Source organism: Micromonospora thermarum (assembly GCF_012034245.1).
Lineage (GTDB): Bacteria > Actinomycetota > Actinomycetes > Mycobacteriales > Micromonosporaceae > Micromonospora > Micromonospora thermarum.
Genome location: NZ_JAATEO010000002.1, coordinates 226,213 through 283,883, shown reverse-complemented (window position 1 = coordinate 283,883; position 57,671 = coordinate 226,213). Strand labels below are relative to the sequence as shown.

The window sequence follows — 57,671 nt, the reverse complement described above, 5'->3', positions numbered from 1 at the left end:
TGTTCCGCTGCTGCGCGAACCAGGTGTACGTCCGCGATTCGCCCGGCGGGACGAAGGAGTTGCTCTGCACCGTGCCGTCCGACAGCTGCGTGTACTTGACCCCGTGCACGTGCAGGGAGACTCCCAGCGGATGGCCGGGGTCGGTGCGCAGCTGCTCCAGGGTCGCGGCGGGCACCCGGTTGTGCAGGGTGATGGCGACGCACTCCCCCTCCATCATCTCCATCGTCGGGCCCGGGTAGGAGGCGGTCTCCGGCGTGAGGCCGTAGCCGAGCCGGATCTGGGTGCCGTCCTTCGGCAGCTCCACCGCGTACAGCTGGATGCTGCGGTCCGGCTTGGCGCAGCCGTCCGGCCGGTCGGCGAAGAACGCCGTCGGGCCGCCCGCCGCCGCGAGCCCTCCGGCGCCGATGACGGTCAGCAGCACGATGGCCGCCACGATCAGCAGTCGGCGCGCGCTCGGGCCGGGACGGTCGGGCTCCGGCGCGGGGTCGGTGTCGGGCAGCCGCCAGGTGGACGCGCTCACCGGTCCCCCCGCAGCTCGCCGCGTCGGATCAGATGGCCGCTCGACCCACCGGAGGCGCCTGCGGGCAACGCTCCGGCCGGGCTCGCCGCACTGACCGCGACGGTGGTCCCGGCGAGCCCGCGCAGCCGGGCCTGACGGTCGAATCTGTGCTTCGCCATGGTTGGTTCCCTTCGCTCGCTCAACAGCAGGTGCTCGAGGTGCCGGACGCCGTTCCGTTCGGGCAGCACGCGGAGAGGGGCGCGATGCGGACGTTGCGGAAGCTGATGACGTCGGCGGTGCCGTGGTTCTGCAGGCCGATGTGTCCGCTGGCGCTCTGGCGTCCCGCGCCGCCGGGATCGTCGGCGCGCGGCGGGCTGAACACCGCGTCCGGGCTGTTGACGTACTCGTTGACGAGCTCGCCGTTGCGGAAGACCGAGTAGTGCTGGCCGACCACCCGGATCTCGTAGTCGTTCCAGGTGCCCTTCGGGGTGGCCTGCGCCCCGGCGAGATCGACCCGGTCGAAGCCGTACACCGATCCGCTCTTGTACTGGTCCCCGTCGGGCCGGTCGAAGATCTGGAGCTCGTGGCCGTACTTGATGGCCACCCACTCCGGCCGGGACTCGGCGGCGTGCCGGTGGACGTCCGGGAAGCGGACGAAGACGCCGCTGTTGGCGCGGCCGGTGCCCGGAGCGTCGTCGCGCCACTGGAGCTTGAGGGAGAAGTCGCCGTACGCCGTCACGGGGTACCACAGCATGCCGAGGCCGGCGACGGGACGGCTGGTGATCGATCCGTCGGCGTTGCGGGTGAAGCCGCCCGCCCCGACGTGCTGCCACCGGGCGAACGACGCCGCGGAGCCGTCGAGCAGCGGCTGGTAGCCGTTCTTCTCGTCCGGCTTGCCGACGCCGGAACGGCCGGCGGCGCTCACCAGGCGCCCGTGCTCCTTGTGGGTGATCACGCCCAGGTGGTGCAGGTGCTCCGCCACCGTCGTGACGTGCGTGACGAACTCGCCGTGGTGGGGCCAGGTGCGCTCGTCCTCGATGACGTTGTTGACCGTGCAGTCACCGTCGACCACGCGGTTGGGTACGCCGCTGTCGACCGTGCCGAGCCACACGGTCGGCCGGGTGTCCGGCACCGGGCAGTCCGGCTCCGGTCCGCTGGCGACCACGGTGAAGGTCACCGACGCGGTGCCCGACGTGTTGCCGGCCTTGTCGGTGGCCCGGTAGCTGACCGTGTGCTGGCCGGGCTGGTTCACCGTGACGGGCCCGGTGTACACGGCGTACGGCTGCCCGTCGCGGGAGTACTCGATCCGGTCGACGCCCGATCCCGCGTCCGTGGCCGAGAGGATCACCGTGGCGCTACCGACGTAGGCCCCGTTGTCGTCGAGCTGGCCCGACAGCGCGGCCGACGCGGTCGGCGGGGTGGTGTCCGGTGCCGGCGGCTGCACCACCGTGAACGTCACCTGCTGCGCCGCCGAGGTGTTGCCCGCCTTGTCGGTGGCCCGGTAGCTGACCGTGTGCTGGCCGGGCTGGTTCTCCGTGACCGGCGCGGTGTACGTCGCGTACGGCTGCCCGTCGAGCGAGTACTCGATCCGGTCCACGCCCGAGCCGGCGTCGGTGGCCGACAGGGTGACGGTGGCGCTGCCGACGTACGCGCCGTTCTCGTCCCGCTGACCGGACAGGGCGGCAGACGCGGTCGGCGGGGTGGTGTCCGGTGCCGGCGGCTGCACCACCATGAACGACACCGACTGCGCCGCCGAGGTGTTCCCCGCCTTGTCGGTGGCCCGGTAGCTCACCGTGTGCTGACCCGGCTGGTTCACGGTCACCGGCGCGGTGTAGGCGGCGTAGGCGCCCCCGTTCACCGAGTACTCGATCCGGTCCACGCCCGACCCGGTGTCGGTGGCCGACAGGGTGACGGTGGCGCTGCCGACGTACGCGCCGTTGTCGTCCCGCTGTCCGGTCACCGCGGCCGACGCGGTCGGCGGTGTGGTGTCCGGTGCCGGCGGGTTCACCACCGTGAACGTCACCTGCTGCGCCGTCGAGGTGTTGCCCGCCTTGTCCGTGGCCCGGTAGCTGACCGTGTGCTGACCCGGCTGGTTCACCGTGACCGGCGCGGAGTACGTCGCGTACGGCTGCCCGTCGAGCGAGTACTCGATCCGGTCCACGCCCGACCCGGTGTCCGTGGCGGACAGGGTGACGGTGGCGCTGCCCACGTACGCGCCGTTCTCGTCCCGCTGACCCGACACGGCGGCCGACGCGGTCGGCGGTGTCGTGTCCGGTGCCGGCGGGTCCACCACCGTGAACGACACCTGCTGCGCCGCCGAGGTGTTCCCCGCCTTGTCCGTCGCCCGGTAACTCACCGTGTGCTGACCCGGCTGGTTCACCGTCACCGGCGCCGAGTAGGCGGCGTAGGCGGCCCCGTCCACCGAGTAGTCGATCCGGTCGACACCGGAACCGGCGTCGGCGGCGGACAGGGTGACGGTGGCGCTGCCGACGTACGCGCCGTTCTCGTCCCGCTGTCCGGTCACCGCGGCCGTCACGGTCGGTGGGGTGGTGTCCGGCGGCGGGGGCTGCACGACCGTGAAGGACACCGACTGGGGGGTGGAGGTGTTCCCGGCGTTGTCGGTCGCCCGGTAGCTCAGCGTGTGCTGACCCGCCTGGTTCACCGTGACCGGCGACGAGTAGGTGCCGTACGCGCCACCGTCCAGGGAGTACTCCACGCGGTTGACGCCCGAGCCGGTGTCCGTGGCCGACAGCGTCACCGTCGCCGACCCGACGTACGCCCCGTTCTCGTCCCGTTCACCCGACACGGCGGCCGACGCGGTCGGCGGCGTGGTGTCCGATCCGCCTCCGGTGACGACCAGGAGGCCGGACATCCCACCGTGACCCGGGATCGCGCAGAAGAACCGGTACGTGCCGGGCGAGAGCACGACGTCCACGGTCCACCGGCCACCGTTGGCGTCGCTCGGGTCGGCGAGGATGTTCACGTCGACGTCGCTGTTGTACGCCGGGTTACCCGTCTCGAACGTCAGCGTGTGCTGCATGCCGGTGGTGTTGCCGGTCGCGCGGCTGTTCTCGAACACCAGCGTCGCCGGCCCGGCGACGGCGGTGGTGGGTGCCGACAGGTACGAGAGGAAGTTGTCGCCGGCGGTCCAGGTCAGCACCTGCGCCTGGAGTTGCTGCGACGACGCGGCGGCGGCCGTCGCCCGGTCGTTGTCGACCGGACGCGCGTTGGCCGGAGCCGGTGCCAGTCCAGCGGTCAGCATCATCAGGGCCGCCGTGGCGGCGGCCGCAATCGATCTCCGCAGCCGGCGTACCGAGAGCCGGCCGGGCGGTGAGAACCCGTTCATGACTGCCTCTTTCACGGCCCGTACGAACCTTTCGTCTGCTCGGCGTGCAACGTGGTGATCCCGCTCGACGACCCCCCCTGGCCGCACGAGGTCCTCGGCCGTGACCGGTCGTCACGGTCGTCCTGGTGAACCGGATGTGCCTGATGTCAGCGGCGAGCCGGATCGCACGCGGGATCAGACAGGGTTCCGCGTCGGAGCTGACGGGGTGTGAGTCCGAAGGGGTGGGCATCGGTCAAGCCGCGGTGCGTGTCCGCACCGGGGCGCTCGTGGTAGCGCCGACCCGGGGTGCCGTCCCTGGTCCTGGCCGTGGCCGCCGGACGTGTTGCGCCGCCTGGGGACCACGGGTCGAGAGTCACCGCGCCGACGGTTCCTCTCGGTGAAACATTTCGATGTGTCTTGGACCCTACTAAGTAGGCCCCAGCGTGTCCAGACCTTTCGCTGGCCGCATTGACACTTTCCTCTGGGCAAACGAAAGTTCGTCACAGGCCGCTGAAACGCGTCCTCGTGCCGCCCGCCGACGACGCCGGACAGACCTCGGGGCCCGACCCTCGTGAGAGAGGCGGGCCCCGGAGGGGTTCGGTTGATCAGTCGGCGCAGGACGGTTGGTCGAAGTGCCCCGGGGTGCTCGGGTAGGCCGCCCCCGCCCCCTGCTCCCGGTTGTCCCGCGGATACACGTACGACAGCTCCAGGAAGGCGGACGTGCCTGCCGTGGTCACGTCGGTCGCGCTGCGACCCGCGCCGTCGGCCCACGCCAGCCGTGTCAGGAAGTCCTGCATGGCCGGGCTGTGCTGGCGTATGTCGTTGAACCCGCCGTAGGCCGCGTTGCAGTGGGTGTACAGGTTGTAGGCGCCGTTCCAGTCGAACAGCCGGTCGCCGTTGTTCGGGCCGTTCGCCGTCACGTCACCCTGGAGGACGTCCCGGTCCCAGCCGCCGTAGATCCAGTCGGTGCCGTGGTGGTGCTGGTTGTCGGCGAGGACGTCGTCGTCCAGCCCGGTCATCTCGAACCAGCGGCAGGGGTCGACCGTCCCCGACGCCGTGGTCACCGGCCAGGCGCCGGGAGCGCAGTTGTCCGGGTACGACCCGCGCGGGCGGAAGTCCAGCAGGTCGGAGCCGAGCACGGCGGTCACCGCCGGCCCGCTGGTCGCCCCGGCACCGCCGAAGAGGTGGTCGACGTACTGGTCACGGTCGCCCCGGGCAGCGGCGCTGAACGCGCCGTCCACCTGGCACTGCGGGTTGGCCGCGTCCAGCGCCGGGTCGCAGCCCTTGCCACCCCACAACACGTCCGAGCCCTCCGCTCCGAACAGCTTGTCGCCGCCGCTGTCGCCGTTGGCGACGTCGTCGCCGAAGCCGGCGTGGATGTTGTCCGCCCCGGCGCCGCCGCGGATGAAGTCCCCCGCGCCGGCGGTCAGGCCGGCGTGCGGCATCGGCGGCGCGGTGGAGTCGCCGATCCAGGCGTCGCCGTCGGTGTCGTGCAGCAGGTCCACCCGCCGGTCATAGTCGCCGGGCCGGAACCCGGTGTACGACTCCTGCGGCACCGACGACAGCGTGGCGGTGAAGCCCAGTGCCGCCACGTCGTCGGCGTTGAGGTACTGGTTCACCACGCCGCCCCGGTCGCCGAGGATGGCGTCCTGGCCGTCGTCGCCGTACAGGGTGTCGGTGCCGAGCTCACCGAGGAGGTCGTCGTCGCCGGCACCGCCGCGGATCGTGTCGTCACCGTCCTGGCCCCACACCCCGTCGTCGCCGCCGTCACCGTAGAGCTGGTCGCCACCGAAGGCGCCGGCCGGTTCGCAGGTGGCCTGGGCGGTGGTGCAGAACCGGGTGGACGGGCCGGGCAGGGCCGGGTCGTGCGTACGGGCCACCGTGGCGTGCTCCGGCACCGCGTCGGTCGGGTACCGCTCGGCGTAGACCCGCTCGGCGTGCCCGCCGTCGGCGGTGACCACGGTGCGCAGCAGCGAGCCGTTGTCGCCGAGGACCACGTCGTCGGCGCCGTTGCCCTCGATCACGTCCCCGGTGTCCCGGAAGCCCGCGGCCGCGCTGCCGCCGATCAGGTCGTCCTGCCCGGCCGGTGCGCCGGAGCCGACCAGGCCGCCCGCGGCGCTCGGGGCGCCCGGCCAGCCCGGGTCGGACAGCGGGGTGACGACGCTGCGCCCGGTGGCATCCAGCGCGCTGTCGCCGCGCAGGACGTCGGCACCGCCGTTGCCCTCCAGGTAGTCACCGTCGCCGTCACCGGTCAGCGCGTCGTCGCCGTCCTGGCCCCACAGGGTGTCGACGCCGTCGCCGCCGCTGACCCGGTCGCCGCCGTACCGGATGCCGCTGGCCGCCGCGCGGTCCAGCAGGACCACGATCCGCGGGCCGAACGGCGCGCCGTCGGCGCCCAGCCGGATCGTCACCGAGGTCGGCACCTCACCCGGGAGCGGGCGGAGCACGGCGCCGTTGTCGCCGATGGCCGCGTCGGAGCCGGGTCCGCCGAAGACGGCGTCCGCCGTGTCCGGCTGGCCCCAGGTGGTGGCGCCGGACCCGTCGTACGCGGTGCTGGAGCCACCGACCAGGTCGTCGTCACCGGCGTTGCCCTCGATCCAGTCGGAGTCCGGGCCGCCCTCGGCGAAGTCCGCGCCACCGCCGGCGTGCACCCGGTCCGGGCCGCCCTGGCCGAGGATGACGTCGTCGGCGTCCCCACCGGAGATCAGGTCACCGCCGCTGGTGCCGGCCACCGGGCTGAACCCGAGGTCGAGCAGGGTGATCCTGCGTTGCGGGCCGGCCCGGCCCTGGGTGATCCGGGTGGCGTCGGCGGTAGCCGGCGCGAACCGGCCGTTGTCCCCGGCGATCAGGTCGGTGTCGGCGTCGCCGTACAGCTGGTCGCCGGCGTCCGGCCGGCCGGTGCCGGGGGTCGGCTCCTGCCCGGAGCCACCGACGATCTCGTCCCGGCCCTGGTCACCGTGGACCAGGTCGGCGCCGTTGTTGCCCTCCAGCTGGTCGTCCCCGCCGTCGCCGTTGATCCGGTCGTCGCCGAGGCCGCCGTACGCCACGTCGTTCTCGCCACCGCCGGAGATCACGTCGCCGTCGCCGGCGCCCGCGACGTCACCGGCCAGGTCGAGCGGCTCGGGTCCGGTGTCGCCGGTCCGTGGGGTGCCGTTGTCCCCGACGATCCGGTCGGCGCCCGCCTCGCCGTACAGGTGGTCCCGGCCGTCGCTCGTGCCGGCGGTACGCCCACCGCCGTACAGGACGTCGGCGTCCGGGCCACCGAAGACCTGGTCGTTGCCCTGGTTGCCCTCGGCGGTGTCCACGCCGGTGCCGCCGAACAGCCCGTCGTTGTCGGTGTTGCCGAAGAGCAGGTCGTCACCGTCGTCGCCGTGCAGCTGGTCGACACCCGCCGCGCCCCAGGCCCGGTCCGCGCCGCCGCCGAGGTGCAGGGTGTCGTTGCCGAGCTGACCGCAGACGCGGTCGTCGCCGCCACCGAGGTCGGCCCGGTCGTCCCCGCTGCCGGCCGAGACCACCTCGACCCCGGCGCCGCCGAGGATGAGGTCGGCCGCGCCCTGGTCGGCGGGGTTCGGCTGGGCGTCGGCGAGGGTGGCGTCCGCGCACGCCTCGTCGGGCAGGCGCCGGTCGCCGAAGACGGTCGCCCCGCCGTCGCCGCCGATCACGTGGTCGCTGCCGAGGCCGCCGACGAGCAGCTTGGTCTGCGACTGCGTACCGGTGGGCAGCGGCTCGTGGGTGACCGCCCGGAACGGGCCGTAGCCGTCGGAGTCGCCCGGCTCGCCCACCGTCGACGGCTCCGCGATGACGTAGTCCTCGTCCGGGCCGCCGAACAGCTCGTCGGTGCCGTAGCCGCCGACCAGCACGTCGTTGCCGCCGTAGCCGTGCAGGTGGCCGGTCTGGCCGTTCGCGGAATGGGAGACGACCAGGTCGGTGCCGGCGCTGCCGTGCACCGTGTCCTGTCCGGCGCCGGTGTCCACCCGGTTGGTCAGCCCGGCGTCGCCGCTGCCCGGCTGGTCGACGTCGGCCGGTACGCCGCTGTCGGAGGTGTGGATGGTGTCGTCACCCTTGCCACCGTTGATCGTGTCCCCGCCGGGGCCGCCGACGATGGTGTTCTTGCCGTTGGGCTTGTCGTTGACCAGAACGCCGAGCACGTCGTCGCCGCCGTTGCCGTAGACCCGGTTGGTGCCGTGCCCGACGGTGACGTGGTCGGTCTCGCCGTCCGTCGCCTCGGTCGGGGCAACCAGCTTGGTCCAGTCGACCAGGCCCTTCAGGGTCGTCGTGCCCACCCCGGTCCGGACCGGGGTGTCGCCGGTCCGGTCGACGGCGCCGAGCCCGCTGTCGCCGGCCACCACGTTGTCGCCGTCGCCGCTGGTGACGGTGTCCTTCCCGGGGCCGCCGGCGACCCGGCTGACCGTGCCGGCGGCCTCGGCGGTGACGATGATGTCGTCGCCGCCCCGCCCGTCCACGTACGCCGGGCCGGTGCCGGTGCGGATCTGGTCCTTGCCGTCGGAACCGATCACCACCGCGGTCTTGTCGAACGTCGACACCTTGGTGCCGTCGCCCCCGCTGTCGCCGTCGCCGAGCAGCAGGATCGACATGGAGGTCTTGCTGGCGTCGCCGACCTGGTAGCCGCGACCGTCGACGACCACCCGGGTCAGGGGCGGCTCGCCGTCCCGGTTGAGGAACTCCTGCCGGCGGCCGAGGGCCTCGATTGCGAAGCCGTCGAACTCGGGGTCGGCGTCGGCGTAGTGCAGCGCGTACACCTTGATGACGACGCCGGCGTAGGTGCCGGACGTGTTGTCCCAGGCCTTGTCGCCGCGCTGGTCCTTGGTGCCGAACTTTCCGGCGAAGACCACGAGCGTGTCATCGACGGTGCCGCCGAGTTCCGGTGGGTCGGGTTCACAGTCGGGTTGCGCCCGGAAGTCGAGCAGGGTGGCGTCGACCAGGGTGAAGTCGAAGGTCTTCGAGAACAGGACCAGGTCGATGGTGATGTAGACCTTGAGGAAGACCGACAGCTGCCCGCTGGTGGTGAAGAGGCAGATCGGGTTCACCAGCAGCGCCTGGAGGAACTCGCTGGTGCGGAACTTGCCGTCGTTGTTCGGGTCGTTCCAGCTGAAACCGACGGTGAGCCGGATGCCGCCCTGGATGCCGGCCTTGACGATGAGCACGCTCACCTCGGCTCCGGCGGCGATCTCACCGCGCAGCGTGACGACCGGGACGGCGGCGCCGGTGTCGTCGGCGGTCTTGAAGTACAGGCCGTCGAGGATGCCGACCGCGCTGACCGCGGTGCCGTCGGAGGCCGCCTCGATGGCGTGCCGGATGCCCGCGGTGTCCAGGCCGGCGATGAACCGGGCGGTGACCGAGGCGCTGCCGGCGAGGGTGATGAACACCGGCGGCGGGGCGTAGACCGGGCCGAAGGACTGCCGCCAGCTGAAGCCGAGCGTCAGCGGGCCGGAGTCGAAGCTGACCAGCTCGACGTCCTGTCCCATCAGCAGCCCGAACAGGGAGGCCGGGTTGTCGAAGACGGGGAACTTGAAGCCGGTCTTCGCCGCGAGGGACTCCGTCTCGTTCGGCTTCGGGGTGAACAGCTTGTCCCCGTCGGTGCCGGCTGCGGTGTCGATCGCGGACTTGACCTCGGCGTCGGTCTTCGCCTGGGTGAACGGGTCGTCCCGCTTGATCAGGCTCTCCGCGGACGCGGGTGACGCCTCGGTGGTGAGGGCCCGGGCGGGGTCGACGAGGAACTGGCCGAGCGGGATGGAGCAGTCGTCACCGGCGCAGTCCAGGTCCCGGTTCACGAAGTTGATCACCTCGCGGACGGTGTGGATGAAGTCGAGGTTCGGCCCACCGCTGAGGGTGCTGAACTGCTGGGCGAGCCAGACCAGCGTGATGTCCGGTCCGCCGGTCGCCTTCGACAGGTCCGACAGCACCGGGATCGGTGCGTAGAGGGTGTCGATGATCGGCTGCAGCGGACCGGTGACCGTCTTGAGCTTGTCCACCACCGGCTTGAGGATCTTGTCGAAGAAGTCGCCGGCGTTGAGCCTGATGTCGGCGAACGTCACCTGCAGCGGCGTCTCCACGTTGGCGCCGGTGGCGGTCAGCTCGCCCTGCTTGTGCTTCAGGCCCCACTTGAGTCCGAAGCGGGCGCTGATGCCGGGCAGCGCGGACCCGGCCTCGTCGCCGGTGTTCACCGCCGCCGCCAGCTTCCAGTCGATGTTCACCGCGGCGGTGAGGTCGGTGGCGAGCAGCGAGCCGAGGTCGCCGAACTCCGCGAGGGTGAGCTTGTCGTCGTCCTCCGGCGTGCAGTTCGCGGCGACGGCGGGGTCGAAGCAGCTCTTCTCCCCCGGCGAGCCCTTCAGGTCGATCGCGAAGTACGCCTTGACCAGCGGGTCGGTGCCCTGCTTCGTGGCGTTGACCTGGATGAACGCGAGTTGGGCGGCGAGGTCCCCGGTCATGTCGAACGCGGCCCCGATCTGCACCTCGGGGGACGTGTCGCCGTCGTGGGTGGGGACGTAGAAGCCCTCGTCCCGGTCGAGCACCAGGTCCAGGTGCAGCTTCCAGCCGAGTCGCGCCTGGATCGCGTCGGGCGCGCCCTTCTTCGCCTTCAGCGACAGGCCGGGGATGCCTAGGTCGAGCGGCACGTTGACGCCGAGGCACGTGTTGCTGCCCGCGTCCTTGCACCCGTCGGCACGGACAACACCGTCTCCCACAACCTCATCGCCGACCCCGTCCGCGAGGGCAGCGCGATCCAGGTCGGCTCCCGGTTCGGGGCGGAGCCGTTCACCGGGCACCTGTGGATCACCGGAAACACCACCGTCCGCGCCGGCACCTACGAGCTGAACTGGAAGATCGGGCTCGGCGCCATCTGGCTCTACGCCCTGGATCGCAGCATCGACGCGCGGGTCGAGGTGGTCGGGGACGCGTACCTGGACAGCACCTACAACGCCGTCATGCTGGTGAGCGAGTGGGCGGTGAAGGACCTCTACTCGATCAGCAACGTGCACTTCCGGGACATCCGCGTCGACGGCACCGGCACGTCGGTGGTCAGCGCCCGTACGGCCGGGTCCGCGTCGTTCGCCAACGTGGACGCCCGCAACGTCGGCGCCGTCGGTGTCAACAACTGCGGCTCGTTCCACTTCACCCCGGCCGGTTCCGAGTTCGGCCTCACCGACCTGGGCGGCAACGACGGCGGGTGGCTCGCCCCCTGGTTGCTGCCGAATACCATCACCTGCGACGACCGCCCGCCGGTGGTGCCGCCGCCACCGCCGTCACGGTGGTGAGGGCGCCCGCCGTCACACGCGTGGCCGGGCGGTCCGGTGCCTCCGGACCGCCCGGCAACTCGTGGCAACGCGGGTCACCGACCTCCCGTGCGGCCGGTCCGCTTGCTTCCGAACGACTCCATGGTCGTCGCCTTCCGGGGTGGCGCCTTCTTGCGTGCCGCCGTCGTCGCCGGCGCCTTCTTCGCCGCGGCCTTCGTCGCGGGCGCCCGCTTCGCCGTGGGCGCCGTCCTCGCCGTGGCCTTCGTCCCGGGCGCCTTCTTCGCGACGGCCCTGGTCGCCTTCTTGGCCACCACGGCCTTCTCGGTCGGCCGGCGGGTCGGCGCGGCCGTGGCGGAGGTGTCCTTCTTCCGCGCGACCCGGGTCGTGGTCGAGGTCGGCTTCTCACCCGCGCTCTTGGCCGCGGTCGCTCCGGTGGCGCGCTTGGTGGCGGTCGCGACCTTCTTCGCGGCCAGCGCCCGCCTCGTCGGGGCCTTCTTCGCCCCGGTGGCCTTCCGGGCCCCGGTCGGCCTGCTGCCCGCCGCGCTCGCGCTCCTGCCGTCGGCCATCCTCGTTCCTCCTCGGATCCGCCCGCCACGTCGGCACGCCACCGACTGCCGGGCGCTACGAAGCGGCGTCCTACCGACGGTCGCGTCCGCCCGGTCTTCCCGCCGGTCAGGCGGGCAAACGTCGCAGGTTGGGGGCCGTGGGCGCGGGCGGCACCCGCCGGGGCACGCCTGCGCATGGTGCGATTCCGGACGGATTGACACGTACGGTCGCAGGGATTGCACTGGTGGTGACGGCGGGCGCCGGCTGCGGATCGGCCGGTGACGCCGCGGGAACACCGGAGGCGATCATGGACCTCTCGCCTGCCCGACGGCCGCAGGACGCCCAGACGGTACGCCGTCTCCGTCTCGGCATCGGCATTGTCGGCGTCGTCCTGCCGGTCGTGCTGGTCGCCGGCCACTCGCTGGTCAGCGGCCGGTTCGCGCTGCTCAGCTCGCTCAGCGCGTACTACTACACCGAGTTGCGGGACGTCTTCGTCGGCAGTCTGTGCGCGATCGGCGTCTTCCTGATCTCCTACCGGCACCGGAGGCTCGACGACCTGCTCAGTACCATCGCCGGCGGGCTGGCGATCGCGGTCGCGCTGTTCCCGGCCGCGACACATCAACCCGGTTCGCCGATCACGTCGACCGACGTGCTCGTCGGGAGGGTGCACCAGGTCGCGGCCGCGACGCTGTTCGTCATCCTGGCGATCTTCTGCATCGTGCTGTTCCCCCGGCGCGATCCGCGCGAGGTCCACGGCCGGGTACGCCGCGGCCTCTACTACGCCTGCGGCGGCCTCATCCTCGCCGCGATCGCGGTCGCCGTGGCGAGCAACGCGCTTCCGGACCCGACCCGCGACGCGCTCAGGCCGCTGTTCTGGTGCGAGGTGGTCGCCGTGCTCGCGTTCGGTGTCGCCTGGTTCGCCAAGGGCGAGGCGCTGTTCGGGCCGGCTCCGCAGACCACCGGCCCGGCACCCGACGGCGGGACACCCGTGACCGGCGGGAGGAGTCCCAGCCCCGCCGCGTCCTGAGGCCGGCCGCGCGGGACGCACCGAGGACGTGCCGGGGCGACCTCGCCGGGCGACGGTCAGTAGGTGCCCGCGGTACGGACGTGCGCGGCCACCCGCTCGTGCAGCGCGGCCAGCCCGGGGCTGACCGTGGCGGCGAGCGGCTCCGGCTCGGCCAGCCGCCGCGCCGGCTCGGGCAGCCACGCCAGGTCGGCGTCGAAGCGTTCCCGTGCGGCCCGGACCGCGGCGGCCGGATCGGCGCCGTCGAGCCGGCGCCCGCCGCGCATGACCGGTACGAGCAGCGGCTCGTGTCCCGGCGGTGGCGGTTCCTCGCGCAGCCCCACGACGTCCCCGCCGGCGCCGGTGCGGTCCCGGAAGACCTGCTTGGCGCCCGGCAGGGTGGCCTTGCCCGGCGACAGCTTGAGCACCGGCCGGTCGCCGTACGCGACCAGCTTGTAGGCGCTGTCCAGCGACGGCGCGTCGTAGGAGACGCCCATCCTCGTGCCGACGCCGTACGCGTCGATCGGTGCGCCGGCGGCGACCAGGGCCGCGATGACATCCTCGTCGAGGCTGCCGCTGGCCACGATCTGCACCTGGGTCAGCCCCGCCGCGTCGAGGATCGCGCGGGACTCGCGGGCCAGGGCGGCGAGGTCCCCCGAGTCGAGCCGGACGCCGAGCGGCCCGCTCAGGCCCAACTCCGTGATGACGTCGACGGCGGCCCGCACGCCGGCGGGCGTGTCGTAGGTGTCGACGAGGAAGATCGGGTTGACGGGGAAGTCGGCGGCGAACGCCCGGAACGCCGCCCGCTCGTCGGGGAACGCCTCGACGTACGAGTGGGCCATCGTGCCGGACGGTCGCAGCCCGTACCGGCGGGCGGCCTCGACATGGCTGGTCGCGGCGAAGCCGGCGATCGCGGACGCCCGCGCCACGCCGGCGCCGGCCTCGACCCCGTGGGTACGGCGGAACGCGAAGTCGACCAGCTGCGCGCCACCGGCGGCGAGCCGGCAGCGGGCCGCCTTACTGGCGACCGTGGTCTGGAACGTGACCAGGTTCAGCAGACCCGTCTCCACCAGCTGCGCCTCGGCGATCGGCGCCGTCACCTCGAGCAGCGGCTCGTCGGCGAACACCACCCGACCCTCCGGCACGGCCCACACGTCACCGGTGAACCGCAGCACCGACAACGCCGCCAGGGTCGGGGTGTCGAACCCGACGACGTCGCGCAGGTACGCCAGGTCGTCCTCGTCGAACGCGAACGTCTCCAGGAAGGTCAGCGCCTCGTCGAGCCCGGCCGAGACCAGGAAGCCACGCCGGTGCGGCAGGCGGCGTGCGAAGAGGCTGAACGTGGCCCGGTCGGTCATGTCGCGTCGGAGGTAGCTGGCCGCCATGCGCAGCTCGTACAGGTCGGTCCGCAGCCCGGTCATGTCACCTCCTCGCCCGCCGCCGTGCGGGGCGGCCCGGAACCCGTCACGCACCCACTGTGGTGGACCCGGCGCCGACACGTACCGGAAACGCGACATCAGCCGGCGTTCCCGACGGGTGAGCCCGGGTGGCGGGAGAGCCGTCCTCAGCCGACCCAGCGGCTCACGTACGCCGTCAGCCCTCTCAGGTCCCCGCCACCGGCGCGGTACCCGATGTGCCCGTCGGGACGGACGAGGTACAGACCGGCCGAGTCGGGTGCCAGGCCGAGCCGCCGCAGCGCCGGCCCACCGCCGTCCGCAGCGGTCACCCGGTGGACGGTCAGGCGGCCGGGCCGGGTCAGCGACGCCACCGCGTCCGGCGGCCAGGCCGGCGCCGGACCGCAGAGCAGCAGGTGCCATCCGGGTGCGGCGGTGAGCCGGTGCAGGGTGGTGTTGCCGACCGGCGCGTCCGGCAGGCGGTCGCCGGCCCGTGGACCCCGGCGCGGCGCCCCCGGCTCGTCGCACGACAGCGGACTTCGACGGTACCGGATGCCGAGCTGCGACACCGTACGGAAGGCGGTGGACCGCAGGGGCCGCACGCCGAGCACGGCGGGGATGACGGCCGGTGCGATCCGGGCACGGGCGAAGCGGACCGCCGGGCGGGTGGAGGTGGCGGCGGTGAAGGCGCGGTCGGTAAAGCGGAGCACCTTCCGCCCGACGCGCGCCCGCTCCGCCTCGTAGCTGTCGAGGAGTGCCGGGTCGGCGGTGCCGCGCAGGGCCTGGGCGAGCTTCCACCCGAGGTTGACGGCGTCCTGGATGCCGGTGTTCATGCCCTGCGCGCCCACCGGGCTGTGGATGTGCGCGGCGTCGCCGGCCAGGAACATCGGCCCGGACCGGTACCGGGTGGCGCCGCGGTGGTGCAGCCGGAAGTTGGTCATCCAGACCGGGTCGCGCAGGCGCACCCGCCCGTCGGTGTACCGGTCGGCGACGGCCTGGACCTCGTCGAGGGTGATCGGCGCGTCGGCCGGTGTCGGGTCGCCGGCTGTCCCGGTGCCGCAGCGTCGCCGCCGCGCCGTCGCCGGCGCTGTCCAGCGCGATCAGGTCGACACCCCGCTCGACGGTGACGCCCACCGCCGCCAGCTGTTCCCCGAGGATCCGCTCGGTCTCCGCCTGCGACAGGAACAGCAGGTAGGGGTACGCGGTGTCGTGCAGGCCGAGGTCGAACAGCGGCACGCCACGCTGCCCGCCGCGGCCGTGCAGGCACAACCGGACCGCCCGGTTGCCGAGGGCCACCAGGTCGTCGGTCACGCCGAGACCGGCGAGGACCTCCAGGGTCCGGGGCTGGATCGCCAGGGCGCGGGACTCGTGCGCCCGGTCGAGGGAACGGTCGACGACGCGCGCGTCGACGCCGAGGGCGGCCAGCTGCGCGGCCATGGTGAGCCCGGTGGGGCCCGTCCCCACCACCAGCACGTCGTGCATGCCCGCTCCTGGCTCGCCGGTCACCACCGTGACGATATCGCCCGGCGCTGACGCGCACGCCCGTCCTGGCGCACCAGGTCGGCGGGGCGTCCGCCGTGTCCGGTCCAGCCGATCGGATCGGAGCCGAGCCGTAGCGGGCCTGGTCAGGTGCGACCCGCCGGTGTAGACAGGAAACTGATCATGACGACCCGGGGCGCGGCGAGGAGGATCTCATGCAGGGCGAGCTGCAGCGGATCGTCGACGCCGTCGCCGCCCACGCCGGTCGCCCGGCGCTGATCGAGGACCGGCGGCAGCGGGTCGTCGTCTACAGCGAGCAGACCGGGCTGATGGACGAGGTCCGGCGGGCGTCCATCCTGCGCCGGCAGACCACGCCCGAGGTGATCGCCTGGCTCCGCGAGTTCGGCATCGCCGACGCCCGGACGCCGGTGCGCACCCCGGCCCGTCCCGAGCTGGACCTGCTGCCCCGCCTCTGCGTGCCGGTGCGCCACGACGACCTGCTGCTCGGCTTCGTCTGGTTCATCGACCCCGACGGCACCATGGCCGACGTCGACCTGGCGGCGACGGGGCTGCTCAAGGAGCTGTCCCTGGCGCTGTACCGGGAGAACCTGCTCGGCGAGCTGGCCGCGCAGAGCGAGACCGAGGCGGCGCGGATGCTGCTCGCCGACAGCCCGGAGACCCGTGACCAGGCGGTCCGGGCGCTGCTGGAGGCGGGCATGATCGCCGCGGACGGCCCGACCACCGCGCTCGTCGCCCGTCTCGTCGCGCCCCGGGAGCGGCAGCCGGACGAGCGGGCCCGGATCGCGCTGGAGCAGTCGCTGGTGGCCGCCCGGCGACGGGCCGGCATCCGGGAGGCGCTGCACCTGGTCCGGCACGACCACGGGCTGCTGCTGCTGCCCGCCGAGCCGGCCGCCGGCCGGCCCACACCGGAGGCCGTGGCCCGGCACCTCGACGACGACCTGCGGCACGTCACCCGCGCCCTCGGCTCGGTCGAGCGGACCGTGGTCGGCGTCGGCCGGAGCCGGCCGCGCCTGGTCGACGCCGTCGAGTCGTACGCCGAGGCGCTGCACGCCGCGCGGGTCGGCGCGCGGCTGCCGGCGCTCGGCCGGGTGGTCTCCTGGTCGGGCCTGGGCATCTACCGGATCCTCGCCCGGCTCGACGGGCACCACCTCGACGTGGCGGACGTCCATCCCGGCCTGGCCCGGCTGCTGGACGGGCCGGGCAACCAGGCGTTGCTGGCGACGCTGGAGCGGTACCTGGACCGGGCCGGCAACGCCCACGCCACGGCGGCGGAGCTGCGGCTGCACCGCACCACGCTCTACTACCGGCTGCAACGCATCGAGGAGCTCGCCGGCACCGACCTCAAGGACGGGGGCGAGCGGCTCTGCCTGCACCTGGCGCTGAAGCTGGCGCGGCTGACCGGCCACGACCGGCCGGAGGAGTGACGGGCGGATGCGACAGGCGTAGCAACCCGGAATCGAGATCTTCGACAGGTGCCCGATGACCCCACGTCGGCGGGGTTCGTAGGTTCGGCGGAACCCGAGCGACAGGGGGTGGTGCGGTGACCGGGCGGTGGCTCGGGCGGTACGTGGTGCCCACCCTCGTCGCGGCGCTGTTCGCCGCCCCGCTGTGGTTCATGCTGGTCGGCTCGCTGCGGCCCGCCGGCTCCCCACCGCCCCGCACGCTGGAGCTGTGGCCGGCCGAACCCACGACGGCCGCGTACGCGCGCCTGCCGGAGCTGGTCCCGCTGTTCCGCTACCTGGCGAACTCCGCGCTGGTGGTGGCGCTGGCCGTCCCGCTGACCGTGCTGGTCGCGTCGCTGACCGGGTTCGGGCTGCGGCTGCTGCCCCGCCCCGCCCGCCGGCGGGCGCTGCTCGGGCTGCTGGCGCTGCTGCTGGTGCCGGTCACCGCCGTGTGGGCCACCCGCTTCGAGCTGTTCCGGCTGGCCGGGGTGGTCGACACGTACCTGCCGCTGCTGGCCCCGGCCTTGCTCGCCGTCAGCCCGTTCCTGGTCCTGCTGTACGCGTGGAGCTTCGGCGGCGTACCGGACAGCCAGTTGCAGGCCGCCCGCCTGGAGGGCGCCGGATGGCTCACCATCTGGCGGCGGCTGGCGCTGCCGCAGGTCCGGCCCGCGACCCTCGCCGTGGCGGTGCTCGCCTTCACCTTCCACTGGGCCAACTTCATCGACCCGCTGCTGTACCTGACCAGCGGCGACCGGTACACGTGGCCGCTCGGGCTGCGGTTCCTGCTGCTGCTCAACCCCACCGACTGGCCGTTGCTGATGGCCGGCTGCGTGGTCGCGACCGCGCCGTGCGTGCTGGTGTTCCTGCTGGCACAGCGGATCCTGCTGTCGGACGACCCCCTCGCAGCACTCAGAGCGAAAGGACGCCGATGACCCCCACCTGGCGACGCGTGTGCGCGGCCCTGGTCACCGTGCTGCTGGTCGGCAGCGGCTGCACCTCCGGTGACGGCGCCGAGGACCGGGCCGGCATCACCGTGGTGCTGTTCGGCGACGCCGAGGAGGTCGCCGGTTACCGCACCCTCGTCGCCGGCTTCACCGAGGCCAACCCGGACGTCGACGTGACCCTCTCCCCCGTGGCCACCCAGGACGAACTGATGGCGCGGCTCACCACGTCGTTCGCGGGCGGCCGGCCGCCGGACGTGTTCCTGCTCAACTACCGCCGGTACGGGCAGTTCGCCGCGCAGGGCGCGATCGAGCCGGTGCAGTCGTACCTGGACGCGAGCACCGCGATCAAGGAGAGCGACTTCAGCCCACGGGCACTGGACGCGTTCCGGTTCGACGGCAAGGCGCTCACCTGCCTGCCGCAGAACCTGTCCTCACTGGTCGTCTACTGGAACGCCGACCTGTTCCGGGCCGCCGGCGTCCCGGCGCCGGCCGCCGGCTGGACGTGGGACGACTTCCTCGCCGCCGCCAAGGCGCTCACCCGCGACGGCCGGTACGGGGTGGGCGTCGAGCCGTCGATCGCCCGGCTCGCGCCGTTCGTGTGGTCCAACCGGGGCGAGCTGGTCGACGACCCGGCCCGGCCGACCGCGCTGACCCTGGGCGGCAACCCGGCCACCCGGAAGGCGGTCGACTGGTTCCTCGACCTGCAACTGCGGCACCGGGTCGTGCCGCCGGACGCCGAGGAGCAGAGCGAGTCCAGCGAGGCGCGCTTCCTGCGCGGCACCCTCGGCATGTACCTGAGCAGCCGGGTGGCCGTGCCGACCCTGCGCACCATCGAGGGCTTCACCTGGGACGCGGCGCCGCTGCCGGTCGCGCCCGGCGGCGTACCGGCGTCCATCCTGCACAGCGACGCGTACTGCATGAGCGCCGGCCTGCCGGACCACCGCCCGGCGTGGCGGTTCATCGAGTACGCGATGGGCGCCGACGGGCAGCGCACGATGGCCGAGTCCGGCCGGACCGTGCCGTCCCGCCTCGACGTGGCCGGCTCCCCCGCGTTCCTCGACCCGGCCGAGCCGCCCCGGTCGTCGCACGTCTACCTCGACGCCGAGCCGCACCTGCGGGCCACCCCGCGCACCGCCACCTGGGCCCGCGTCGAGAAGGAGACGGACACCCTGCTGGAGGAGGTGTTCTACGGCCGGGTCGACCGGGAGGAGGGGCTGCGCCGGCTGGAGGAGACCGTCCGCCCGTTGTTCACCCTGCCGGTGGGCAAGTGAGCGAGCGTCGTGGCGTGATCCGGCTGGAGGGGCTGACCCGCTCGTACGGGCGGACCACCGCCGTCGACGGCGTCGACCTGGAGGTGCGGGCCGGGGAACTGGTCACCCTCGTCGGGCCGTCCGGGTCGGGCAAGTCGACGATCCTGCGGCTGATCGCCGGCCTGGACCGGCCGGACGGCGGGCGGGTCCTGGTCGACGGCGTCGACGTCGCCGGGGTGCCGCCGCACCGGCGGGCGGTGGCGATGGTCTTCCAGGACTACGCGCTCTTCCCGCACCTCACCGTCCACGGCAACCTGACGTTCGGGTTGCGCGTCCGCCGGGTGCGGCGCGCCGAGGCCGACCGGCGGGCCCGCGCCGCCGCGGACCGGCTCGGCATCGGCGACCTCCTGGACCGCTACCCCGACCAGATGTCCGGCGGGCAGCGGCAGCGGGTGGCGCTGGCCCGGGCGCTGCTGCGCGATCCCAGCGTCTACCTGCTCGACGAGCCCCTCGCGAGCCTGGACGCGCCGCTGCGCTTCGCCACCCGCGCCGACCTGCTCGCCCTGCACCGGGAGCTGCGCACGACCACCGTCCACGTCACGCACGACCAGCACGAGGCGATGACCCTCGGCGACCGCGTGGTCGTCCTCGCCGACGGGCGCGTCCGGCAGGTGGGTCCACCCCAGCAGGTGTACGACGAGCCAGCCGACACGTTCGTCGCCGGGTTCCTCGGCAGCCCGCCGATGAACCTGGTGACCGGCGGCGGCGTGCTCGGCGGCGACCCGGACGTGACGCTCGGCGTACGCCCGGAGGACCTCACGCTCGACGGCGAGGGACCGGTGGCCGCGACCCTCGAGGCGGTGGAGGCGCTGGGCAGCGAGGCGATCCTGCTGACCCGCTGCCCGGACGGCACCCGGCTCACCGTCCGCACCGGCCCCCGCCCCGGCGTCGCCCCCGGTGACGAGGTACGGCTGCGCGCCGACCGGCTGCACCGGTTCGACGCGGCCACCGGGCGGCGCCGGTGAGCCGCCCCCGGCCGCCGCTGACCGGCTGGGCGTTCCTCACCCCGTACGCGGTCGCGGTGGCCCTGCTGGTCGCGGTTCCGGCGCTGCTCAACCTGGGGTACGCGTTCACCGACCACACCGGACTGACCCGGGACCCGCGGTTCGTGGGGCTGGCCAACGTGCGGCGGATGCTCGACGACGGGTTCCTCCTCGACAGCCTGCGCGCCTCGCTGTTCCACGTGGCGCTCGCCGTGCCGGTGCGGTTCGTCGCCGCGGTGGGGCTCGGCCTGCTGCTCGCCGCCCCGCGCCCCGGCGGCCGCTGGTTCCGCACCGCCGTCTACCTGCCCACGGTCATCCCGGACGTGGCGCTGGCGGTGCTGTTCCTGTGGGTGCTCAACCCGCTGTACGGGCCGCTCAACCAGCTCCTCGGCCTCTTCGGGCACCCCGGCTTCACCTGGCTCGCCGACCCGGCGACCGCCCGCGTGGGCGTGGTGCTGATGCTCGCGTTCCCGATCGGTGAGGGGTTCGTCGTGGTCCTCGCCGCTCGCCGGCTGCTGGACGGCCGGCTGTACGAGGCGGCGGCCCTGGAGGGGTGCGGGCCGTTCGGGCAGCTGCGCCGGATCACGCTGCCGCTGCTCGCGCCGGTGCTGGTGCTGCTGGCCGTCCGGGACACCGTCCTCACGTTGCAGGTAAACTTCGTGCCGGCGTACGTGCTCACCGACGGCCGGCCCGCCAACGCCACCCTCTACCTGCCGGTCTACATCTTCGACCAGGTCTTCGAGTTCTCCGGCTTCGCGTACGGCTCGCTGGTCACCATCCTGCTGATGCTGGTCACCGCCGTGATCATCACCGGGCTGCTGCTCGCCGTCCGGCGCTGGCGGGTGCTGCGGTGAAGTGGGATCCTGCTGCGATGAGACTCCGGGCCCTCACCGCCGTCGCCCTCCTCGCCGTGCTGGCCGGGTGCGGTGGCGCGGAGGCGCCCTCCGGTGGCAACCGGGACCTGCTGGGCAACCTGCCCAGCTGTGACCGGGTGCCGCTGGACCAGGAGCCGGAGGTGGCGGCGGACGTGCCCGGCCTCGTCCTGCCCGACGGCGCCCGGGTCACCAGCGTGGTCGCGCAGGGGGCGTTGACCAGCGTGGAGGCCACCGTCCGGATGTCCCCGCTGGACGTCCGCGCTCACTACGAGCAGCGCACCGACATCGAGCTGCTGCGCATCGAGGACGAGATCTTCGAGACCGAGGTGCTCGCGCGGGCGCAGGACCGTCGCATGTACCTGCGGGCCGGGGCGCTGTGCGCCGACGGCACCACGCTGACCGCGATGGTCGGCCCGGATTCCGACGACGCGGGCCTGCCCGAGTTCCGTACCGGCTGACCGGCGGCTCTACAGGTGTCCTAAGCGGGCGGTGGGTTTCCCGACAGATGATCGGTGACGTTCACCGATGCGGTGTCTAGCGTGCCCACAAGACCGTCTTCGTACGGACAGGAGAGCCGCATGGACCTTACCCTCGCCCGACGTCGTCGCGGGCTGACGGCGACGGCGCTGCTGGCGCTGACCGCCGCGGTCGCGCTGACGGCCTCGTCCAGCCCGCCGATCGCGCAACCGTCACTGTCCACCAGCTCGCCCACCGGGCCGATGGAACTCCCCGACGAGTGGATGACCGCGCAGCGGATGAGCGACGGCAGCACCGACCTCTCCGCCGCCAAGTACGCCAAGGCGCGCGGTGAGGCCAACCAGCTCGCCGCGCACACCCGCAGCGTCTACCGGCCGCTGGCCGAGCGGGACTGGTCCTTCTTCGGGCCGGCCGACATCGGCGGCCGGCTCGTCGACATCGCGGTGGACCCGCAGGTGCCCAACCAGGTGTTCATCGCCGCCGCCTCCGGCGGCGTGTGGAAGTCCAGCGACGCCGGGGCCACCTTCACCTCGGTGTGGCCGGACGGCTGGGGTCAGGCCATGGGCGCGGTCGCCATGACCAGCGACGGCGTCCTCTTCGCCGGCACCGGTGAGGCCCAGCCCGGCGGCGGCTCCATCACCTTCGGCGGCGACGGTGTCTACCGCTCCACCGACCGCGGCGCCACCTGGGAGCGCGTCGGCCTGGCCGACAGCCACGCCATCGCCCGGTTCGCGATCGACCCGGGCAACGAGGACCGGATCTTCGCGGCGGCCAGCGGCAACCTGTTCGTCCCCGGCGGCGAACGCGGCGTCTACCTCACCGAGGACGGCGGTGACAGCTGGCGGCAGGTCCTCGCGCCGCCGAACGCCACCACCGGCGCCACCGAGGTCGTCGTCGACCCGAGCAACCCCGACCGGGTGTACGCGGCCATGTGGGACCACCTGCGCGAGCCGAGCCAGCGCACTTACGGCGGGCCCGGCTCCAGCCTCTGGCGCTCCGACGACGGCGGACGGACCTGGGCGCGGATGACCACCGGCCTGCCCACCGACGCCGACCAGGGCCGTTGGGGTCTCGCGCTCGCCCCGAGCAACCCGCAGCGCCTGTACGCGTACGTGGGCACCGCCCTCGGCCCGTTCCGGGCGTTCTACCGCTCCGACGACGGCGGCGACACCTGGACGCAGACCCCGGTCACCGCCGGGCAGGCGTCCCAGTCGACGTTCAGCTGGTGGTTCGGCAAGCTCTTCGTCGACCCGGCCCAGCAGAACAACGTGTTCCTCATGGGCGTCAACCTCATGCGCTCCACCAACGGCGCGCAGAGCTTCTCCCCGGTGGGCGGTGTCCACGCCGACCAGCACGCCATGCGCTGGGACCCGAAGGCGCCGGGCCGGGTCTACCTGGGCAACGACGGCGGCTTCTACCGCTCGGAGGCCAACGGCGCCGGCAGCTGGGTGAAGGCCACCGACGAGCGGTACACCCAGTTCTACACCGTCGACGTGGCGCAGACCGACCCGAGCCTGAAGGTCGCCGGCGCGCAGGACAACGGCTGCAACCGCGGCTACAACGGGGCCGGCGGCCCGTGGGACGCGATCGGCTGCGGTGACGGCCTCCAGACGCTCATCCACCCGGAGAACCCGAACATCGTCTTCGGGTGCAGCCAGTACGGCTCCTGCTACCGGTCGGAGAACGCCGGCGCCAGCCCGCGCGCGCCGATCGGCACCGGCCAGACGACCTCGCAGCGGCGCAACTGGCTGACGCCGCTCCAGTTCGACCCGAGCGACCCGAACGTCATGTACTACGCCGGCAACATCGTGAACCGGTCGACGGACAACGGTCGTACCTGGACCGCGATCAGCCCCGACCTCACCGGCGGCGGCCCGAACGACCCGTCCGGCTACCCGTGGGGCACCATCACCACGATCGCGGCCGCGCCGACCGACGGCGACACCCTGTACGTCGGCACCGACGACGGCAAGCTCTGGTGGACGCACGACCTCGGACGGAGCTGGAACGAGGTCGACCGGGCGCAGCTCCCGGGCACCTGGGTCACCCGCGTCGCGGTGCACCCCGCCGACGCGGACATCGCGTACGCGACGTTCTCCGGCTTCCGCTCCGGCAGCGACCGGCCGCACGTGATGATGACCCGTGACGGCGGCCGGACCTGGACCGACATCGGGCGCGGGCTGCCCGACGCGCCGGTCAACTCGGTGGTCCCGACCGCCGACGGCCTGCTGCTGGTCGGCACCGACGTCGGCGTGTTCATGTCGGCGTGGAACGGCGGCGAGTGGGCGACACTCGGCGCGGACCTGCCGAAGGCGGCGGTCATGTACCTGCGGTGGCACGAGCCGACGCGCCAGCTGACGGCGGCGACGTTCGGCCGGGGCATCCACGACATCACGGTGCCGCGCTGCCCGGCGGCGTCCACGAAGCTGCCCCTGAACGATCCGGGGGTCGGCGTGGTGGGCGTGCTGTCGTCCTGCCGCGCTGGCTGACCCGCCACGGAGGCCACCTCCCGCTCCGGGAGGTGGCCTCCGCGTTTTCGGTGTCCCGTCCGCCCTAGCGCACCTGCCGGGCGGGGAACCGCACCGGCGGGTCGGCGATCGCATCCTGGGCGGCGACCAGCTGGATCTCCCGGGTGCCCGCCGCGAGTGTCGCCTCGAGGACGGCGAAGATCGAGGCGGTGGTGCGCTCCAGGGCCGTCGCGGGCGAGCCGGTCGTCCGCAGGTGCGCGAGGTACAGGGCCGCGGTGACGTCACCGCCGCCGTTCGGGCTGATCGGCAGCAGCGGCGTGGTCACCGCCCAGGCGCCCTCGTCGGACACGGCCACCATCTCCAGCGACCCCTCCGGCACGTCGCCGTGGAGCACGCTCGTGACCAGCACCTGCCGCGGCCCGGTCGCCCGTACGGCGTCGACCGCCTCCAGAACCTCGTCCAGTGAGGTCGTCGTCCGGCCGGCGAGGAAGTCCAGCTCGAACTGGTTCGGGGTGATGATGTCCGCGCGCGGGACGACCACGTCCCGCAGGTACTCCGGGATGCCCGGCCGGACGAACATGCCGCGGCCGACGTCACCCATCACCGGGTCGCAGCAGTACACCGCGTCCGGGTTGGCCGTCTTCACCAGGGCCACCGCGTCGAGGATCACCGCGCCCATCGCCGGGTCGCCCTGGTAGCCCGACAGCACCGCGTCGGCGTCGCCGATGACCCCACGGTCCGCGATGCCCGCGATCACCTCGGCGACGTCGGCCGGCGCCAGCAGCGGTCCGCGCCACGCGCCGTACCCGGTGTGGTTGGAGAAGTGCACGGTCAGCACCGGCCAGACCTCGTGCCCGAGGCGCTGGAGGGGGAAGACGGCGGCGGAGTTGCCGACGTGGCCGTAGGCGACCGACGACTGGATGGACAGGATCCTCACCGGCCCATCATGGCGGTTCGTCAGCGACCGATGTCCGTCCGGGCCGGCACGTCGATCGGATGATGCTCAGCCGGGCGCCGCCCGGCCGTACGCCCTGCCCGCCGTCATCTGATCTTCGCTGCCGGTCGCAGGCGGGGCGGCATCGGCGCCCGCGATCGTCAAAACTGACGGCGTGGATCAGCTTCAGAAAATCGTACGGGTCGTCCACGACACGATCGGGTCCGCCGTCGTCGGGGTCTGGTCGACCGGTCGTCGCGGTGAATGCCACCGGCATGGCGGCTCCCGGCCCTCGGAGGGACTGCCGACCGCGCCGCCGGCTGCGCAGCGCCGCCCCCTGGGATCGGGTGACGGTCCGATGACGGTCGGTGGACTGCGCCCATCGTTCGCCGGGACTGAGTGATCTGTCAATGTCCGTCCGGCCCGACGCGCCCGACCCGCCGGGCCGACCTGCCCGTTTACGAGTGCCGGTAACGGGTGAAGGTAGGGTCAGTACCAGCTCATGAGGGGGGCCGCACCATGTCCGACACCAGCCACGACCGGTCTGACCGCCATGACCGCCCTGACGAGGTGACCGACCCGCTGCTGTGGGGGCTCGCCCTCGACGTGGCCGACGCGCACCAGCCCGACGAGAACGGGGCCGACTGCGTCAACCTGCTCTGCGCCGGCCAGGGCTGGCCCTGCGCCGCCTGGGAGAACGCGCAGCGGGCGCTTCAGGTGGCCCAGTCGTCGCCCGAGCAGCGGCCGGCGACCGTTCCGGCCGACCGGCCGGACGACGCGCTGACCGGATGGTCCCCGGTGCCCGCGCGCCAGCTGCGCCCGGCCGCTCCGGCGCAGCCGACCCGCACCGGCGCTGCCGCCTGACGCCGCGCTGACCAGCGACGACGCGGCTCGGCCGTCGACCGGAATCGATCGGCGGCCGAGCCGGTGGAAGTTCCATCACGGACCGCCCTGACGGTGTCCTTTCCGACAGATCCGGCGGGTTGTCGAATTGGCGGATGGCGGCGTGACCGGCCCGACCGTTAGGCTCAAATGCCGAGTGGAGTCGTTCACCGCCGATCAATCATCTTCGCTCTGGGCCGACGTGACGGATATTCGCTGGTCAGCAGCACCGGAAGGCAGGCTGGAGTGGGCCGAGCAGGGGAGCCGGGGACCGAATTCGCCTATCGCGCGGACAACAAGCGACTGGCGTTCGAGGTCTCGGGTGCGCCCGACGGACACCCCGTCTTCCTGATGCACGGCACACCGGGCAGCCGCAGAGGGCCAAAGCCGCGCGGCATCGTTCTGTACCGGTTGGGCGTGAAACTGATCACCTACGACCGTCCGGGCTACGGCGGATCCGACCGGGTCGAGGGCCGTGACGTGGCCGACGCCGCACGGGACGTGGAGGTCATCGCCGACCATCTGGAGCTGCCCCGGTTCGCCGTCGCCGGCCGGTCCGGCGGCGGCCCGCACGCCCTCGCCTGCGCCGCCGACCCGGCGCTGCGTCACCGGGTCACCCGCGTGGCGGCGCTGGTCGGGTTCGCCCCGTCCGACGCGCCCGAGCTGGACTGGTTCGCCGGGATGAACGACGACAACGTCAACGGCTTCGGCGCCGGCCGCTCCGACACGTCGGCCGTGGTGGAGGAGATCCGCCGCCGGGCGCAGCGGGCCAGTGAGGACCCGCGGCGGCTGCTGGAGGACCTCATGGCGCAGATGACCATCGCGGACCGGCGGGCGGTACGGGATCCGGCGCTGCGGAGGATGCTCGCCGACACCTTCGAGGACGCGTTACGCGCTGGCCCGTACGGGTGGATCGACGACGTGCTGGCGCTCCGCCGGGACTGGAAGTTCGACCTCGGCCTGATCGACACGTCGACGACCAGGGTGAAGCTCTGGCACGGCGCCGAGGACACCTTCGCCCCGGTCGGGCACACCCACTGGTTGGCGTCCCGCATCCCCGGTGCGGAGCTGGAGGTGCAGGCCCACGCGGCGCACTTCGACGCGATGGAGGAGCTGCCGCGCATCCTGCGCTGGCTCACCGCCGACGACGACGCGGCGGTGAGCCGTGACCTGCTGATCGGAGCGCGCCCCGGTCAGTGAACCTTCTTCAACCTCCCCTTGCGGTCCGTCGTGGCAACAGGTGGGGGTCGGGGCGTGGCCGCCGCGCGGTTCAGGTTGAAGAAGGTTCAGTAGGGGTGCGGGTCGAGCACCCGCCGCACGTACCGCCCCTCCCGCAGGTTCACCACGCTCGGGTGGTGCTGACCGATCCGGTTGGCCAGCCGGTCCGCCAGCCGCATCCGCTCGATGCTGCCGGCGCCGCCGGTGGTGGTCTGCTCGGCGACCGCCAGGTTCCCCCGGCCGCGCAGCGTGTCCGGGTGGTCCTCGCCCAGGGTCTCGCGCAGCCGCCCCACGACGATGCGCAGCTGCTCCCGCCCGGCCTCCAGCTCGCCGTGCTGGATCGTGAAGACGGCCAGGTTGTTGGCGACCGCCATGGTCAGCGGGTGGGTGCCACCCAGCGCCGTGGTCACCGCCGCCGCCGTCCGCGCGGCCAGTTCCCGGGCCGCCACCACCTCACCGGCGTCCCACATCGCCACGCTGCGGTTGTTGCGGCACACCAGCACGTACGGGTGCCCCTCGCCGAAGACCTGCGCGAACTGTTCCTCGGTCTCGGTCAGCTCGAGACGGGCCCGCTCCCCCTCCCCCTGGAGCATCAGGTTCGCCGCGCGGGACAGGCGGCTGAACAGGGTGTCCGGGTTGAGCGGGCCGAACCCGGCGAGCAGGTGCTCGTACGCATCGTCGAGCAGCCGCGCCGCCTCGGCGATCTCGCCGGTGCTGCGCAGCGACGCGGCGAGGTTGGTCTGCGCGGTGAGCACGTTGCGGGACTGGTCGCCGAAGAGGTTGCGGTACCCGGCGACGACCGTCTGCAGCAACGCCACCGAGCCCTCGTAGTCGCCGGCCTCCCGCAGGTCCCGCGCCAGGTTGTTGGCGGTGAGCAGGGTGCGCGGGTGGTCCGGGCCGAGCACCACCCGCAGCCGGCGGTAGGTGGCCTCGTCGCCGTCCAGCGCCCGCCGGAAGTCGCCCATCAGCCGGTACGACGCGGCCAGGTTGTTCGCGGCGGTCAGCGTACGGCGGTGGTCCTCGCCGAACACCTCGACGGAGGCGGCGTACGTGCGCAGGTCCCGTTCCAGCGCGTCGGCGTAGCGGCCGATGGCCCGCAGGTCACCGCCGTAGCCACCCGCGGTCATCAGGGTGTACGGGTGGCTGGACCCGATCAGCTTCTCCTGGGCGCCGAGCGTCTCCTCGTCGAGGCGGCGGGCGTCGTCGAACCGGCCGAGGCTACGCAGCAGGTTGGCCCGGTTGAACCGCAGGTGCAGCAGCTGCACCTGCAACGCCCGGTGCGCGGACGTGTCCGGGGCGAGCTGCGCCAGCAGCCGGGTCCAGGCGGCGTCGGCCTGCTCGGCGTACCGGTGGCCCTGCGCGTACCCGCCGTTGAGGTAGATGTACCGGATCCGGTCGATGATGAGCTGGCGCACGTCGTCGTCGGGCGAGGAGAGCGCGTCGGCGCCGTCGAGGTGCGGCCAGAGCAGGCGCAGGCGCGCCTGGGCGGCCGGGTCCTCCACCTCGCCGGAGGGGCGGGAGCCGGCGAGGATGCGGTGCACGTCCTGCTTCACGCCGGCCAGTTCCTCCGGCGTCATCCGGGCGCGCAGCGCCGCCTGGAGCAGCCGGTGGACCTGGACCTGCTGGGCGTGCAGGTCGACCTTGACCAGGGCCAGGCGGTTGATGCGCTGCACGAGCGCGGCGGCGATGTCCCGCTCGGAGACCCGGTCGGCCACCCGGGCGGCCACCACCGGGTCGTGCGCGGCGATGACCTTCGCGACCTGGTCGCTGTAGAGCAGTTCGAGGGAGATCTCCGGGGCGAGCACGGAGGCGAGCTGCAGCAGCCGGTACGCGCCCGCCGAGCCCTCCCGCAACCGCTGGAGGGAGAAGTCCCAGATGTCCTCGGCCGGGCCGGTGCGCTCCAGGCCGGCCAGGTAGTCGGCGACCGGGGTGCCGGTGTCGGCCAGCCACGCGCCGGCCATCGCCACGAAGATCGGCACGTTCTCGACCGCGTCGGCCACCTGCTCCGCCTCGGCCTCCGTGATCGACCGCTCGCCGACGCGGGCCCGCAGGTGCGCGACGCTCTCCGCCCGCTGGAACGCCTCGACGTCCAACGCCCGGGCCAGGTCGCCCCAGTCCGGGTTGCGGGTGGTGACGAGCACGTGCCCGACGCCCTGCGGCAGGTAGTCGCGGACGTCCTCGTACTGGTCGACGTTGTCGAAGACGAGCAGCCACTGCTCGGGCGGGCCACCGTCCGGGCGGCGCTCGGGGCGGCTGAGCCGCTGCCGTACCGCTCGCGTCATCTCGGGAATGGTGGGCTGCCGGGGCAGGCCCAGCTCGGCGCCGAGGTCGGCCACCCGGACGTCGACGAACTGCGGCGGGTCGGCCTGGACCCACCAGATGACGTCGTACGCACCCCGGAAGCGGTGCGCGTACTCGATCGCGAGCTGCGTCTTGCCGATGCCCGGACCCCCGCGCAACGCCACCGGGAGGCCGGTGCTGCCGGCGGCCTTCAACTCCTCCCGGAGCTGGCGCAGCAGCTCATCGCGGCCGGTGAACCGGAGGTTGCGGCTGGGCGGGTTGAACACCGGCGCCCGCGAGCCCGGGTAGCGGGCGGTGCGCACCAGCGGACGGCCGTGGCCCGGTGGTGGGGTCACCCCGAGGAGCTGCACGAGCCGGTCGACGGCCTCCTCGGCGGCCAGCTCGTGCAGCGACACCCAGCTGCCGATCGGTGCGTCGGGCGAGGGGGTGGTGCTGTCCACGTACACGAGCAGCGCCGCGCCCGACCGGCGCGGGTCGACCTGCTCGTCGTGTGCCACCCGGTACGAGCGGGAGACCAGCGTGACGTCACGGGTCACCGCGCCGGGCCGCACCGGCGGCGGATCGTCCACCGCCGCCGTGACCACCCGCAGGTCCACGGCCGTGAGCACGGCCTGCACCCACTCCGCCCAGGCCTGGTCCTCCGGGACGTGTCGCAGCACGATCAGCTCGTCGGCGACGGCGGGCTTGCGCTCGAAGCGGGCGACGGTACGCCGGCGCAGCGCCTCGTCCATCCGCGGCAACGCGGCGATCCGGCCACCGGTGATGTGGCCGGTCAGCGTCTCGTACGCGGACAGCAGGGTGGTGCGGCTGCCCGGGATGTCGCCGAAGGTGGCGAGCGTCTCCTCGTACGCGTAGTAGGCCCGGTAGGGCACCTCGACGGTGAGCCAGTACTCGCGCCGTTCGGCGTCGGTCATCCCGCCCGGCAGCCCGGCGAACCGCTGCATCGCCACCGCCCGGCCGGCGTCGGCCTTGCCCTTCTCCCCCTCGTCCACCCGCATCGGCACCGGCAGCACCCGCCGCGCCCGCCGCCCCTCGTAGCCGCGGACCCGGGCGGCGACCGTGGCGGCGCCGTCGATGCCCTGGTCGCTCAGCGTGAAACAGTCGACCAGCACGTCCGGCAGGTGGATGGTGCAGATCTCGGCGACGTCGCTGATGCCGGTGCGGCTGTCGATCAGCGTCCAGTCGTAGTGGCGCTTCATGTCCTCGCGCAGCGCGTCGAAGAACAGCGCCCCGCCCAGCCGGTTGTAGAAGTTGTCCCAGTTCAGGCCGGTGACGCTGCTCGCGTAGTCCGGGTTGTGCCGGCCGGCGAGCAGCAGGTCGAGGCTGCCGCCGCCGGGGAACTCCCAGGTGACGGAGAAGGCGTACTTCTGCACCTTGGCCAGGTGGCGGTGCCAGTCGCTGGGGCGGGACTCCACCGGCTCGGCGAGCCCGGCGGCCTCGGCCTCCCGGCGGCGATTCAGGTTCGCCCACTCGTACTCGACGATCAGGTCCATCACACCACCGGTGGAGGCGACCTGCTCGGGGTCGAGGAACGGGGCGTAGAACCGGTGCAGCCCCGGTGACTCCAGGTCCCAGTCGGCGACGAGGACGCGCTGGCCGTTCGCCGCGAGGATCCAGGCGGTGTTCGCCAGGGCCATCGTGCGGCCGGTGCCGCCCTTGTACGAGTAGAAGGTGACGACCTGACCGTCGCGCTGTTCCGTCATCGGTCTTCTCCTCGTCGCCGCTGGTCGGATGGGTCGGTCGGGCGCAGGCTCGGCCGCGGTGCGCCCGGGATGTCCTGCGGGTAGAGCGGGCCGTGCCGGAGGAACTGCTTGCGCGCCTCGATCACCAGCAGCGGCGCGCTGCGCTCGAACTCGTCCACGCCGTGGACCGGCCGCACCTCCGGGAACCGGGCCTCGCGCAGCACGGCGTCGATCTCGTCCGCCCCCGCCGCCCAGGCGGTCCCCCCGGGCAGGGCGTCAGCGTCGGCGACGACCAGCGGCACCACCCAGCGCGGCAGGCCGGCGACCGCCTCCCGGACCGCCGCCACGCCCAGGCTGGCGTCGATCAGCAGGACGGTCGGGCTGTCCGGGGCGTGGTCGCGGGCGCCGGCGAACTCGACGACCCGGGTCGGCAGCCCCAACCGCTGGGCGGTGGCGGCCACGTAGTCGGCGATCGTCAGCACGTGCCGCCCGGCGAACGGCCGCCACTGCCGCCCGTCCGGCCCGGCGAGCGCGGTGACGACCAGCGCCGGGTCTCCCCGGTCCTCCACCCGGGCCGCGCCCACCGGGGCGGCCCGCGAGCGGCGCAACGGCGCGGTCTCGGTCACCGCGATGATCCGCTCGGCGAGGGCGCTGAGCACCACGTCGTACTGCCGCCGGTAGGCGCTGAGCTTGCACAGCGCCCGCAGGCCGTTCTCCGCGTACTCGGTGGGACCGCCGACCAGCTCCACGGCCTCGGCCATCTCCGGCCGGTCGTCCCACGGCGGGAAGGGGATCCACAACACCGGCAGAATGTGCCGGCCCGCCTCGCCGGGGCGCAGCAGGCCCAGCCGGGACCGGAAGGCGGCCCGCTCGCCGACGGCCCAGGCGTTGCTGAAGTAGTTCGGCGAGTAGAGCGGGACGAACACGTGGGTGAGGCTGAGCGCGTCGGTGAGCGCCTGCTTCAGGTCGGCGCCGGGCGCGACGAGCCCGTCGAAGAACCCGATGTCGAGGTCACCGGCGCGGCGCGCGCCGCGCTGCACGGCGGCGTGCAGGTCCTGGAAGAACCGGCTGACCCAGTAGTCCGTGTCCGGACGGGCCGCCGCCGACAGCGGCACCGAATGGGCGTAGCTGAGGAAGAAGTACGTCTCCCGGCCGGCGCGGGAGCCGGTGGTGTCAGTCCAGCTCATCCCCGGCCTCCTCGAACCCGTCGCCGAGCTCCTCGATGTGCGACACGTACGGCTCGACCCAGTGCGTGTCCACCGCACGCACCACCCGCTGCGCGAGCCGCCACACCACCGCGTCGTACGCGTCCTTGCCGTTACGGCCCAGGCTGAGCAGGCCGTAGATGCCCTCCTGCTGGTACTGCGGGGCGATGTCCGGCGGCAGCCCGGTCGGCGAGAACATCTGCCGCCGGCGGATCGCCTCCGGTAGGTGGCGGCGGCCCATCACCGACCAGTTCACCGGGATGATCGGCCGCTCCCCCGGCGTCGCCCGCGCGTCCGGGCGGCGCACCTGCCGGCGGCGCACGAACGCGTTCCACTCCCGCGCGCACCAGACGCTGCGCAGGTACTGCGGGGAGATCAGCGGGATGAAGACCTGACAGTGGCCGGCGGCGAAGGCCAGGTCGTCCGCCCACACCTGGCCGCCGTCGAGGACCCGGTCGAGGAACCCGGCCGTGCTGCCCGCCGGCAGGCCCAGCAGCTCCGACACGTGGTCGGAGAGGTCGACGTAGAGCTGGAACACCTTCTGGTTGGTGTCCCGGGGCGGCTCGGCCGGCCGCTGCTTGGCGCGGGCGTAGCTGAGGAAGAACACGGGGGCGCGCGGGTCGACCCGGAACTCCTCCTCGCTCACACGCCGCTCCCGTCCGAAGGGGACACTCCCGCGGGACCACAGTATCGGCAGTGGCAAACACGGAACCGCCCTCGCGTCCGGTGCCCGCTCATCCATCGGCCGGCGAAGTCGACGGCCGCACGCACCCGCACCAGCCGGCCGGTGCCGGCGCCGACCGGGCCCCGCCGCACCTCCGGCCGGCGGTCCAGGGCCGCGCCGATCCGGGGAAAGTCCGAGTCGTCGAGGTCGAGGGCGAGGAAGTCGCGCCGGACCCGGCGGCCCGCCTCGTCCCGGACGTAACAGCGGTACGGACGAGAGGCGGGCGGTGGCCTGAGGCGGTACTCGGCGAGGTGGAAGGCGGTGCACTTGGCGTAGTCGACACCGAGCAGCAGTACCAGGGCGTCGGCGGCGTACAGGGCCGCCTGCGGGGACCGCTCGCCCAGGTGGCACTCCAGGTCGTGCACGGCGGTCAGGGCGGCGGCGGCCGGGCCGAGCGCCGCGAACGACGTCTGCGGGTGCCGGCTGCGCACGGCCCCGGGCTGCCGTCGCACGTGCTCGGCGAGCGCACCCATGCCCTCGGCGGGGCTCCGGTCGGGGTCGAACGGCGGGATGCGTGCCTCCACCTCGGCCGCCTCGGCGGCGGTCAGACCGGCGGTGGCGGCGCGGAAGGCCGGCGACGTGTTGGAGTTGCCGGCGGTCTGCGTCGGCACCACCACCGTCCCGGCCGGGCCGAGCACGTCGCCCAGGGCGGCCAGCACGGCCGCCGGGCCGCCCGCGACCGGCCCGATCCGGCGCAGCGACGCGTGGACCAGCACGGTCGCACCGATCGGCAGGCCCAACGCCCGCAGGTCGGCGGCCAGCCCGGCGCGCCCGACGGTCATCTCCAGCGGTCCACCGTGGTGCGCATCCGGGCGGCGAACCGCTCCCCCGCCGGTGTCAGCGCACCCAGCCCGAGCAGGGCGTCGAGCGCGCCGTCGGTCCAGTCGCGGTACCGGCGGTGCTGGGCGGCGGCCTCCGCCCCCGGCCGCCGGCGCCACACGTCCGCGACGGCGAGGTGCGCGTACGTGCCGTGCAGCACGCCCTCCACCGGGCGCGGGTCGTCCCGCCACGGCACGGTGAGCAGCCGGGCGTCCCGCCGGTCGACCAGCTCGCAGACGTCGAGCACCCCGTCGAGCTTCAGGTGCTGCACCTCGTGGACGAGCAGCACGGCGAGGGCCGCGTCGTCGGGAACCGGCGTGACGGCGACGGCGCCGAAGGCGGACGCGGCGGCGGCGCTGCGTTGCCGGCCCTGCCGGTCCGGCCGGACCGGGACGACCGCGCGCAGCAGCGCCCGCACGCCGGGGGCGTACGCCTCCGCCTCGGTGTCGATCCGGCCCACCGCCGCGGTGAGGTGGGCCGCCCAGCGGGCGGCGGCGTCAGCGGCCAGCCGCGGCGCGACCACCAGGTCCTGGTAGCAGTCCCGGTACGGGTCGGTGTCCTCGATCAGCACGTCGGGTGCGTCGGCACGGCGCACCGGGCGCCAGACGGATGTCTCCTCGCCCGGCCGGACGTCGATCGTCCGCCCCGCCGCGCGCACCCGGAAACCCCCGTCGACCGTGGTCAGCAGGGCGGGACCGGACAGCTCCGGCAGGGCGAGCGCCCCGAGGGTGGGCAGGGCGAGCACGCCGTCGCGGACCGGCACGTCCAGGTCGACGCGGGCACCCGCGCGGACCGCCGCCGCCGCTGCCACCGCCGCGAGGCGATCGAGGTCCGCCAGCGCCGGCCGTTCGAGGCACCGGTGCGCCCAGCGGCGGACGAACGGGTGGCCCAGCACCTCCCGCACCGCCCCCGGTGCGGTGACGTCCAGGTCGACCAGACGCTCCCAGGCCGCCGCGGCGACCGGGTGCCCGGCCGTGGCCGGGCTGAGCGCCACCAGCAACGCCCGGGTCTTGGCCAGGTGGACGGCGGCGAGCTGGCGGACTGAGGCGTCGGTGCCGTGGCCCGTGCCGAGGTCGTCCAGGACCGACGGGTCCAGCACGTCCGGCCCGGCGCCGTCGTCCGCCGGGTCGACGGACGGGGATCGACTCGATGCCGGCGGCATCGCGGCATCCGGGCCACCGGCACCGGCCGATGCCGCCGGCGTTGCGGCAGGCGAACCGGTCGGCCCGGCCGGGACGCCGGTGATGCCCTCGATCAGGTGGGCCAGGTCGGCGCAGTAGACCGAGGGGTTGTCGAAGCCGGTGCCGGGGCGGTACCGGTGCGCGAACAGGCCGCCGCCGCACTGGCGGACGACCGGGCAGGCGCGGCAGGTGGCGGACAGCCCGGCGAGCCCGGCCTGCCGGACGGCGACCATCGGGTGGGCGGCGACCGCGTCGACCGGGTGGGTGAAGACGTCCAGCCCGGTGGCGGGCGCACCGTCGTACGCGGACTTGAGCGAATCGACCTGCTCGTAGCTGCCGTCGGTCTCGACGACCGCCAGGTCGGCGGCGGCCAGCCCGACCGCCTCGGTGCGGGTGACGCCGCCGGCGGCGGTGGCGAGCAGCGAATCCAGCAGCCGGATCGGCACCGGTCGACCGTCGGCCGTCCAGGCCCGGTGCACGGCGAGCAGCCAGTCGGCGTACGGGGTGGCGACGCCGGCCGGGCGCGGCGGGGGACGTTCCCAGTTGGCGTGCGGCAGGAGGAAGTCGATGTGGGGCGGGTCCTCGGCGAGTAGCGCCCGGTAGACGGTGACGGGGTCGTTGGCGAGGTCGACCGTGCAGAGCAGCCCGGCGTAGCACGGCCGGAACTCGGGGCGGCGCAGCAGCGCCAGGGCCCGCAGCACCCGGGCGTGGCTGCTCGCGCCGGAGGCGTAGCGGCGGTGCCGGTCGTTGGCGGCCCGGTCACCGTCGAGGGAGATGCCGATCGCGACGCCGTGGGTGACGAGCACCTCGGCGATCTCCTCGGTGAGCAGCACGCCGTTGGACTGCATGCGCAGGTCCAGCCGGGTCACCGGGTCGAGCCGGCGGCGCAGCTCGGCGGCGGTGGCCGCCAGCCCGGCCGCGCCGGCGAGCAGCGGCTCACCGCCGTGCAGCACCACCCGGACGGCGTCGAGCCGGTGCGCGACCGCGTGCTCGGCGATGCGCCGGGCGGCGGCGGCCACCGTCGCGGGCGCCATGGTGTGCGGCTGGCGGCGCCAGGACTGGTCGGGATGCTCGTAGACGTAGCAGTGGTCGCAGGACAGGTCGCACCGACTGACGATCTTGAGAACGAACTGACTCAGGGCTACGGCCGACGCGGGCCGTCCGGGCGTCGCGGGCTCACCGGCGTCAGATCGAAGAGCCGAAGGCTGCGACATCGACGCGGGCCGGCTGGTCCACGGTGCGGGTGTCGGGCAGCGCCACGGTGCGGGCGCGGGAGAGCGGAATCTTTCCGAGCGGAGTGTGCCGGAGATCGGCCAGCGGAGCGGTGGTCGTCGACCGGCCTGCGTTGCGATCCACGTGAGTCCCCCCATCGGACTTGTGGGTCAGCGGGGGCCAGCCGGGACGGCGGCCCTAGACAACTGTCGATGAGTCTACAACACGCGGAGTAGTCTCAGCGGCGCGGTACGCCATCTTCTTCAAGGGTTCTGGCCATCCATGCCTCATTGGACAGTGCGATGAGCCGTTCCGCCTCGGCCACGACCGCGTCGTCGTCGGTCCAGCCGTCCCCGTCCCGCCGGGCGCGGAGCAGCCGGACGAGCTGGTCGGCGGTGCGGGCGTACTCGATCTGCTGCTGCTCGTACTGCTGGGCCGCGCCGTACCCGACCACGGCCGTCGTCACCGTGGCCACGACGCCCACCCACGCGGCGAGGCCGAGCCCGTCGCCGAGCACCCCGACCACGGCGGAGAGCACCGCGCCGGCCGCGGTCAGGCCCGTCGTGACCACCCGGATCCGGCGGGCGGCGGCGCCCGTCCGCCGGGCCTCCGGCAGGTAGTACCGCTCGACCTGCCGGTCCACCCGCTGCACCAGGTACGACGGGACGTCCGACACCGCCGGCAGCGGTCGGGCCGGCGGGGCGACGTCGACCGTGTGCCCGACCAGGTCACCGGCCTCGTCCAGGATCGCGTCCACGCGGCTCAGCAGCACCGCGTCGCGGTCCGGCCCCCGGTACGGGGCCACCCCGGCCAGGTGGCGGTGCACCTCGGCCTTCAGCGACTCGGCGACCGAGCGCAGCCGCGTCCAGACCTGCACCGGCTCACGGGCCGTGGACCGGACGGCCAGCGGGACGAGGCCCAGCGCGGCGGCGGCGACGATCGCCAGCGCCCGGCTCGTCGCCAGGTGCACGGTGCCGAGCTGCGCGGCGGCGGCGCCGGCCACGGCGGCGACCACCGTCAGGCCGGCGACCAGACGGCGGCCCCGGACGATCCGTCGCCGCGCCGCGTCCGCCGCCCGGGACCACACACCCTGCTGCTGCCAGACCGTGTCGAGCACGGCTGGGGAATCGACGGTCGACACTCCCCGAATGGTAGGGCACCGGATCCGCTGCCGACCGCGCCGACGAGGTCACCGCTCTGACGCCTTCGGGCAGCAGACCGTCAACGCGCCGGGCACCACGCGGACCTTGAGCTTGGTCACCGCACGCCGTGCGCCGCCGTCCAGCTCGTACGTCCGGGGCGCGGCGAGCGTGACCTTCACCCGGCGGCCCCGGGTGATGCGCACGAACGGCGACTCCTCGGAGCGGCCGGCCGCCATCCGGCCCAGCGTCCGCGCCCAGTCGACCGCGCCGTTCGCGGTCGACACGCCGATCTCCAGGGCGCCGTCATCCGGCCGGGCGTCGTCGAACGCCGGGATGCCGCCGGTGATCGTGCCGACGTTGCCGAACAGCACGCAGCTCGCCTCGCCGTCGAACCACTCGGCGCCGTCGACCGTGATCCGGGTGGGGACCAGCTCGCCCCGCACGTGCCGCAGCCCGGTCCACAGGTACGCGATCCGGCCGAGCCTGCCCTTGAGCTTCCGGTCGGCCTCCCGGATCAGGTCGCCGTCGAAGCCGGCACCGGCCATCACCGCGAAGTGCTCGCCGTTGAGCTTCCCGAGGTCGAGCGCGCGGCGCGGGCCGTGCAGCCCGATCCGGACGGCCTCGGGCAGGTCCTCCGGGATGCCCAGGTTCGCGGCGAAGAGGTTCGCGGTGCCGGCGGGCAGGATCGCCATGGCGGTGTCGGTGCCGGCGAGGGTGTCGGCGCAGCGCTGCACCATTCCGTCACCGCCCCACACGAAGACCAGGTCGGCGCCCTTCTTCAGTGCCTTGCGCACCTTTTTCGGCGCCTTGCGGCTCTTCGGCACCTCGTACCAGATCACGTCCTCGACGCCCGCCGCGACCAGCTCGGTGCGCAGCGCGTCCAGGCCGCCCCCGAGAGTCTTCTTCCGGTGGGCGACGACCGCGACCGTGCCAACCCGGGTCGGCACGGTCGTCCCGCGCTCCGCTGTGCTGGTGCTCATGCCCCCCGGTGTTACCCAGCCGGCGTCGTTCCCACGCTGGGGGCGCGCTCACCCCTCCTCCCGGCGGTCGGTCATCGCCGGGCCGGCGGCGGCCGGCAACAGGTGCCGCACCTCCGGCGCCCCGTCGGCGAGGTCCCGGGCCCGCTCCTCGGCCTTCTGGTCGGCGCCGGTCAACCGCCCGCCGTGCTGCCGCAGATGCTCGTCCCAGGAGGGCACCAGGTAGACCTCCACGAACCGGTCGCCGGTCTCGCCCTCGCGGAACAGCCCCCACCGCATCGCCCCGGTACGCTGCCGCGAGCCGCGGACGTCGTCCATCGCGTCGAGGAATTGCCGCTCCCGCTCTGGACGGACCGTGTACGTCACAGTCACCAGCACCGGACCCACCCGGGGATCCGGATCGTGGGCCAGGTGGAGGCGGGGCCAGTACGTGGCCGGGTCCTTGTCCACGCCCCGCAGGTCGGGCAGGGGCCATACCTGGCTGGTCACCGCGCCGAGGAGCATCAACGCACCGGCGGCGACGAAGGCGACGACCAGCCCCGACACGTCCGCCACCACGCCCCAGACGAACGCGCCCACCGCCTGACCACCGGCGAACACCACCTGGTAGATGGCCAGCCCGCGCGCTCGCACCCAGCCCGGCAGGAAGATCTGTATTTCGGCGTTGACGTTGGCCAGGACGTTGACCCAGGCCAGCCCCGCCGGCAGCAGGGCCAGGAGCACCAGGGGTACGACCGGGACCAGGCCGACGACGAGCAGCGTCCCGCCGTACAGCGCGCTCGCCACCAGCAGGAACTGGTTGGCCGACATCCTCGTGCGGACCCACGGCAGCAGCAGGCCGCCGAGGATCGCGCCCACCCCGAGGGCGCCCAGGAGCAGGCCGTACCCGCCGGAGTCCATGCCGAGCCGCCGGCTCGCCACCAGCGGCAGGAGCGCCCACAGCACGCTGCCCGGCACCAGGAACACGAGCGCGCGCCGGAGCAACCGACGGACGAGCGGCGAGTGGCGTACGTACCGACCGCCGGCGCGCAGCGCCGCGGTGAACGGCTCGGGCACCTCGACGGCGCGGGCGTTGCCCGGCCGCCACCGCAGCAGGGCCACGGTGAAGACCAGGAACGCCACGGCGTTCAGTGCGAAGACCGGTGCCGCACCCACCTGGGCGATCAGCACGCCCGCCACCGCCGGCCCCACCGCCCGCGCCACGTTGACACTGATCGAGCCGAGCGCGGAGGCGGCCCGCAGGTGGTCCCGCGGCACCAGTTCCGGGATCACCGCCGCCCACGCCGGCAGGGTGAGCGCCTGCCCGACCCCGAACGCGAACGTCAGCGTGAGCAGCAGCGCCGGCGGCATCCGGCCGGTCGCGGTGAGCAGCGCCAACGCCGCCGCGACCACCACCAGGAACAGTTGTACGGAGATCAGCAGGTGCCGCCGGTCGAAGGCGTCGGCCAGCGCCCCGGCCGGCAACGCCAACAGCAGCACCGGCAGGAAGCTGGCGGTCTGCACCAGGGACACCAGGGTCGAGGCGTTCGGCTCGTCGATCAGCAGCCACTGCGCGCCGACCGTCTGCATCCACGTGCCGACGTTCGCGGCGAGCAGGGCCAGCCACAGGTTGCGGTACACCGCGATCCGGAGCGGCGCCCAGGCCGAGACCGCCGGCTCGGCGTCGGCGTTGACCGCCGTCACCACCGTCCGTCCGCGCGCAGCACGACCTCACCGGAAACGTACACATGGTCGGGGCTGAGCTGGAGCAGCCGGACGACCTCCGGCGCGACCTGATCCGGCATCGCGTACACCGTGTCCAGGAACTCGGCGCCCACCCGCTCCTGCAGGCGGGTGGGCATCGGTCCAGGGTGCAGCTGCATCACCTTCACCCGGTTGCTGTGCTGCGCCTCCGCCAGCGACTCGACCAGGCTGGCGCCGTAGCTCTTGGTGGCCCGGTAGACGGGGATGCCCGGCCGGGCCTTCACCACCGCCATGGCCCCGACGTACACGAGGTTGCCGAAGCCCTGCCGGTGGAACTGCCGCAGCGCCTCCCGGCACACGTACGTCGTGCCGAGCACGTTGACCTCGACGGCACGCCGGATGCGCTCGGGGGCGAGGTCCAGCAGGTCTCCACCCGCCCACACCGACGCGCAGTCGGCCACCCCGTGGATCGTGCCGTACCGCTCGGCGAACCAGCCGAAGGAGTCACGGACCTCGGCATAGGAGGCGACATCGCAGACTCCGCCGTCGCAGCCCAGTTCGCCACGTACGGCGGCGACCTCGGTCGCGACGTCGCCCAGGACAGCGACCCGGTGTTCCGCGGCGAGGGCGCGGGCGACCGCAAGACCGAGGCCGCTGGTGCCGCCGACCACCACGAAGGATCTCCCGGCCATGTCTCTCCTGCCCTCGGCTAGGGGCGGACGTGCGGAGGGTCGCCTTCCCGCTACCGCCCGTTCCACACCTGACCTCGACGACTTCCCGTCGCGGCCGGCTGTCCGGCGGCTCCCAACAACCACGGAAAAGGCATTAATCTCCTGACCCCTTTCCGACAGGAATGACCACTGCGGCAAATGAAAAAGGGCTGGTCACTCCGCTGCAGTAGGTGCTGCCGCGGTCGAGCATCCGACAAGGTAACAGTGAAGTGGCACGACTTCTTCGCCGTCGGCACCGAGATCCCGATGCCCGGCGTGCTCTGGTAGGTCCGGCTCCGGTCGTGGGCTCCGGGCGCCGCCCGGGGCCCACGACGCTGCCGGTCAGCGCCCGGTGGGTCTGGTCGGGGCGGCCGTGGCCGACGTCCCCGGCGACGGCCCACCCCGCCGGCCACCGGCGGGGGCAACCGCTCACCGGGCGCCGGCCGGCGACCACGTGGGCGGCCCCACGTGGACGGCCGGGCCCGGTACGGTCGGCGGCATGGTTGCTGACCGGTCGCTGGGTCGCCCGTTCTGGACCTTCTGGACCGCCGCCGCCCTGGCCAACCTGGGTGACGGCATCCGGGTGGCGGCGTTCCCCCTGCTGGCCGCCGCGCTGAGCGACGACCCGGTGGCGGTCGCGGCGGTCGCCGCCGCGCAGTTCCTTCCGTGGCTGGTGACCGGACTGCTCGCCGGTGCGCTCGCCGACGGGCGGGGCGCCCGTACGGTCGTCGCCACCGCCGACGCCGGCCGCGTGCTGGTCCTGGCGACGCTGGCGGTGGCGGTGGCGACGGGCTGCGGCAGCGTCTCGTACCCGAGGGGCTGCTCGGCCGGGTCGTCGCCGCGTCCCGCACCCTCACCTACAGCTGCACGGCGCTCGGCGCCCTCGCCGGCGGCGCGCTCGCCGCCCGGGCCGGGCTGGTCGTGCCGTTCCTGTTCAGCGGGGCTGTCGCGGTGGCGGCGACGGCCGGGTGGTGGCTGGCGTCCCGGCGGAACGCCGCGACCTGACGCGGGGGACGCCGCGGCTGCGGCATCCCCCGCCGCCGGTCAGAGGGTACGGGCGAGGCGCTCGGCGAGGACCCGGGTGAACCGGGACGGGTCAGCCAGTTCGCCGCCCTCGGCGAGCAGCGCCATCCCGTACAGCAGCTCGGCGGTCTCGGTCAGCGACTCCTCGGTGCCGCCCTGCTCGCGGGCCTTGCGCAGCCCGCTCACCAGCGGGTGGCTCGGGTTCAGTTCCAGGATCCGCTTGACCTGCGGCACCTCGTGGCCCATCGCCCGGTACATCTTCTCCAGCGTGGGTGTGAGGTCGTGGGCGTCACCGACGACGCAGGCCGGGGAGGTGGTCAGCCGGGACGACAGGCGGATCTCCTTGACCTGGTCGGCGAGGGCGCCGCCCATCCAGGCGAGCAGGTCGGCGTACTCGGTGCGCTGCCGCTCCCGCTCGGCCTCGGCCGCCTTCCTCTCCTCCTCGGTGTCCAGGTCGACCTGGCCCTTGGCGATCGAGCGCAGCGTCTTCCCGTCGTACTCGCCGACCCGCTCCACCCACACCTCGTCGACCGCGTCGGTGAGCAGCAGCACCTCGTAGCCCTTGGCGCGGAACGCTTCCATGTGCGGCGAGTTCTCGATGGTGGCGCGGTTCTCGCCGGTGGCGTAGTAGATGTCGGTCTGGCCGTCCTTCATCCGGCTGACGTAGCCGGCGAGGTCGGTCGGCTCGGCGGCGTCGTGGGTCGAGGCGACGGAGAGGATCTCCAGGAGGGCGTCCCGGTTCTCCGTGTCGTCGATCAGGCCCTCCTTGACCGCGGCGCCGAACTCGGCCCAGAAGGTGCGGTACTTCTCCGGCTGGTTGGCCTTGAGGTCCTTGACGGTGGCGAGGACCTTCTTGACCAGCCGGCGGCGGACGACCTGGATCTGCCGGTCCTGCTGGAGGATCTCCCGGGAGATGTTCAGCGACAGGTCGTGCGCGTCGACCACGCCCTTGACGAAGCGCAGGTACGCCGGCATCAGCGCCTCGCAGTCGTCCATGATGAACACGCGCTTGACGTAGAGCTGCACGCCGCGCCGGCCCTGCGGGGAGAACAGGTCGAGCGGGGCGTGCGAGGGCAGGAAGAGCAGCGCCTCGTACTCGAAGGTGCCCTCGCCCCGCATGTGCACGATCTCGAGCGGGTCGGCCCAGTCGTGGCTGACGTGCTTGTAGAACTCGTGGTACTCGGCCGGCTCGACCTCGTCGCGGGACCGCGCCCACAGCGCCTTCATCGAGTTGAGGGTCTGCACCTCGGTGCTGGGCTCGCCGCCCTCCGCACCGGGCCGCTCGACCTCCATCCGGATGGGGTGGGCGATGAAGTCGGAGTACCGCTTGACGATCTGCCGGATGGTCCACTCGGCGGTGTAGTCGTGCAGGTTGTCGTCGGCGTCGGCCGGCTTGAGGTGCAGGGTGACCGCGGTGCCCTGCGGTGCGTCCGCGACCGGCGCGATCGTGTACGTGCCCTCGCCGGTCGACTCCCAGCGGGTGCCGCCGGTCTCCCCCGCCCGGCGGGTGACCAGCTCGACCCGGTCGGCGACCATGAACGCGGCGTAGAAGCCGACGCCGAACTGGCCGATCAGCTCCTGGGATGCGGCGGCGTCGGTCGACTCGCGCAGCGTGCGCAGCAACTCGGCGGTGCCGGACTTGGCGATGGTGCCGATCACCTGGACGACCTCGTCGCGGGACATGCCGATGCCGTTGTCCCGCACGGTGAGGGTGCGCGCCGCCTTGTCGACCTCGATCGCGATGTGCAGGTCGGACGTGTCGACCTGGAGGTCCTTGTCGACCAGCGACGCCAGGCGCAGCTTGTCCAGCGCGTCCGACGCGTTCGAGATCAGCTCCCGCAGGAAGACGTCCTTGTTCGAGTAGATCGAGTGGACCATCAGCCGGAGCAGCTGACGTGCCTCGGCCTGGAACTCCAACGTCTCGGTGCGCATACACCGTGTCCTTTCGTCCTCGAAGCCCGGTGCGGCGCCGGCCGGGCCGGCGCCACGGATGCGGGCGCCGCCGGCCGGCGCCACGAAGAGGTTCGCCGAAAGGATACGAGCACCTCACGCAGGGCGACACGGCACCCGTGCACTCACACGGCGAGGGCGGCCCGGACCGCCGTCTCGGCCCCCACGCCGCCGGTGCCGGTCGACGTCACCCGCCCCGACTCGAGGACGTGGTAGTGGTCGGCGACCCGCAGCGCGAAGCCGAGGTGCTGCTCGACCAGCAGGACGCTGATGCCGGCCTGCCGGGTGAGCCCGACGATCCGGTCCTGGATCTCCGTCACCACCGACGGCTGGATGCCCTCGGTCGGCTCGTCGAGCATGAGTAGCCGCGGTCGGGCGATGAGCGCCCGGGCCAGGGCGAGTTGCTGCCGCTGCCCGCCGGAGAGCAGGCCGGCCCGGCGCCGCAGCAACGGCCGCAGCGCCGGGAACAGGTCCAGCGCGTCCGCGGTGGCGGCGGCGCCGTCGCGGCGCCCGTCGGCCACCAGCCGCAGATTCTCCCCCGCCGTCAGGTGCGGGAAGCACTGCTGCCCCTGCGGGACGTACGCCAACCCGCGCGCCACCCGCTGGTGCGGGGCGAGTCGGGTGACGTCCTCGCCGTCCAGCTCGACCACACCCGCGGTGGGGCGGAGCAGGCCGGCGGCGACCCGCAGCAGCGTGCTCTTGCCGGCCCCGTTGTGGCCCAGCACGGCGACCGCCCCGTCGGTGGGCACCGCCAGGTCGACCCCGTACAGCACCAGGCTGCGGCCGTACCCGGCGGACACCCCGTGCAGCGCCAGCATCACTCACCTCCGCTCGGGGCCGACCCGGTGTCGACCGGGTGGCCGAGGTAGACCTCCTGCACCCGCGGGTCGGCCTGCACCTGCGCCACGGTGCCCTCGCTGAGCACGCGGCCGGCGTGCAGCACGGTGACCGTCCGAGCGAAGCGGCGCAGGAAATCCATGTCGTGTTCGATCACCACCACCGTGCGGTCCCGGCTCACCGTCTCCAGCAGGGCGCCGGTGGCGTCGCGCTCCTCGTGGCTCATGCCGGCCACCGGTTCGTCGAGCAGCAGCAGCTTCGCGTCCTGGACGAGCAGCATCCCGATCTCCAGCCACTGCTTCTGTCCGTGGGCGAGGGTGCCGGCGGGCTGTTCGGCGTGCCCGGCCAGCCCGATCGTGTCCAGTGCTGCGGCGACCTCGTCGGGCACGCCCCGCCGCCGCCGTGCGAGGATCGCCCAGCCGCGCCGGGCACCGGCGGCGATATCGAGGTTCTGCAGGACGGACAGCTCCTCGAAGACGGTGGCGGTCTGGAAGGTACGGCCTACGCCGAGCCGGCTGATCCGGTGCACCGGCCGGCCGAGCAGCTCGTGCGTGCCGAATCGCACCGAGCCGGTGGCCCGGACCAGCCCGGTGACCGCGTCGACCAGGGTGGTCTTGCCGGCGCCGTTCGGCCCGATGAGGAACCGGATGTCACCCGACGGCACGGTGAGGCTCACCCCGTCCACGGCGGTGAACCCGTCGAAGCTGACCCGCAGGTCGCGGATCAGCAGCCCGTCAAGCTCGCTCACCCCGCCACCTCCGTCCGACGGCGGCCCAGCCGGGCAAGCGGGCCGAGGCCGTTGCGGCGGGCGAGCAGCGACGCCAGGCCGCCCGGAAGGAACGCCACGACCAGCACGAACAACCCCCCTTGCAGGTACGTCCAAGTGCCCGGGAAGCGTTCGGACAGGGCGGTACGCGCCCACGCGACCGCCACCGCGCCGAGCACCGGGCCGAGCAGGGTCGCCCGTCCCCCGACGGCGACACCGATCACGAACTCGATCGACGGGACGATCCCGATCAGCGCCGGGGAGATGATGCCGACCGCCGGGACGAAGAGCGCCCCGGCCAGGCCGGCCATGCCGGCCGCGGTCACGTACGCGACGAGTTTGACCGTCGCCGGGTCGTACCCGAGGAAGCGGACCCGCTCCTCGCAGTCGCGTACGGCGACCAGCAGCTCGCCGTAGCGGCTCTGCACGAGCTGGCGGGCCAGGGCCAGCAGCGCCAGCAGGACGGCGGCGATGAGGAAGTAGACCGTTCGCTGGTTGACCGGATCGTCGAGGTCGTACCCGAAGAAGCCCTGGATGTCGGTGAGACCGTTGGTCCCGCCGGTGGTGCCCTGCTGGCCCACCAGCAGGATCACCATGGCGGCGGCGAGGGCCTGGCTGAGGATGGCGAAGTACGCGCCGCGGACCCGCCGTCGGAAGACCAGCGAGCCGAGCCCGAACGCGACCGCCATCGGCAGCAGCACCGTGGCGGGCAGGGCGAACCACGGGCTCGCGAACGGCCGCCACCACAGCGGCAGTTCGTCGAGCTGCCCGTACAGCTGCATGAAGTCCGGCATCTGGCCCGGGCCCGCGTCAGCGAGCTTGAGGTGCATGGCCATCGCGTAGCCACCGAGGCCGAAGAAGACGCCCTGGCCGAGGGTGAGCAGGCCACCCCGGCCCCAGGCGATGCCGATGCCGACCGCCACCATCGCCAGGCAGAGGTACTTGGCCAGCAGCGACAGCCGGAAGTCGGACAGCACCAGCGGGGCGACGGCGAACAGCAGCGCGGCCCCGAGCGCGAAGCCGGCGGCGGCACGCAGCCGGGGTCGCGGGCGGCGCACCGTCGGTGGTGGCGACGCGTCGGGGGCGAGGTCGGTGACGGGCGGTCCGGCGACGGCGGTCATGCCAGGCTCCTGGTACGCAGGGTGAACAGGCCCTGGGGTCGCCACTGCAGGAACGCGACGATGGCGACGAAGACCATCACCTTGGCGACGCTCAGGGTGGTGAGGTACTCGCCGGTGGCCTGGAGCACGCCGAGGGCGAACGCGACGATCACACTCCCCTTGAGCTGGCCGATCCCGCCGACCACGACGACCAGGAAGGCATCGATGATCAGGTTGGTGCCCATGGTGGGGCCGATCGGGCCGAGCAGGGTGAGCGCGACCCCGGCGAGACCGGCCAGGCCGGAGCCGACGAAGAACGTGGTGCGGTCGACGCGGGCGATGGGGATGCCGGAGACCGCGGCGAGGTCGCGGTTCTGCACGACGGCGCGGATCCGCCGGCCGAGCGAGGTGAGCCGCAGGGCGAGGGTCAGCGCCACGACCGCGGCGAGCGCCAGGGCCAGGATGAACAGGCGGTTGTTCGCGACCGTCAGCCCGCCGGGCAGGGCGATGTTGCCGGTGAGCAGCTCCGGCGCGCGGGTCTGCACGTTGGGGCTGCCGAAGATGTCGCGGGCAAGTTGCTGCAGGATCAGCGACACGCCCCAGGTGACCAGCAGGGTGTCCAGCGGGCGGGCGTAGAGGCGGCGGATCAGCAGGATCTCGAGCAGCACGCCCATCGTGCCAGCCACCACGAAGGCGACCGGCAGTGCGACCAGCAGGGACCAGCCGGCGCCGGTGATGGTCTGCTGGAGCACGTACGTGGTATAGGCGCCGGCCATGATGAACTCGCCGTGCGCCATGTTGATGACGTTCATCTGGCCGAAGGTCAGCGCAAGGCCGAGCGCGATGAGCAGCAGGACCGCCCCGATGCTGACGCCGGTGAAGAGTTGACCGAAGAGGACTGTCACGGTGCGTACTCCGAACGGATGGGGGTGGCCCGGGCGGCAGGGCCGCTGCCCGGGCCACGGCGGTCAGCTCAGGCCACTCGCCCAGGGGTAGCTCTTGAGGTACGGGTCCGGCTTGATCGGCTGGCCGGAGCTCCAGACCTCGGTGATGAGCCCGTCCGCGCCGACCTTGCCGATGCGGGCGGTCTTGGCGATGTGCTGCGTGGCGCCGTCGACGGTCACCAGGCCCTCCGGCGCCTCGAAGGTGATGCCGTCGGCCGCGGAGCGCACCTTCTCCACGTCGAAGCTGCCGGCTTTCTCGACCATCGCCTTCCACAGGTGCACCGAGACGTACGCGGCCTCCATCGGGTCGCTGGTCGGCTTGTCCGCGCCGTACTTCTTCTTGTACGCGGCCACGAACTTCTCGTTCGCCGCGCCCGGCGTGGTCTGGTAGTAGTTCCAGGCCGTCAGCTGGTTGGCGAGGTACTGCGTGCCGATGCCCTTGACCTCCTCCTCGGCGATCGACACCGACACCACCGGCATGGTGGCGGCGGTGAGCCCGGCGGAGGTGTACTCCTTGAAGAACGCGACGTTGCTGTCACCGTTGAGGGTGTTGAAAACGGCGTTCGCGTTCGACGCTTTCACCTTGTTGACGATCGTGCCGAACTCGGTCGAGCCGAGCGGCGCGTAGTCCTCACCGACGACGGTCATTCCGTTCGCCGCCGCGTACGCCTTGATGATTTTGTTGGCCGTCCGCGGAAACACGTAGTCGCTGCCCACCAGGTAGACCGACTTCACGCCCTGGGCCTTGAGGTAGTCGAGGCCGGGAACGATCTGCTGGTTGGTGGTCGCGCCGGTGTAGAAGATGTACGGGGACTGTTCCAGACCCTCGTACTGCACCGGGTAGAACAGCAGCGCCTTGTTCTTCTCGAAGACCGGCTTGACGGCCTTGCGGCTGGCCGAGGTCCAGCAGCCGAAGACGGCGGCGACCCGGTCCTGGCTGATCAACTTCTCCGCCTTCTCGGCGAAGGTGGGCCAGTCCGAGGCCCCGTCCTCGCCGATTGGTTCGATCTTCTTACCGAGCACGCCGCCGGCGGCGTTGATCTCCTCGACGGCGAGCATGATCGCGTCGCGGACGGTGACCTCGCTGATGGCCATCGTGCCGGAGAGGGAGTTGAGCAGGCCGACCTTGACGGTGTCGCCGGAGACGTCGGCGCTGGCGCCGGCGGCGGTGTCGGTGTCGGTGGTCTTGCTGCCGCACGCGGCCAAGGCGGCCGCGGCGACCAGGGTCAAGGCGCCCGCCAGGAGGCGGCGGCCCCGGATCAGTGACATCGGTTCTCCCTGCGCTGAAGCGTGGAGCAACGGTCTGGTGGCGCCGAGCGGTGTCGGCGATCGGTTCGGCGATGTCGTGGTTGACGTCGTGTCGCGGTGCGGTCCGTTGTGGATGACGTCGGCGGCGAACGGTCGGCGGGTGGACGCCGGGCCGGACGCCGTGGATCGGATATCGGGCATGGAAAGCTTCGATCCGCTTCATTGCGCGGATGTTTCCCGCTCCTCAATTGACTGTTTCCGCTCGCTTTTCCGAGCGGCAGAAAAAGTGCCGGCGCCACATCGACGGAGAATCGTCGTACGGGCACCGGCAAGCGGATATCGCCGCCCTCGGCGGCAATTAACACCCCGAGTCACGGGGCTCGTGGTACCCGGATCCATCCTGGATACTTCACGCAGGAAGAATCTTAGGCGGCCGATGCGCCGGCATGTCAAGCCGCCCAGGTCACAATTCGGCCCGGACGGTGAAGTCCAGCCCCTCGGCCTCGGCCAGGTAGATGCGCTGGCGGACGTGCCGCCGCCGCAGGCGAAGCTCACCCCGTGGCCCGTCGTACGACACCACGTCGGCGGACGCCTCCACCGCGCGCACGTCCAGCGTGCCGGCCGTCGCGATCAGCGCGGCGAGCAGCATGACGCCCTCATAGCAGGACTCGCCCAGGCTGCCCAGCGGCGGCGCCTCCACCCCGAACCGTCGCGCGAACGCCCCGTGGAAGTCCAGGTTCTCCGGGGTGACCAGGTCGGCGAAGAAGCCCGCCGTGCTGTACAGCCGCCGGGTGGCGGTCGCCCCGCTGGCCAGCAGCATGTTCTCGTCCATCAGCGTACTGAGCCGTAGGCACCGCTGGTCCAGACCGGCCCGCGCGAACGCCCGGTTGAACCGGACCGCGTCCGCGCCGACCAGGAGCATCAGCACCGCGTCGGCGTCGCTGCGCTCGATGCGGCACAGCACCTCGGCGTACTCATGCGTCGCCAACGGCAGGAAATGCTGCCCGACCACCCGGCCGCCGCTGCGCACCGCGTACCGCCGGGCCGCCCGCGCCGTCCGTCGCGGCCACACGTAGTCGTTGCCCACCACGAACCACCGGCGCGCCCCGAGCTCACCGGTGAGCAGTCGCATCGCGGGCCAGAGTTGCGCGTCCGGCGTCTCGCTGGTGAGGAAGACCCCTTCGGTACGCTCACCGCCCTCGTACAGTGCGGTGTAGACGTACGGCACCCGGTGCGCGACCCGCGGGGCCACCGCCTGGCGCACCGACGAGATGTGCCACCCGGTCACGCCCTGCACGGCACCCACCGAGACCAGCGCCTCCACCTCGGCGGCCACCTCGGCCGGCGGCGCCCCGCCGTCGACCGGCACCAGCCGCAGCTCCCGGCCCAGCACCCCGCCCCGGCGGTTGACCTCCTCCACCGCGAGCTGCGCGCACAGCTCACAACTCGGCCCGAACATCCCGGCCGGGCCGCGCATCGGGTAGACCAGCGCCACGCTCACCACGTCCCGGTCGACGGTGAGCCAGGGCGCCCCGGCGGTGAGGCGCTCCCCCGCCCACGGACGCCCGGACCCGGGAACCGGTGCGGACATGAGGACATGGTGGCCGTACCCGTCGGGCCCTGACCAGCGCTCCCCACCCAGCGGGACGGCTGGGTACGATGGCGGGGCCACCGCCAGGAAGCAGTGCCATGTCAGACCTTCCCGGACCACCGGCCGACCTGCTTCGGCTGCTCACCCGCGCCGAACGCCTGCTGTCCCGCCGCGTCGGCGCGGTCCTCGCCACCGAGTCCCTCAGCATCGAGGCGTGGCGGGTGCTCTGCCTGCTCTCCGACGGCCTCGGGCACCCGATGAGCGAGGTGGCCGCCGAGGCGTCCCTGCCCCCGGGCACGCTCACCAAGCTGATGGACCAGCTCGTCGACCGCAGCCTCGTGTTCCGCCGGATCGACCCGGCCGACCGGCGGCGCATCCGGGCGTACCTGACCGAGCGGGGCCGCCGCGCGCACGCCCGCCTCGACGCCACGGTCCGCACCGACCTGACCGGGCTGTCCACGTCGGACGACGCGGAGCTGGTCCGCCAACTCGACGCCCTGATCGGCCGCCTCGACCCCGACCGCCGCCCCACCGCCCTGACCCCCTGACCGGCCCCTGCTTGCCGGGGTTCGTCGGCCTGGGCTGGCCCGCCGCGCTCCATGCAGGTCGTGATCCACTCCATGCCGCCGGCATCGCGGCATCAACCCGACCCCGGACACCGCGGTGCCACCGCCACCGGATCGATCCCCGGCACCGGACAGCCGGTTGGGGTGCTCACGCCGTGGCCAGGGGTGCCTCCGGCGGGGTCAGGTGGCGACGGAGGGTGTGGGCGTCCGGGGCGGTCGCGGTCCACAGGGTCGCGGGGCCGCCGGCGAGCGGCAGACGGGCAACGGTACCGCCGGCCGTCACCAACGGCGGCTCGGCCGGCCGGGACGGGTCGAGCACCAGCAGTGAGCCGGTGGCCGGCGCGCCGCCGAGCACCGCCGGGCCGGCCCAGCCCGGTGCGTCCGGCCCGACCGCGAGGGACTGCCGCAGCAGCGGGCGACCGCCGTGGTCGACGACGGTGTCCACGACCGCATCGCCGGGTTCCTCGCCGTACCGGCCGCAGACCAGCTCGTCGCGCCAGGACAGCGCCCCGCCGTCGGCCACGGAGATCCGCGACTCGGCGACGTGGGCGCAGCCGGCGGCGGCCACCAGCTGCTCCGGCAGCCAGTGCAGGGCGGCACCGGCCGCCACCACCGCCCGGACCAGCATGCGCGAGGTCGCGTCGGGCCGGCCCGGCAGGGCCACCGAGGCGGCGACGGTGTGCACCCGTACCGCCGCCCCGGCCCCGACCTCGATGTGCAGCCGCAGGTCGTCGCCGGCGAGCGGCCCGGCCGCGCCGCCGACGACGTACACCGTGACTCCGCCGCGCCGCGTTGGAACCTGGCGCAGCAACAGGGGCGTCTCCCCGCGCAGCTCGACCAGCGTGGTGCCGCCACGGCCGTCGGCCCGGGCCACCAGCCTGGCGGCGGCCCGCATCAGGCGGGCCCGACCGGTACGGCGGCGACGGCGCGGTGATGGGACAGCTCGTGCCGGATCCACGCGGCGACCCGGCCGGCCGTCGGGTCCTCCCTGATCGACAGGAACATCGTCGGGAGGTCACCCCGGCGGGCCCGCGCGTCGCGGTCCATCACGGACAGGTCCGCACCGACCATCGGCGCCAGGTCGGTCTTGTTGATGACCAACAGGTCGGCTGCGGTCACCCCGGGCCCGCCCTTGCGCGGCACCTTGTCACCGCCCGCGACGTCCACGACGAAGATCTGCCGGTCCACGAGGCCCCGGCTGAACGTGGCGGTCAGGTTGTCCCCGCCGCTCTCCACCAGCATCAGTTCGAGCGGGCCGACCGCCTCGGCCAGTTCGTCGACCGCGTCGAGGTTGGCGCCGATGTCGTCGCGGATCGCGGTGTGCGGGCAACAGCCGGTCTCCACGGCGCGGATCCGCGCCGGGTCGAGGACTCCGGCCCGCTTGAGGAAGTCGGCGTCCTCGGTCGTGTAGATGTCGTTGGTGACCACGCCCAGCCGCAGCTCCCCGGCGAAGGCCCGGCAGAGCGCCGCGACCAGGGCGGTCTTGCCGGAGCCGACCGGGCCGCCGATGCCGACCCGGAGGGCGCGGCCGGCGGGGGCGAGCGGCGTGTGCGGGTCGACGCCTGGGTCGGGGTGGGTGTGGGGAACGGACTCGTCGTGATCGGTCTCAGGACGCAAAGAGACGCACCTCCCAGGTGGCGTGGACTTCGGCGTGGATGTCGGCAAGCGGTGCGGCGACGGCCGGCAGGTCCTCCGGTGGACCGTCGGCGGCGTCCGCCGCGTCTCGGGCGGTGGCGTCGCACGCGCCGGCCAGGTCGACCAGCAGCGCGTGCACGTGGTACGGGTCGAGGCCGAGCAGCCGCACACCGGCGCTGGCCGCCGCGGTGACCGTGCCGTACGCGGCGGCCAGCGCGGTCTCCGTGCGGTCCAGCCCGGCGGCGGCGCCGAGCAGACCGAGCACCAGCGGCTGGTGGGGGCCACCGCCGGCGCCGGGCAGGTCGGCGAACGGGATATGCGGCCAGATCGTCCGGCCCGCCCGCAGCAGCGCCCGCCCCTGCCGGCGGGAGACCGCCCGCAGGGCCGGCGCGGCGGTACGCGCGTCAAGCTCGGTGTCGAGCCGGGCGAGCCGGGCACGCCGGTCCGCCGCCGGGGCGGCCCGGTGCGCCGCCGCCGCGAAGGTCGCGCCGACCAGCCCGGCGGTGGCGAGCCGGCCGCGCAGGAACGCCGCGAGCGTGGCGAGGTCGGTGACCCGCCGGGCGGCGACGGCCGCCTCCAGGCCGCCGGAGTGGGCGTGCGCCCCGGCCGGGAACCGCCCGTCGGCGAGGAGCAGGAGCAGGCTCGGCGCGGCCATCAGAAGAGGAAGTACCGCTGGGCCATCGGCAGCTCCGGCACCGGATCCGGCTCCACCACCTGCCCGTCGACGCGGACGGTGAACGTGTCCGGGTCCACCTCGATTCGCGGCATCGCGCCGTTGTTCGGCAGGTCGGCCTTGCCCCGGCTGCGTACGTCGGCGACGGGCACCACCCGCCGCCGCACGTCGAGGCACAGCCCGGCGTCGAGGGCGGCCGGGGCGACGAAGGCGAGGCTCGTGGCGGCCGCCGCCGCGCCGCACGCGCCGAACATCGGGCGTGGCAGCGCCGGTTGCGGCGTGGGGATGGAGGCGTTCGCGTCACCCATCTGGGCGTACGCGATGAAGCCACCCTTGAGCACCAGGTGTGGGCGGACGCCGAAGAAGGCCGGGTCCCACAACACCAGGTCGGCGAGCTTGCCCGGCTCGACCGAGCCGATCTCGCCGTCGAGCCCGTTGGCCATGGCCGCGCAGATCGTGTACTTGGCGACGTACCGGCGGGCCCGCTGGTTGTCGGCGGCGCCGTCCCCGGGCAGCGTCCCGACCCGGGCCTTCATGACGTGGGCGCTCTGCCAGGTCCGCAGGATCACCTCGCCGATCCGGCCCATCGCCTGCGAGTCGGAGCCGATGATCGAGATGGCGCCCAGGTCGTGCAGCAGGTCCTCGGCGGCCATCGTGGACGGGCGGATCCGGCTCTCCGCGAAGGCCAGGTCCTCCGGCACGGCCGGATTGAGGTGATGACAGACCATCAGCATGTCGAGGTGCTCGGCGAGGGTGTTCCGGGTGTACGGGCGGGTGGGGTTGGTCGACGAGGGCAGCACGTTCGGCTCGGCGGCGACGGTGATGATGTCGGGCGCGTGCCCGCCCCCGGCCCCCTCCGTGTGGTACGAGTGGATCGCCCGGCCGTTGATCGCCTTGAGGGTGTCGGCCACGAACCCGGCCTCGTTGAGGGTGTCGGTGTGGATGGAGACCTGCACCCCGGAGGCGTCCGCCACCCGCAGGCAGGCGTCGATCGCGGCCGGCGTGGTGCCCCAGTCCTCGTGCAGCTTGAAGCCACCTGCCCCGGCACGCAGCTGCTCCCACAGCGCCTCCTCCGAGACGGTGTTGCCCTTGCCGAGCAGAAGCACGTTGACCGGGAACGCGTCCAGCGCCTCGTGCATGCGGGCCAGGTGCCACGCGTTCGGGGTGACCGTGGTGGCGCGGGTGCCCTCGGCCGGGCCGGTGCCGCCACCGACCAGGGTGGTGGTGCCGCTCGCGAGGGCCTCGTCGACGAGCTGCGGGCAGATGAAGTGCACATGGGTGTCGACGGCCCCGGCGGTGAGGATCCGGCCGTTGCCGGCGATCACCTCGGTCGCCGGCCCGATCACCAGGTCGGGGTGGACGCCGTCCATGGTGTCCGGATTGCCGGCGCGGCCGAGCGCCACGATGCGCCCGTCCCGCAGCCCGACGTCGGCCTTGACCACGCCCCAGTGGTCCAGCACGACGGCACCGGTGATGACGGTGTCCAGCGCCCCCTCCGCGCGGGTGGCCCGGGACTGGCCCATCGACTCGCGGATCACCTTCCCGCCGCCGAAGACCGCCTCGTCCCCGCCGGCGCAGTGGTCGGCCTCGACCTCGATGAGCAGGTTCGTGTCGGCGAGCCGGATCCGGTCGCCGGTCGTGGGCCCGTACAGGTCGACGTAACGGGCGCGGTCGACGGCGGTCACCGGCCGGCCCCCGTTCCGTCGAGGGGCCCGGCGCATTCGCCCCGCAGGCCGGGCACGATCCGCGCGCCGCCCAGCGGCACCAGGTCGACCTCGCGGCTGACCCCGGGCTCGAAGCGCACCGACGTGCCGGCCGGTACGGCCAGCCGCCGCCCCCAGGCGGCCGCCCGGTCGAAGTGCAGCGCCGGGTTCGCCTCCGCGAAGTGGTAGTGCGAGCCGACCTGGACCGGACGGTCGCCGGTGTTGACGACGAGCAGGACGGTCACCGGCCGCCCGGCGTTGATCTCGACCGGCTCGGGCGCGGCCAGGACCTCGCCGGGGATCACGGGATTGGGTGGTGCACCGTCACCAGCTTGGTGCCGTCCGGGAAGGTCGCCTCCACCTGCACCTCCCTCAGCAGCTCGGGGACGCCGTCCTGGACGTCGTCCCGGCGCAGGACGGTGCGTCCGGCGGACATCAGGTCGACCACGGTCCGGCCGTCGCGGGCGCCCTCCAGCAGGAAGGCGGTGATCACCGCGACGGCCTCGGGGTAGTTGAGTCGCAGGCCACGGTCGCGTCGCCGGCGGGCGACGTCGGCCGCGACGTGGACGAGCAGGCGGTCCTGCTCGTGCGGGGTGAGATACACGGGGTGCTCCCGGTGGGGTCGGTGCGTCCCGGCCCGCCGGCCCCTCGGCACACGGCACACGGGGTCACGAGCAGGGAGTCACACTGACGCTGACCGGCGCCAGCGGGGCGATCCCGGGACTCCACCATCCCGGCCCGCTCGCACGCCACCCAGCGGTCGTCGGCTGCGGACCGCACCGCGCCACCGCTGAGCAGACCGTAGAGGATGCCCTCCCACCGTGGCAACCATCGACGGGCGACTGCGAACGCGTGGTTCACCGGCACGCTCAGCCGGTGCGAAGACGATGACGGACATTGCCGGCGTGTCGCGCGGCCGGCCCTTTCGTCATCCTTGCGCACCCCACGGCCGCCCGGCACGAGGTCCACTCCATGCCAGCGGCATCGCGGCATACGACCAACCCGGACACCCCGATGCCGCCGACATCGAGTCGATCAAGGAGCGATCCCGGACTTCACCGGTCACCGACGGCGGTTGCGCTCCTGGCTCAGACGCTCGTCGAGGCGGCCCAGTTCGTAGATGGCGTTGAGGTCGGTCGGCAGCCGGGACACGTTGTCGGGCGCCGGCTCCGGCTCCGGCGCGGAATCCGCCGGGCGGAGCGGCGCATCGGCCGGCGCCGCCGCCTGCGGGGAGCGGCGCCGCCGCGTCAGCAGCAGCACCGGGACCGCCGCCGCGGTCAGGGCGAGGGCGTAGAGCAGCAGCCGGTCGGACTCCTCGGCGGCATCGGCCGGCGATGCCGGGAGCGCCTCCGGAACGTCCACGGACCCGCCCGGCACCGTCGACGTCGAGGGCCGGCGACCGCCGTCGGCGGGAGCACCGGCCGGGGCACCCGCGGTGCGGCCGGACGTGCCTGACGCCCCCGCCGCCGTGGAGGACGGTGCCGGCGGGGCGGAGACCGAGGCGTCCGGGGTCGGCGACGGGTCGGGCCCCGGCGTGGCAGCACCGCCGCCCAGCAGGTCGCCGACCACGCCACCGACACCGCCGAGCAGGTCACCGACCGGTCCTCGGGAGGGTGCCGGGGAGGCGGACGGGGTCGGCGCGGGAGCCAGCGCCAGGGTGAGGGCGAGCGCGGCCACGGCAGGCATGTTCACCTCGGTGAAGTTCGATGTGTGAGGAACCGTACCGCACTCGGTGACCGGACGCTGACATCCCCACCCGCCGCACCCTGGGGAAAGGGCCCCTCGTGCGTACACGAGGGACCCTCGTCGCCGGCTCGCGCCGGGACGCCGCCGCCGGCCCGGGCCGGTCAGGGGCGGTGCGAGCCGGGGCCGTCCACGACTCAGGCCGGGAGGCCGCCGACCTGGGTGTCGATCCAGGAGCGGATCGACGGCAGGTCACCGTAGATCGACGGGCCGGTGGCGCAGGTCGCGTTGTTGTTGCCCGACCGGCTGGTCGCGCCGATCAGGTTCCACACACCGTTGATCCGGCGCACCTGCGGGCCACCGGAGTCGCCGTAGCAGGCACCGGAGTTGCCGCCGGTGTTGTTGGTGCAGATCTCGTACGGGCCGTTGATGCCGATGCAGCGGCTGTCCGACACGATCGACGTGTCCAGCTCGTGGGCGATGGTCGGTGCGGAGCCGCAGCCCCGGTTCGGGCAGGTCAGGCCCCAGCCGATGATGCGGGTGGCGGTGCCGACCGCGCCGGAGGTGGTCGGGATCGGCGCCGGGGCGTACGAGACCGAACTGGACAGTTGCAGCAACTTGACGTCGATCGTCGGGTGGCTGACCGAGCGGCTCACCCGGACCACCGTGCCGCCGCTGGTGCGGTTCACGCTGCCGACGCGGACCGAGGACGGCGTCGAGCAGTGCCGCGCGGTGACGACCCAGTTCGCCTTGATCAGCGTGCCGGTGCAGCCGGAGGTGTAGACCAGCCACGGGTAGTTCTCGGTGGCCGGCCGCCCGCCCACCACGAACGGCGTGACCTCGTCGGAACCCCAGGTGAAGGTGCCGGTGGTGACCGTCGCGCGGCTGCCGGCGAACAGCGAGTTCACCCGCGAGGCCTCGGCGCTGCTGGGGTACGCGTTGCGGCAGGAGACCGGTGCGCTGCTGCCGGACATGAGGTCGGAGCAGAGGCCGGTACGCCGGTCGGGCAGGCCGAGGATGTGGCCGAACTCGTGGCTCGCGATGCGCGTGCGGTCGTACCCCTGGTTCACCGCGGTCCAACCCATCCAGATGCGGCCGGAGCCGAGCCCGGTGACCTGGGCCCGCGGCCAGCCGCTGTCGACGTAGATGGTGACGTTGCCGGGCGTACGCGGGACCAGCCGGACGTTGCTGACCGAGCCGTTCCAGATCTGGGCGGCCTGGTCGAAGTTGGTGCGGAACTCGCCGGCCCGGCTCGCGTCGTAG

At 73.4% G+C, this 57,671-nt stretch carries 44 protein-coding genes and 4 pseudogenes (2 of these 48 only partly in view); 13 read left to right on the top strand and 35 right to left on the bottom strand.

Features of this window, described 5'->3' with window-relative positions; genetic code table 11:
* From HCJ94_RS03055 to HCJ94_RS03040, 4 genes are all read right to left on the bottom strand, one after another.
* Nucleotides 1-520: the start of a multicopper oxidase domain-containing protein gene (locus tag HCJ94_RS03055; protein ID WP_205800530.1), read on the bottom strand. Its footprint begins 650 nt before the window's first position; 520 of the gene's 1,170 nt are visible here — the first part of the coding sequence; it begins with the start codon at nt 518-520; its stop codon lies off the left edge, out of view.
* A complete protein-coding gene (locus tag HCJ94_RS03050) occupies nt 517-678 on the bottom strand; it encodes a hypothetical protein (RefSeq protein ID WP_167999395.1) in 162 nt (53 codons plus the stop codon). Before HCJ94_RS03050 ends, HCJ94_RS03055 begins: the two co-directional genes overlap by 4 nt.
* 20 nt (nt 679-698) lie before the next feature.
* Nucleotides 699-3,845: an OmpL47-type beta-barrel domain-containing protein gene (locus HCJ94_RS03045; protein WP_205800529.1), complete on the bottom strand. Its 3,147-nt coding sequence runs from the start codon at nt 3,843-3,845 to the stop codon at nt 699-701.
* Between the two features lie 584 nt (nt 3,846-4,429).
* The gene (locus tag HCJ94_RS03040; RefSeq protein ID WP_240943884.1) at nt 4,430-8,419 is read right to left on the bottom strand and encodes a calcium-binding protein; all 3,990 of its coding nucleotides are present in this window, start codon (nt 8,417-8,419) and stop codon (nt 4,430-4,432) included.
* A gap of 2,085 nt (nt 8,420-10,504) precedes the next feature.
* On the opposite strand from HCJ94_RS03040, the pseudogene HCJ94_RS03035 reads away from it, so the two are divergent.
* Nucleotides 10,505-11,098, top strand: a pseudogene (locus tag HCJ94_RS03035) (glycosyl hydrolase family 28-related protein); the annotation flags it as partial.
* Between the two features lie 74 nt (nt 11,099-11,172).
* Here the strand turns inward: HCJ94_RS03035 and HCJ94_RS03030 are convergent.
* Complete coding sequence (locus tag HCJ94_RS03030; protein ID WP_167999181.1) at nt 11,173-11,643, bottom strand: histone; 471 nt, start codon at nt 11,641-11,643, stop codon at nt 11,173-11,175.
* 287 nt (nt 11,644-11,930) lie between these two features.
* On the opposite strand from HCJ94_RS03030, the gene HCJ94_RS03025 reads away from it, so the two are divergent.
* Complete coding sequence (locus HCJ94_RS03025; protein ID WP_167999393.1) at nt 11,931-12,650, top strand: DUF998 domain-containing protein; 720 nt, start codon at nt 11,931-11,933, stop codon at nt 12,648-12,650.
* A gap of 56 nt (nt 12,651-12,706) precedes the next feature.
* Here HCJ94_RS03025 and HCJ94_RS03020 read toward each other — a convergent pair whose 3' ends face one another.
* The 4 genes and pseudogenes from HCJ94_RS03020 to HCJ94_RS31350 form a co-directional block, all read right to left on the bottom strand.
* Nucleotides 12,707-14,047 carry a nicotinate phosphoribosyltransferase gene (locus HCJ94_RS03020; protein WP_167999392.1) on the bottom strand — a complete coding sequence of 447 codons (1,341 nt, stop codon included), beginning with the start codon at nt 14,045-14,047 and terminating at the stop codon, nt 12,707-12,709.
* A 143-nt stretch (nt 14,048-14,190) separates the two neighbouring features.
* A complete protein-coding gene (locus HCJ94_RS31360; protein ID WP_373684182.1) occupies nt 14,191-14,589 on the bottom strand; it encodes an aromatic-ring hydroxylase C-terminal domain-containing protein in 399 nt (132 codons plus the stop codon).
* Between the two features lie 138 nt (nt 14,590-14,727).
* Nucleotides 14,728-15,039: pseudogene (locus HCJ94_RS31355) on the bottom strand (FAD-dependent monooxygenase); the annotation flags it as partial.
* Between the two features lie 85 nt (nt 15,040-15,124).
* A pseudogene (locus tag HCJ94_RS31350) lies at nt 15,125-15,457 on the bottom strand (FAD-dependent oxidoreductase); the annotation flags it as partial.
* Between the two features lie 257 nt (nt 15,458-15,714).
* On the opposite strand from HCJ94_RS31350, the gene HCJ94_RS03010 reads away from it, so the two are divergent.
* The 7 genes from HCJ94_RS03010 (at nt 15,715) to HCJ94_RS02980 (ending at nt 24,040) form a co-directional block, all read left to right on the top strand.
* The gene (locus HCJ94_RS03010) at nt 15,715-16,944 is read left to right on the top strand and encodes a PucR family transcriptional regulator (protein ID WP_167999391.1); all 1,230 of its coding nucleotides are present in this window, start codon (nt 15,715-15,717) and stop codon (nt 16,942-16,944) included.
* Nucleotides 16,945-17,060: 116 nt separating this feature from the next.
* Nucleotides 17,061-17,894, top strand: coding sequence for a carbohydrate ABC transporter permease (locus HCJ94_RS03005; protein ID WP_167999390.1), 834 nt, complete (start codon nt 17,061-17,063; stop codon nt 17,892-17,894).
* A complete protein-coding gene (locus HCJ94_RS03000; protein WP_167999389.1) occupies nt 17,891-19,177 on the top strand; it encodes an ABC transporter substrate-binding protein in 1,287 nt (428 codons plus the stop codon). The genes HCJ94_RS03005 and HCJ94_RS03000 overlap by 4 nt, the downstream gene beginning before the upstream one ends.
* The gene (locus tag HCJ94_RS02995; RefSeq protein ID WP_309227120.1) at nt 19,174-20,181 is read left to right on the top strand and encodes an ABC transporter ATP-binding protein; all 1,008 of its coding nucleotides are present in this window, start codon (nt 19,174-19,176) and stop codon (nt 20,179-20,181) included. The genes HCJ94_RS03000 and HCJ94_RS02995 overlap by 4 nt, the downstream gene beginning before the upstream one ends.
* Nucleotides 20,178-21,053, top strand: a complete 876-nt coding sequence (locus HCJ94_RS02990; protein WP_167999388.1) for a carbohydrate ABC transporter permease — start codon at nt 20,178-20,180, stop codon at nt 21,051-21,053. The genes HCJ94_RS02995 and HCJ94_RS02990 overlap by 4 nt, the downstream gene beginning before the upstream one ends.
* Nucleotides 21,054-21,070: 17 nt before the next feature.
* Nucleotides 21,071-21,532 (top strand): hypothetical protein, encoded by a 462-nt coding sequence (locus tag HCJ94_RS02985; protein ID WP_167999387.1) that lies wholly within the window; start codon nt 21,071-21,073, stop codon nt 21,530-21,532.
* A gap of 120 nt (nt 21,533-21,652) precedes the next feature.
* Entirely contained in the window at nt 21,653-24,040 is a 2,388-nt protein-coding gene (locus HCJ94_RS02980) for a WD40/YVTN/BNR-like repeat-containing protein (protein WP_240943820.1), read from the top strand.
* A gap of 64 nt (nt 24,041-24,104) precedes the next feature.
* On the opposite strand, the gene pdxY is transcribed toward HCJ94_RS02980, so the two are convergent.
* Complete coding sequence (gene pdxY, locus HCJ94_RS02975; protein WP_167999386.1) at nt 24,105-24,956, bottom strand: pyridoxal kinase PdxY; 852 nt, start codon at nt 24,954-24,956, stop codon at nt 24,105-24,107.
* A 516-nt stretch (nt 24,957-25,472) separates the two neighbouring features.
* Between pdxY and HCJ94_RS29870 the strand changes: the two genes are divergently transcribed.
* Together HCJ94_RS29870 and HCJ94_RS02965 are read left to right on the top strand one after the other, a co-directional pair.
* Nucleotides 25,473-25,817 (top strand): hypothetical protein, encoded by a 345-nt coding sequence (locus HCJ94_RS29870; RefSeq protein WP_240943818.1) that lies wholly within the window; start codon nt 25,473-25,475, stop codon nt 25,815-25,817.
* A gap of 264 nt (nt 25,818-26,081) precedes the next feature.
* Complete coding sequence (locus HCJ94_RS02965) at nt 26,082-27,035, top strand: alpha/beta fold hydrolase (protein ID WP_167999385.1); 954 nt, start codon at nt 26,082-26,084, stop codon at nt 27,033-27,035.
* Nucleotides 27,036-27,121: 86 nt separating this feature from the next.
* Here HCJ94_RS02965 and fxsT read toward each other — a convergent pair whose 3' ends face one another.
* The 10 genes from fxsT to HCJ94_RS02915 all read right to left on the bottom strand — a co-directional run bounded on the left by fxsT (nt 27,122) and on the right by HCJ94_RS02915 (nt 40,671).
* On the bottom strand, nt 27,122-31,057 hold the full coding sequence (gene fxsT / locus HCJ94_RS02960; RefSeq protein ID WP_167999384.1) for an FxSxx-COOH system tetratricopeptide repeat protein: 3,936 nt from the start codon (nt 31,055-31,057) through the stop codon (nt 27,122-27,124).
* Nucleotides 31,054-32,223, bottom strand: a complete 1,170-nt coding sequence (locus HCJ94_RS02955) for a TIR-like protein FxsC (RefSeq protein ID WP_167999383.1) — start codon at nt 32,221-32,223, stop codon at nt 31,054-31,056. The genes fxsT and HCJ94_RS02955 overlap by 4 nt, the downstream gene beginning before the upstream one ends.
* Nucleotides 32,210-32,887, bottom strand: coding sequence for a TIR-like protein FxsC (locus tag HCJ94_RS02950; RefSeq protein ID WP_167999382.1), 678 nt, complete (start codon nt 32,885-32,887; stop codon nt 32,210-32,212). The genes HCJ94_RS02955 and HCJ94_RS02950 overlap by 14 nt, the downstream gene beginning before the upstream one ends.
* The gene (locus tag HCJ94_RS02945) at nt 32,884-33,747 is read right to left on the bottom strand and encodes an AAC(3) family N-acetyltransferase (RefSeq protein WP_167999381.1); all 864 of its coding nucleotides are present in this window, start codon (nt 33,745-33,747) and stop codon (nt 32,884-32,886) included. The genes HCJ94_RS02950 and HCJ94_RS02945 overlap by 4 nt, the downstream gene beginning before the upstream one ends.
* Entirely contained in the window at nt 33,744-36,179 is a 2,436-nt protein-coding gene (locus tag HCJ94_RS02940) for an FxsB family cyclophane-forming radical SAM/SPASM peptide maturase (protein ID WP_167999380.1), read from the bottom strand. Before HCJ94_RS02940 ends, HCJ94_RS02945 begins: the two co-directional genes overlap by 4 nt.
* Nucleotides 36,151-36,351, bottom strand: a complete 201-nt coding sequence (locus HCJ94_RS02935) for an FXSXX-COOH protein (RefSeq protein WP_167999458.1) — start codon at nt 36,349-36,351, stop codon at nt 36,151-36,153. Before HCJ94_RS02935 ends, HCJ94_RS02940 begins: the two co-directional genes overlap by 29 nt.
* Before the next feature lie 64 nt (nt 36,352-36,415).
* Complete coding sequence (locus tag HCJ94_RS31035; RefSeq protein WP_167999379.1) at nt 36,416-37,318, bottom strand: DUF4231 domain-containing protein; 903 nt, start codon at nt 37,316-37,318, stop codon at nt 36,416-36,418.
* A 48-nt stretch (nt 37,319-37,366) separates the two neighbouring features.
* Nucleotides 37,367-38,299, bottom strand: a complete 933-nt coding sequence (locus HCJ94_RS02925) for a diacylglycerol/lipid kinase family protein (RefSeq protein WP_167999378.1) — start codon at nt 38,297-38,299, stop codon at nt 37,367-37,369.
* A 48-nt stretch (nt 38,300-38,347) separates the two neighbouring features.
* On the bottom strand, nt 38,348-39,982 hold the full coding sequence (locus tag HCJ94_RS02920; protein ID WP_309227119.1) for an MFS transporter: 1,635 nt from the start codon (nt 39,980-39,982) through the stop codon (nt 38,348-38,350).
* Complete coding sequence (locus HCJ94_RS02915; RefSeq protein ID WP_167999377.1) at nt 39,976-40,671, bottom strand: SDR family NAD(P)-dependent oxidoreductase; 696 nt, start codon at nt 40,669-40,671, stop codon at nt 39,976-39,978. Before HCJ94_RS02915 ends, HCJ94_RS02920 begins: the two co-directional genes overlap by 7 nt.
* 517 nt (nt 40,672-41,188) lie before the next feature.
* Between HCJ94_RS02915 and HCJ94_RS02910 the strand changes: the two are divergent.
* A pseudogene (locus HCJ94_RS02910) lies at nt 41,189-41,494 on the top strand (MFS transporter); the annotation flags it as partial.
* 239 nt (nt 41,495-41,733) lie between these two features.
* Here the strand turns inward: HCJ94_RS02910 and htpG are convergent.
* From htpG to HCJ94_RS02875, 7 genes are all read right to left on the bottom strand, one after another.
* The gene (gene htpG / locus HCJ94_RS02905; RefSeq protein ID WP_167999376.1) at nt 41,734-43,644 is read right to left on the bottom strand and encodes a molecular chaperone HtpG; all 1,911 of its coding nucleotides are present in this window, start codon (nt 43,642-43,644) and stop codon (nt 41,734-41,736) included.
* 143 nt (nt 43,645-43,787) lie between these two features.
* Complete coding sequence (locus HCJ94_RS02900; RefSeq protein ID WP_167999375.1) at nt 43,788-44,480, bottom strand: ATP-binding cassette domain-containing protein; 693 nt, start codon at nt 44,478-44,480, stop codon at nt 43,788-43,790.
* Complete coding sequence (urtD, locus tag HCJ94_RS02895; protein ID WP_167999374.1) at nt 44,480-45,247, bottom strand: urea ABC transporter ATP-binding protein UrtD; 768 nt, start codon at nt 45,245-45,247, stop codon at nt 44,480-44,482. The genes HCJ94_RS02900 and urtD overlap by 1 nt, the downstream gene beginning before the upstream one ends.
* Entirely contained in the window at nt 45,244-46,386 is a 1,143-nt protein-coding gene (gene urtC, locus HCJ94_RS02890) for an urea ABC transporter permease subunit UrtC (protein WP_167999373.1), read from the bottom strand. Before urtC ends, urtD begins: the two co-directional genes overlap by 4 nt.
* Entirely contained in the window at nt 46,383-47,270 is an 888-nt protein-coding gene (gene urtB, locus HCJ94_RS02885) for an urea ABC transporter permease subunit UrtB (RefSeq protein ID WP_167999372.1), read from the bottom strand. The genes urtC and urtB overlap by 4 nt, the downstream gene beginning before the upstream one ends.
* A gap of 63 nt (nt 47,271-47,333) precedes the next feature.
* The gene (urtA, locus tag HCJ94_RS02880) at nt 47,334-48,578 is read right to left on the bottom strand and encodes an urea ABC transporter substrate-binding protein (RefSeq protein ID WP_167999371.1); all 1,245 of its coding nucleotides are present in this window, start codon (nt 48,576-48,578) and stop codon (nt 47,334-47,336) included.
* Between the two features lie 442 nt (nt 48,579-49,020).
* Complete coding sequence (locus HCJ94_RS02875; RefSeq protein ID WP_167999370.1) at nt 49,021-50,148, bottom strand: substrate-binding domain-containing protein; 1,128 nt, start codon at nt 50,146-50,148, stop codon at nt 49,021-49,023.
* A gap of 98 nt (nt 50,149-50,246) precedes the next feature.
* On the opposite strand from HCJ94_RS02875, the gene HCJ94_RS02870 reads away from it, so the two are divergent.
* Nucleotides 50,247-50,696 (top strand): MarR family winged helix-turn-helix transcriptional regulator, encoded by a 450-nt coding sequence (locus HCJ94_RS02870; protein ID WP_167999369.1) that lies wholly within the window; start codon nt 50,247-50,249, stop codon nt 50,694-50,696.
* A 166-nt stretch (nt 50,697-50,862) separates the two neighbouring features.
* On the opposite strand, the gene HCJ94_RS02865 is transcribed toward HCJ94_RS02870, so the two are convergent.
* The 8 genes from HCJ94_RS02865 to HCJ94_RS02830 form a co-directional block, all read right to left on the bottom strand.
* Nucleotides 50,863-51,609: an urease accessory protein UreD gene (locus HCJ94_RS02865; RefSeq protein ID WP_167999368.1), complete on the bottom strand. Its 747-nt coding sequence runs from the start codon at nt 51,607-51,609 to the stop codon at nt 50,863-50,865.
* Complete coding sequence (gene ureG, locus HCJ94_RS02860) at nt 51,609-52,331, bottom strand: urease accessory protein UreG (RefSeq protein ID WP_167999367.1); 723 nt, start codon at nt 52,329-52,331, stop codon at nt 51,609-51,611. Before ureG ends, HCJ94_RS02865 begins: the two co-directional genes overlap by 1 nt.
* A complete protein-coding gene (locus HCJ94_RS02855) occupies nt 52,321-53,004 on the bottom strand; it encodes an urease accessory protein UreF (protein ID WP_167999366.1) in 684 nt (227 codons plus the stop codon). Before HCJ94_RS02855 ends, ureG begins: the two co-directional genes overlap by 11 nt.
* Nucleotides 53,004-54,707 (bottom strand): urease subunit alpha, encoded by a 1,704-nt coding sequence (locus HCJ94_RS02850; protein ID WP_167999365.1) that lies wholly within the window; start codon nt 54,705-54,707, stop codon nt 53,004-53,006. The genes HCJ94_RS02855 and HCJ94_RS02850 overlap by 1 nt, the downstream gene beginning before the upstream one ends.
* Nucleotides 54,704-55,030, bottom strand: coding sequence for an urease subunit beta (locus HCJ94_RS02845; RefSeq protein WP_167999364.1), 327 nt, complete (start codon nt 55,028-55,030; stop codon nt 54,704-54,706). The genes HCJ94_RS02850 and HCJ94_RS02845 overlap by 4 nt, the downstream gene beginning before the upstream one ends.
* Nucleotides 55,027-55,329 (bottom strand): urease subunit gamma, encoded by a 303-nt coding sequence (locus tag HCJ94_RS02840; RefSeq protein ID WP_167999363.1) that lies wholly within the window; start codon nt 55,327-55,329, stop codon nt 55,027-55,029. The genes HCJ94_RS02845 and HCJ94_RS02840 overlap by 4 nt, the downstream gene beginning before the upstream one ends.
* 458 nt (nt 55,330-55,787) lie before the next feature.
* On the bottom strand, nt 55,788-56,417 hold the full coding sequence (locus HCJ94_RS02835; protein ID WP_167999362.1) for a hypothetical protein: 630 nt from the start codon (nt 56,415-56,417) through the stop codon (nt 55,788-55,790).
* A gap of 188 nt (nt 56,418-56,605) precedes the next feature.
* Nucleotides 56,606-57,671, bottom strand: the 3' portion of a protein-coding gene (locus HCJ94_RS02830) for a snapalysin family zinc-dependent metalloprotease (RefSeq protein ID WP_167999361.1). It continues 113 nt past the right edge of the window; 1,066 of the gene's 1,179 nt are visible here — the last part of the coding sequence; its start codon lies off the right edge, out of view — the gene reads right to left on this strand; its stop codon occupies nt 56,606-56,608.

Excerpts from the sequence above, each read along its gene's own strand:
- HCJ94_RS03030 (WP_167999181.1), bottom strand. The coding sequence starts at position 11,643 with ATGGCCGACGGCAGGAGCGCGAGCGCGGCGGGCAGCAGGCCGACCGGG.
- urtC (WP_167999373.1), bottom strand. The coding sequence starts at position 46,386 with ATGACCGCCGTCGCCGGACCGCCCGTCACCGACCTCGCCCCCGACGCG.
- HCJ94_RS29870 (WP_240943818.1), top strand. The coding sequence starts at position 25,473 with ATGTCCGACACCAGCCACGACCGGTCTGACCGCCATGACCGCCCTGAC.
- HCJ94_RS03025 (WP_167999393.1), top strand. The coding sequence starts at position 11,931 with ATGGACCTCTCGCCTGCCCGACGGCCGCAGGACGCCCAGACGGTACGC.
- HCJ94_RS02955 (WP_167999383.1), bottom strand. The coding sequence starts at position 32,223 with ATGAGCTGGACTGACACCACCGGCTCCCGCGCCGGCCGGGAGACGTAC.
- HCJ94_RS02875 (WP_167999370.1), bottom strand. The coding sequence starts at position 50,148 with ATGTCCGCACCGGTTCCCGGGTCCGGGCGTCCGTGGGCGGGGGAGCGC.
- urtA (WP_167999371.1), bottom strand. The coding sequence starts at position 48,578 with ATGTCACTGATCCGGGGCCGCCGCCTCCTGGCGGGCGCCTTGACCCTG.
- HCJ94_RS03000 (WP_167999389.1), top strand. The coding sequence starts at position 17,891 with ATGACCCCCACCTGGCGACGCGTGTGCGCGGCCCTGGTCACCGTGCTG.
- HCJ94_RS02865 (WP_167999368.1), bottom strand. The coding sequence starts at position 51,609 with ATGCGGGCCGCCGCCAGGCTGGTGGCCCGGGCCGACGGCCGTGGCGGC.
- HCJ94_RS02915 (WP_167999377.1), bottom strand. The coding sequence starts at position 40,671 with ATGGCCGGGAGATCCTTCGTGGTGGTCGGCGGCACCAGCGGCCTCGGT.
- HCJ94_RS03040 (WP_240943884.1), bottom strand. The coding sequence starts at position 8,419 with ATGTCGATCCTGCTGCTCGGCGACGGCGACAGCGGGGGCGACGGCACC.
- HCJ94_RS02985 (WP_167999387.1), top strand. The coding sequence starts at position 21,071 with ATGAGACTCCGGGCCCTCACCGCCGTCGCCCTCCTCGCCGTGCTGGCC.
- HCJ94_RS02980 (WP_240943820.1), top strand. The coding sequence starts at position 21,653 with ATGGACCTTACCCTCGCCCGACGTCGTCGCGGGCTGACGGCGACGGCG.
- HCJ94_RS03010 (WP_167999391.1), top strand. The coding sequence starts at position 15,715 with ATGCAGGGCGAGCTGCAGCGGATCGTCGACGCCGTCGCCGCCCACGCC.
- HCJ94_RS02945 (WP_167999381.1), bottom strand. The coding sequence starts at position 33,747 with ATGACCGTCGGGCGCGCCGGGCTGGCCGCCGACCTGCGGGCGTTGGGC.
- HCJ94_RS03020 (WP_167999392.1), bottom strand. The coding sequence starts at position 14,047 with ATGACCGGGCTGCGGACCGACCTGTACGAGCTGCGCATGGCGGCCAGC.
- HCJ94_RS03045 (WP_205800529.1), bottom strand. The coding sequence starts at position 3,845 with ATGAACGGGTTCTCACCGCCCGGCCGGCTCTCGGTACGCCGGCTGCGG.
- HCJ94_RS03050 (WP_167999395.1), bottom strand. The coding sequence starts at position 678 with ATGGCGAAGCACAGATTCGACCGTCAGGCCCGGCTGCGCGGGCTCGCC.
- fxsT (WP_167999384.1), bottom strand. The coding sequence starts at position 31,057 with ATGACGGAACAGCGCGACGGTCAGGTCGTCACCTTCTACTCGTACAAG.
- HCJ94_RS02855 (WP_167999366.1), bottom strand. The coding sequence starts at position 53,004 with ATGGCCGCGCCGAGCCTGCTCCTGCTCCTCGCCGACGGGCGGTTCCCG.
- HCJ94_RS02940 (WP_167999380.1), bottom strand. The coding sequence starts at position 36,179 with ATGTCGCAGCCTTCGGCTCTTCGATCTGACGCCGGTGAGCCCGCGACG.
- htpG (WP_167999376.1), bottom strand. The coding sequence starts at position 43,644 with ATGCGCACCGAGACGTTGGAGTTCCAGGCCGAGGCACGTCAGCTGCTC.
- HCJ94_RS02925 (WP_167999378.1), bottom strand. The coding sequence starts at position 38,299 with ATGAGCACCAGCACAGCGGAGCGCGGGACGACCGTGCCGACCCGGGTT.
- HCJ94_RS02900 (WP_167999375.1), bottom strand. The coding sequence starts at position 44,480 with ATGCTGGCGCTGCACGGGGTGTCCGCCGGGTACGGCCGCAGCCTGGTG.
- HCJ94_RS02870 (WP_167999369.1), top strand. The coding sequence starts at position 50,247 with ATGTCAGACCTTCCCGGACCACCGGCCGACCTGCTTCGGCTGCTCACC.